Below are 57,671 nucleotides of genomic sequence, written 5' to 3' on the forward strand. Positions count from 1 at the left end.
CGCATCGAAACTCCCTCCAAATAAATTTTCCTTATCCGTTAGGGTATCGTATTTTTCTAGTTCTTTAAACCGTAGTGCTTAGCTTGACGGCTATGGGGCACAACCTCAGCTATCTATAGAAGCAAAGAACGCTTCTATAGAGGATCTTCGGTTCGTGCTATTCCCACAGGAGTCTCAACCATTTGCTTCCTTCGCTGATTAGTGGATTTATTTTTAAGTGTAAGACAGAATCATGTCGAAATATTTTCAAGAAACTAATGATTAATGTGTTTATTTGTAGTTCATAAAATGTTTAAAGACAAAACTAGCGGATCAAGTGAAATGGGCGACACTCCTGCAGGAACAGCAAATGTTTTCGATGGGATGAGAATCGCAATCCCACGGGCTGAAGATCCACTCGGAAGCTTTTTTTCTTCCGAGTTAGCTGAAGCCGTGCCTGCGGAAAGGGAGCCCATTTCGCTTGAGGAGCGGGCATAAATTCTGTTGTATTGCAATTTATATAAAGAATGTTATGTCGCAGTTTCTATCCAATTTGCCAGAGGAGTTGCCATGTTGAGTGCGCAAATTAAACTTCAAATTTGGTTTTTGAGATTTTCTTGTTATGTCAACACATATATATAAATTTCACTTTACGAAAGTTGCATATTTATAATAAACGAACGTGCATTCGTTCTGTCTGTCTGCTACAATAAAAGTAAAATTACATGTAAAACTAGAGAGGAATTTTTTTATGCAAGAAAACATTTCTTTTATCCATTGTGCGGATTTACATATAGATAGCCCGTTTGTGGGCCTAAGTTATTTACCAAATAAACTTTTACAAGAAGTGAAAAAGAGTACATTTGACGCATTAAACCGCTTGGTTGAAACAGCTATTGCCAAACAAGTCGACTTTGTTCTAATGGTTGGGGATATCTTTGATCAAACAGTGCAAAGTGTTTATGCACAAATGCAATTTTTGAAAGCATGTGAAGTTTTAGAAAAAGAGAATATTATGGTATATGTTTCATTTGGAAACCATGATTATCTTAATCGTAATTTATTAACTTTCCAATTTCCAGATAATGTTCGATTGTTTACAGAAGAGAATGTTCAATCTTTTATTTTTGAAAGAGACCAAAAACAAGTGGCGACTATATATGGATTCAGCTATTTGCAACGAGCCGTTATAGAGAACAAAACAGAACAATATAAAATAGTAAGTGATACACCTTATCATATTGCCATGCTTCATGGTAGTGTGGCACAGCAAACAGACCATGATACGTACGCACCATTTCAATTAAGTGAATTGACGGAAAAGGGATTTGATTATTGGGCATTAGGTCATATACATAAACGGCAGCAACTTAAAAATGACCCGCCAGTAGTATATGCCGGAAATACACAAGGACGTTCTAAAAAAGAAACAGGAGAAAAAGGCTGTTACCATGTTGAATTAGGGGAAAACAGTAATTCCCTGACGTTTTGCCCACTTCAAGTAATTCGTTTTGAAGATATTGAAGTTGATTTAAAAATGTGTACGAGCTTACAAGCTTTAGAGCAAATTGTTGATGAAGAAGTCCAGCAAATAGCTACTCTATTTGGAAAATCAGTTATTAGGTTGCGTTTTTATAATTACATAGAAGATGTGGAAACATGGTACTACGAAGAGATGTTAACAGATGTGATTGAGTTTATTAATGAGAAAATGATGAGTTATCAAGACTGGGTGTGGATTCAAGAAGTTAAACTATCTAAACAGAATCGTACTGATAAGGAGAAATTGCGTCAAGGCGAGGATTTCCTAGGTGAATTATTGCGAACTTTTGACGAAGATAAGGATTTTGATGAAACAGTTAAATCTGTATGGAAACATCGTCAAGCAAGAAAATTCCTAGAAAAGTTAACAGACGAAGAAAAGATGGAAGTTAAGACAGAGGCAGAAAATCTGTTAATCTATCAACTGTTAAGGAAGGAAGAAAGATGAAAATATTAGAGGCAAATATATTTGGATTTGGCAAGTGGAAGCAAGTTACTTTTGATCTATCAGGTGCTTCTTTTATTGTAATTGCTGGACAAAATGAATCAGGGAAATCAACGTTAAGACAATTTATGCTATTTATCTTATTTGGAATGCCACCTAAACAGCGTAGTCAGTTTCTACCGAAAACTGGAGGGGAAATGGGTGGTACGTTAAAGATTCAGACAAAAGATGTAGGGATTTTTACAATTGAGCGCATTCATGACCGAAATAAAGCACAGGCAACCTGTTATGATCAAGATGGTATGGTACATGGAGAAGAGTGGTTAAAAGAAAGACTAAGTGGTGTGGATGCACAAACATTTGCTGATATTTTTTCTTTTGATTCTATTTCTCTTCAACGCTTACAACAAATAAAACAAACAGATATTGGCGAAGTATTGCTAGGTGTTGGTATGACGGGAACGGATCAAATATATTGGACAGAAAAATGGTTAGATCAACAATTACAAGATTTGTTTAGGCCACAAGGAAAAAAACCAGCGATGAATCAATTGATTGATACAATGGAAGAAAAAAGAAAACAGTTAGAACAAATGGAACAAGAGACACAACTTTATAAAGAGAAACAAAAAATTAAAGTATCTTTAGAAGAGACAGTAGCAATTTCCCAAGAAAAAAGTGAGCGTTTACGTAAAGAAAAGCAAAAAACGGAACAAAAACTACAGCTACATGAAGTGATTGAAGCTTTTCATCACACACAAAATAAGTTAAGCGATTTACCAGAAGAGATTTCTTTTCCAGAGAATGGCCTGGAACGTTATCAGCAGATAAAAGAACAAATATTACCATTAAGAAGTGAGTTAACCGTAATAAACTTGAATATAGAAAAAGAGACAAAGCAACTCCAAGAGATAAATAATAAACAATTATCTACAGCCTCAATAGATGAATTAGAAAAGCTTAAGGACCAACGTTATGTGTATCATGAGAATTTAAACAAGTATTCATTTAACGTACAAGCACAAGAAGAATTAGCTAGACAGTTAACGCATGAAATGGAACAATTACAGATCGGTCTGACTTTGGAGCAATTATCAGATTTATCCTTACCGTTTGCTACAGAGGATATATGGCAGCATTTAAAAGAAGAACAAGAAGACGTAAGGGCAGGGTTAGCTCAGATAGAAACAGAATTAAAGGAGATCCAAGAGAATAAAGAATTATTAGAAAAAGAACGAGAAACACTTGAAAATAAACAACTCGATCAAGCTACTATCAACGAATTGAACAAACAAATAGAGGATTATCAAAAATCACTGTCTAGCAATCAACAACAGAATAATAATTGGGAAACGCTTAGAAACAAGAGATTGAAGAGTACAAACCGTTTTAGTTTTTATAGTTTAATTCTACTAGTAATAAGCACTATAGCGGGATTTCTATTATCTAATTACTATTTATATGCTATAAGTGCATTTTTTTTAGTAATTGGTTCGATACATCAGGTTTTTACACGTCAATCTATTCAGGCTATGGAACCGCTATTTGATCGTCATAAACAAGTGGATACCAATCATGCTAGTAGTACAGAGAATATTAAGGAAACAGAAAACGTGATAGCCGAACAAGTTGAATTGAACAAAAGATTAACAAAAATAAATGATAGTCTAAGAAATATTCAATTAGCAAAGTTAAAAGCAGATGAAAGAAGACAATTTTTCATACAAAGAAAAACTATCTTAGAATCAAAAAGTAAGGAGCAAATGGAACAATTTTCTTTTCTAAAAGAAATATCAGTCGGTTATTGGCCAAAGCTTTTTAATCATCTAACAAAAGTAGTAGAAAAAGTAGACAATTTGGACAAACTAAATAAAGATATCTTGCAAGCAAGTAAGGATATTAATAATTATGAACAGTGGTTAGCGAATGTTTTTCATTCGAATTATCAAACACAATCACATCAACCTACTAAAATGCTTGAGTTGATAATTGATGAAGTTGATAATCAAAAACACTTAAAACAAAGAGAAAAACTGTTACATAATAATAGAACAAATTTAATAACACAACGAGAAACAATTGAATCAAGAATCAAGCCATACGAGCATGAGATTAATCAATTATGGAATAAGGCAAACGTAGGTGATGAAGAAAGTTATATAACTAAAGGATATCAAAAGGAAGAATTAGTAAAAAAGAGTACAGATTTAAAGTCGTATGAACGGCAAATTAATACGTTTTTATCTAAAGAAGAATGGGAAAGATTATTAGCAGGAGAGCAAATTCAAAAGCATGAGATAGAAAATGCACTATATCAAATTACAAATAAGTTAAAAGAAGTACAGAGTCAAATCGAAATGAATCAACAACGATTAGCAGACATTCATTCTGAAATAAGGCGGGTTGAAATATCGACGTCATTTCAAGATGAGAAACATCACTATTATGAGTTAAAAAATGAACTACAGGAACAGGCAAAACAATGGGCTACCTATCAATTAGCTAAGGAAAAATTACAAGAGACAAAAAATATTTATCAACGCTCTTTTTTACCGAAAGTATTGGAACAAACAACCGAACACTTTAAAAAATTAACAGACGAAAAGTATAAAAGTGTTTTCCTTACAGATCAAGAGTTAATGTTACAAGTAGAAGATGTTTTGGGATTACGTTTTATCGTGACTGAGTTATCACAGGGAACAAGAGATCAATTGTATATTGCCTTGCGCATTGCTTTAAGTGAAATGATACAAAAAAAACAACAAATGCCATTTTTTATTGATGATGCATTTGTTCATTTCGATCCAAATCGTTTGGATAAGATGTATGCGATCTTTAAGCAACTAAGTACGAAACAACAAATTATCTTATTTACTAGTGACTATAATTGGAGTAGTGAAACAGTCTATGATGGGTATGACTTTCAATTGGTTCGAATTTAACTTATTATTACACATGATTTAATATTTTTATTAAATCATGTGTAAACTATTGGAAAAGTTAGCGTTTGCATTTAAGATAGGTAGTGTCAGATTAAAAATTTTCACATGTTGGAGGAGCAAATAGTGCCAAGTTATCAAGGTAAAGAGGAATGGATAGGTTATGAAGAGATAATGGATAAGTTTATCCAAGTAATAGCAAAGAATATGAATCTTTATGGAATTACACCATCTGTTGGTCGTTTATATGGCACATTATATTTCAATGATGGTCCAATGACTTTGGATGAAATGCGTGATGCCTTAGAAATGAGTAAGACAAGTATGTCAACAGGTGTAAGAGCGTTGTCAGAAATGAAAATGGTTGAACCTGCATTTAAAAAAGGTGAAAGAAAGGATTTATATAAATCTGAAGAAGACTGGTATAAATCATTCACATCTTTATTTGGTAACCGTTGGAGTCACCATACAGAATCAAACATTGAAGAAGCAGAAGAAACAATCCAAGCATTGGAACGGATTCGTCAACAGACAGATGAACAAGATTTAATTGATAAAATCACATTGGATATTGATCGTCTGCGCTATGCTCAAAATTACTATAAATGGTTAATAAGGTTTATTAACGTTGTTGAATCTGGTGAAATTTTTAATTTTATACCAAAAGATGATATTGAGTGAAAAAATAAAGTAGGTAAGGAAAAGGATCCTTAACCTACTTTATTTTTTCAGTGTTTTCATAACGGCTGTCTAAATAATCAACGATGTGTATGATATAACCCTCCATTGTTTGCGGTTGTCTGACCGCAGCTCCCCATTCAGGTAAGCCATGGTGGCAAAGGATACAATGTGACATATTGTGGATTGCCTCAATAGGAACGACTATTTTATCCGTTTCAATTACTTTTGTAAGTAATAAGACACCATAAGGGATATGACCAACCAGAACACCTAATGGGTCCATCGTTATACCGGCCTGTTTTCGGTCTTGTGTAATGCTCATATCCGCTGTCGGATACAAAAAGGAAAATGGCTCAAACGATTTACCTGCATAATCATATTCTAATAATTTCCCTATATCATGATATAAAATACTTGTGATTAATAGATCAGCATTAAGTGGTGTTTCATGGTGCTTCATCATTCCTTGCAACATGTGATAAAGGTGGTCAATTGTATCTTTCCATACTGTAGCATGTTGATTGTCTATTTCGTCTTGAAAGTTTGACCATAACTCATTTTTATAGGCCTTTTCCACAACATTAATTAATTTTATCGTTGCTTGAAAAGGATTGGCATCCAATGTTGTAATATAACGTGCAAAACGCATTAACCCAACAGTATGTTTTAATAAGCCCCCTAAATAATTATGATGGTAGCCTTTTGCAGCAGGTGCCATACGAAAGTCTTTCCAAAATCGTCGCATAGCGGCAAATGCAATTTCCTTATATGGATCGGATAATTCAGATAAGTAAGCAAATAACTCTGTTGTTAAATCTTCTAAGCTCTGTTGTGTGTAAGGTAAAAGCGTAAATGGATTTACTTCTTCTTTACATACTTGTATCTTTTGAATAGTGACCGATTTATTACCTAGGAACGCATCAACAACTCCCTCAATGTCAAATACAGTATATTTTTCTAGAAGAGGTAGGTTCTCTGTGATTGCCCCTTGATTATCCCACATTTTAGCTTGTATCATTCCGTTATTATTACTGAAAGATAAACGTAAATATTGTTTGTTTGTTTTCGTTAACTTCACCTCAAAATCATTTAACAACAAACGTTCTTTTACTTTAGTACCCTGTTCTTCTTCTTGGATATTGAAGAAAGACTCCCCATTAGGCAAATTAGGTGGGGGAAACGATTCAAGGATTTCTTGTTTCTTTTCTGCTGAAATAGAATATGTTATTGGTACAAATTGATAAAAGTATGTTGTATCTTCTGGCATGCTCTATCACTCCATTATAAAAAAAGATCAGTAGTTCATTTTTGTGTTTAAATAAAAGCTAACATTAGAGTGGTTTAACAAAGACTAAACCCTTTTGAATTAGTGTAACTTCATTGTATCGTAATTAGAGACGATTGCGTAGAAAAATTGTAATAAGTAGAAAAAAGACTAGCATCATTTACTCTAATGCTAGTCTTTAGTCTTATAATTATTCTGTAGCAGTTTCTTCTTCAGCTGTAAATAAGTCTTCGAATTCTTCGATTTTAACATCGATATCAGCGTCTTCCATTAATTGATCTAATTTCTCTTGTGCAGCTGTATCGTCAACCTTAGTTAAAGCAATTTCATCGCGAATATCATCACGAATGTCTTCTAAAGGTTCAGGAGCTTCTTCTGCATCACGCTTGTCCGTTACTTGAATGATGTGCCATCCATTAGTTGTTTCTACAGGGTCGCTGATTGCGTCAACTTCCATGCTGTAAGCAGCTTCCTCAAATTCTGCTACCATGTCGCCAGCAGTGAAGTAGCCTAAACTTCCACCTTCAGCAGCAGAAGCTGTATCGGTAGAATTTTCTTCAGCTAATGTAGCGAAGTCAGCACCATCATCTAATTGTGCTTTAATGTCAATTGCTGTTTCTTCATCAGCTACTAAAATGTGACTTGCTTCAATTTCAGTTTGCATTCTCTCATAACGTTGCTCGATTTCTTCATCTGTAACTTCTATATCTTCAATTAAAGCCTCTTGTTGTAAAAGTTGAAGTTTTAAATCTTCACGAAAAGCCTCTTCATCAGCATAACCACTTGATGTTAAGATTGTTTCCCATTGATCGCCGTATTGATCTTTATATACTTGTAATTGTTCATCTAACTGATCTTCATCTACTTCATAGTTGTCTTCTAAAATAGTTTGGGTTACCATCTGCTCTAAAACAGTACTTCCACTAAGTTCTTTTAACTCCTCATAAAAGGCCTCTTGAGTAATGTTACCTGAAGCTGTTTCTACTACTGTTTCGGAATCGTCGGATGAACATGCAGATAATGTGATCATCCCAGCTGCTATAGTTGCTGCGATAGCTAGTTTTTTCATTCTATTACACTCCTAATCTCTATTCTAATTTTATATGGCTAATTAGTGCGCCCATGAGATAATATAACACATTTCAAAAAAAAAAAAACACTCTACATTGAAATTACTCACTTTTTACATATTTTAAAATCTTTGTCTATATACTACTGTGATCAACTTTAACTAGAGGATAAAAGCGTATGTGATTTAAAAATAGAAAGAGGACACGATAATTTATCGTGTCCTCTTTCTATTTCATTATATAGAGTGATTGTCATGTGTATATGATCTCTATGTACGAAGAAATTAATAAAATCGTAATTAATACATTAATAGTACGAAATACATTTGGTTGTTTTTCATTAGACATTTCCGTCTGTAAACATAAACGATATGTCAAGGAATTGAACAAAAATAATATAAATAACGCAAAAGGAACGAAAAAGAATAACATACCAAAAACCTCCTTTTTCTTGTATAACAACTTTATCAAAAAAAACACGTTTTGAACAGTCTAAAGTATATAACATAAAAAGTGTCTTTCAGTAGAGAAAGACACTTTAGTGATTATTAAACCAAAATATCATAACCTGTTCCATCATTTTCAACCATACATTTTCTAGGTGCGCGGATGAATTTACTTGTATAGATGAAATCGGTATAGGAAATACCAATATTTACTGATGAGAATATTAGAAAATAAGCAAAGTAATCTATAAAAAGATAACTGGCTATAAGACCTGGTAAAGTTAGTAAAACAGTTGGCGCCAATAACGTGATAATAGAAGTTCTTTTAGACATTCTTGCAATAGATAATACAGAAATTATCGGGAATTTCATTTTATTAAATCTAAATTTTAATTTAAACGAACGTTTGGTTAATAATAATGGAATGAAATGAACTACTTTATGAATAATAGGTAATAAAGCCAAACCTAGAATTAAAGGGAATATTCCTTGATCTTTTAATGTATACCCTTGATGAATGGAAGCAAATGGTAAGAACAAAAAGATAAATGATAATACGCCTACTAAAAATGATAGTAAATAAATTCGATTAATGCCTACTTCTTTCTGCACGTTTACAGATTTCCAACAATTCATCATGAAGCCCCCTAAAGCTAGTTAAGATAGTCTGAATATATCCTTCAATGACTATAGTATGATTTAGGAGAAAAGGCAATAGTTTTCATAAAAAAGTAATACAAAAAAGCATAGTTTATGACATTACTATGCCTTTTAAAATTATTTTATAAAAATCACTGGTACTTTGTTTCAGGTTTCATTGATTGAAATGTATCTTTAATAAGTGTTTGAAACGTAATAATGTCAGTAAGTTTTTTTTCTAAAAGGGTGTGAGAATCTGTCACTGACTTTTCCTCATTATTATCTTTTTGTATGTCGTGCGCAATTTCTTCTAATGATTGTAGTTGAGTCGATGCGTGATTAATCCATCTATGAATGTAGACATTCATAAATTTACGATAAAGATTGGGATCTGTTGTATATAAATCTTTACGTACCCCTTTTTTCCAAACACGCTCTACAAGGTTCAGTTCTAATAATGTGCGAATTCCAGTACTAACAGAAGTTTTACTTTTCCCTGATGCTACGCTCATTTCATCAAGAGTCATTGGAGAGTCTTCAATAAATAAGATGGAAAATAAACGCGCTTCAGACGAAGGTATATCAAACATCTCAATAGTTTTTGTGAATTCATTAATGATCAGCTGTTGCTTGCTTTCCTGTGCATTAATATCCATAGTACCTCCTCTAAAATAAGAAGCTACACTAAGATTACACTAAAAGATAAAGGAATGGAAATAGGTGTTTCAGGAGATAATAGCAGTAAAATGGAGAAAAGGTAAGTAAATATTGATACAACTTTGTACAGTTGAAACTGTACGTAAAATACGTACGAAATTAATGGTATTTATCGTTTGAATTTTATATCTTAAAAAGGATATAGTATTAAGGTAGCATATTATGCTCGGAAATGTGCAGTATACAAATACAACTATAAAATGTTCAAATGTGGTTTGGATAGTCATAGTTAAAGGGTACTGTTAATTAATAAGTAAAAAGAGGTGAATGTAATGCCGGTTATATCAGTAGAAGGCTTATCCAAAGTTTTTGGTAAAAATGCGAAAGAATCATTAAAGCTTTTAGATGATGGTAAGTCAAAAGATGAAATCTTAAAACAAACTGGTGATACAGTTGGGGTTAATCGGGTTTCCTTTGATGTGGAAGCTGGAGAGGTTTTTGTTATTATGGGTTTATCTGGAAGTGGTAAATCTACATTAGTAAGATTAATTAATCGTTTGATTGAACCTACTGAAGGAAGTGTATTGGTAGACGGTGAGAATTTAGCAACAATGAATAAAGACGATCTTCGTCGAGTTAGACGTGAGAAATTAAGTATGGTATTCCAAAGTTTCGGTTTATTTCCTCATAGAACTATATTAGAGAATGCTGAATTTGGTTTGGAAATACAAGGTATAGACAAAGAGGTAAGAAAAAAGAAGGCAAAAGAAGCGTTGGAAATGGTTGGCTTAGGTAATTATATCAATCAATTACCAGAGCAATTATCAGGTGGTATGCAACAACGCGTTGGTTTAGCTAGGGCGCTTGCAAATGATCCAACTGTACTATTAATGGATGAAGCATTTTCAGCATTAGACCCATTAATTCGTAAAGATATGCAGGATGAGTTATTAGAGTTACAAGAATCAATGCAAAAAACAATTTTGTTCATTACACACGATTTAGATGAGGCATTACGTATTGGTGATCGTATCGCTTTAATGAAAGATGGTGTAATTGTACAGATTGGTACACCAGAAGAAATTCTGATGAACCCTGCTAATGATTACGTAGAACGATTTGTTGAAGATGTAGATCGTTCAAAAGTATTAACTGCTGAACATATTATGAAACGTCCAGAGACAATAAATATAGAAAAGCATGGACCGCGTGTTGCGTTAGAACGTATGCGTGAAGAAGGACTTTCTAGTATTTATGTAATTGATGGTAAACGTACTTTAAAAGGTTATGTTACCGCTGATGATGCCTCTGAAGCTCGTAAAAACGAGGTTAGAGACATTAAAGAAATTTTGAAGACAGATGTTCCAACAGTAACAAAAGATACACCGTTACATGATATTTTCGAGATTATCCACAATTCACCAGTTCCTATTGCTGTGGTAGAAAATGAAAAGTTACTTGGGATTATTGTAAGAGGTGCTGTTATAGCAGCATTAGTAAGTGATAGTGAGGTGAATTTAGAAAATGCTTGATTTTATTTCAAAAATACCAATAGCCGAGGGAGTTAGTTCATTTACTGACTGGCTTACAAACACATTTGCGTTCCTATTTGATCCAATAAAAAACCAGTTTGGTGATTTTATGGAGTTGGTTGCAGATAGTTTAGCTGCTGTTCCCCCAATTATAGTTATCTTAATCGTTGCTATTTTAGCATTTTTCGTTACTGGAAAAAAATATGGTTTAGCTGTATTTTCTATTGTAGGTTTGTGGTTAGTATATAACCAAGGCTTATGGGAAGAGTTAATGTATACTTTCTCCTTAGTTTTAATAGCAAGTGTATTATCGATTGTCATTGGTGTTCCAATTGGAATTCTAATGTCTAAAAGTAAGATTGCAGAAACAATTATTGAACCAATTCTTGATTTCATGCAGACAATGCCGGCATTTGTATACTTAATTCCTGCGGTTGCATTCTTTAGTATTGGAATGGTCCCAGGTATCTTTGCATCATTAATATTTGCTACACCACCGACAGTTCGTTTTACGAATCTAGGTATTAGACAAGTTTCTAAAGAATTGGTTGAAGCATCTGATGCATTTGGTAGTACTGGTTCGCAAAAGTTATTTAAAGTTGAACTGCCGATGGCAAGAGGAACGATTATGGCTGGGATTAACCAAACAGTTATGTTATCCTTGTCAATGGTTGTTATAGCATCGATGATTGGTGCTCCAGGTTTAGGTCGTGAAGTATTATCTTCACTTCAACGTGCTCAAGTAGGTACTGGTTTTGTTGCTGGTATCGGAATAGTTATTTTAGCAATTATTATTGATCGCTTTACTCAAAACTTGAATAAGTAAAGTAAAATAAGGTAGTTGGATCACTTTTCATTTTGAAGAGTTTACCATAAAAATATACATTAAGGAAAAGGGGATTTTAGAATATGTTTAAATTAACATGGAAACATTTAGGCTTAGCACTTGTACTTATGCTTTCGTTAGTACTAGCTGCATGTGGCGGCGAAGAAGATGAAGAAACTACTGAAGATAGTGGTGATACAGAAGAAGCAACTGGTGCTGATTTAGGTAATGAAGAACTTGAATTAGTTTATGTAGAGTGGGATTCTGAAGTTGCATCTACAAACGTAATTGCACAAGTATTAGAATCACAAGGTTATGATGTCGATGTTACACCGATTGATAATGCAGTAATGTGGCAGTCAGTAGCTTCTGGCGATGCTGATGGTATGGTAGCTGCATGGTTACCTGCAACACACGGTGATTTATTTGATGAATTTGGTGATCAAGTAGAACAATTAGGTCCGAATTTAGAAGGCGCTAAAATTGGTTTAGTAGTACCTGAGTACATGGACATTTCTTCTATTGGTGAACTTGCTGATGTTGAAGGTCTTGACAATACAATTACTGGTATTGAGCCTGGTGCTGGTGTAGTGCAAGCTGCAGAAACATCAGTTGAAGATTATGCTTTAGATGGTTGGGAAGTTCAAACATCTTCTAGTGGTGCAATGGCAACTGCTTTAGGTGAAGCGGTAGATAATGAAGAACCGATCGTAGTAACTGGTTGGACACCACACTGGATGTTTGCTGCATATGACCTTAAGTATCTAGAAGATCCTGAAGAGTCATTTGGTGGAGCAGAAACAATTGAAACAATGGTACGTCAAGGACTAGAAGAAGACAGTCCTGCAGCATATCAAATTCTTGATCAGTTTAACTGGGAAGCTTCTGATATGGAAGAAGTAATGTTAGAGGTTTATAATGGTACGGATATTGAAGAAGCAGCAGCTAACTGGATTGAAGCTAATCCAGATAAAGTTGACGAATGGGTTGCTGGCTTAGAATAATAACTACATTTCGTTTTATAAAGAGCTATCTTTTCATACTAAAGATAGCTCTTTATTTTTTTTGGAAAGGAATTGCTAAAAATGATAAAACGAAATTACGTTGTTGGAATGTTAATATTATTGCTCCTTTTCATAACTGCTTGTGGGGAAGATGAGCAACAAGAACAAACAGTTGGAGAAAAATTGGATTACACGATTACGGGTATTGAACCTGGCGCTGGTGCAACATCATTAGCAAGAGAAGCTTTAGAAGATTATGATAATCTCGCTGGATACACGTTAGAAGAAGCATCAACTGCAGCAATGGTAACAGCTTTAGGATCAGCAATTGATAAGGAGGAACCAATCGTTGTAACAGGATGGACACCACATTGGAAATTCGCGAAGTATGATTTAAAATTCTTAGAGGATCCAGAAGGTAGTTTCGGTGGTGCAGAAAATATTAATACAATAACGCGTCTTGGTCTTGAAGAAGAGATGCCCGAATCCTACAGCATTTTAGATAATTTTATGTGGACAACAGATGATATGGAACAAGTTATGTTACTTACCCAAGATGAAAATTTTTCATTTGAAGAAGCTGCAAAACAGTGGATTGGGGAAAATGAAGCTTTAGTTGCGAATTGGACAGATGGAGTAGAAGAGGTTGATGGAACTAAGATTGAGATTGTATCAACTCCTTGGGATACTGAGCGGGCATCTACAGCTGTTATTGTAGAAGTTTTAACGAGACAAGGCTATGAAGTAACGGATACACCTGTTGATCCATCTGTTATGTTCCAAGCAGTTGCGAGTAATGATGCTGATGCATCTGTTGCCCCGTGGTTACCTGCAACACACGGTGCCTTTTATGAGCAATATAAAGATGATATTGTAGATTTAGGTGAGAATCTTCAAGGTGCAAAAATTGGTATGGTGGTACCGACATATATGGATATTGACTCCATCGCAGATTTAGATACTGCTAAATAATAAGTAAAAAAACTTGCCCTAGAAACTAGTAGGGCAAGTTTTTTATGCGCGTTTGCTTGTTTGATCTTCTAACTCTTTTAGTCGTTCTTCAATTTGACCTAGATATTTTTGGATATTTTTTTGATGTGGCTCAATTGTATTCTTCCAACTTTCAATCGAGTTCTTTACATCATTCGATAATTCTTTAATTAGGGCTGCGCCTTCTTTAGAAGTATTTGCAATCTGTTCCGTTAACAGTTTCCCATCATCTTTAATTCGATCGAGTGAATGTACGATATCATCACTACGCGTTTTAACATCTTCACGTAATTCTTTACCTGATTTTGGCGCGCTCAATAGTGTGGCAGCTGCACTAACAACCCCACCTGCTAAAAATCCGAATAATAATGCTTTACCATTTGCCATCGCTTACACTCCTTTCCCTTATATTATACTACTTTCTCTTCTTTTATCAGCTTCAAACATAAAAAAAGAATATTTTTTTTTATAAAGTAAAAAGTGCCTTCATATTTTTTATGAAAGCACTTTTATAAGATGTATCAAACAGTAGATATTTGAGAACGTTTCATAATTTTTTGTAAAATAGGATATAAAATGATAGTTAAGACAGTATTAATAACTATCGTTGGTAAGACAACTGTTACGAATAGTACGGAAAATGTACCTGGCATTTGTCCGAGTACAAATATTGCCATAGTTAAAAATATAGTTCCACTTACAGCGGTACCAATCGCTACTAAAACAGGTGCAGTTATGTTTTTGTTTACTTTGCTAGGTATTAACAATAATAAAACAAAGAATATGAGTGCTGTAATCGGTTTATCTACTAAATTAGAAATTTGTCCGCCTGGAGCATTTGTCGTCATTGCTGAAATAATTCCAGTAGCAATTGCTAATAAGAAGACATATTGGACCTTTGGAAATAATATGATACCTAAGAACATCATGGTGAGCATGATATCTGGCTTGACCCCAAAAATTGGTGGTGAAACGATGTGTAGTACAGCGCCAATTGCAATAAATAAAGATAATAAAACTAATACTTTTGTCTTCATACATTTCTCTCCTCTGCTCAACTAAGCTAAACTATTATATTACTCCCAGTCGTGCACTATTGCCGAATGCGAAGTATCTAATTATTATAACAAATCTAGTATTGAATAAACAGATTAAATTTACGTTCTTTCGCGAAATTGTTCCTTTTACTATTCGAACTTGATAAAAACTTAGACTTTATTACCCGCTACGCTCCACAAGTAAAATGGGCTCGCTTTCCGAGTGGATCTTCAACTTGTGGGATTGCAATTACTCATCCCACCCTAAAACATTTGCTGTTCCCGCAGGAGTGTCATCCGTTTTCTTCCTTCGCTGGACAGAACAAATATAATACAAAATACGATATCTACTGGCTCCGAAATTTTTAATACGCTTATGATAGTGTTTAGTTAGAATATCATAAAAGGCCTGTTATCGTTGATGAAGCAAATTCATCAATAAACATATCACCGACTAGCGATAAAATATACGACGACTCCTGCAGGAACAGCGCGATCTGAAGATCCACTTCGTAAAGTGCTTTTTCTTTACGAAGTTAGCTGAAGACGTGCCTGCGGAAAGCGTCGTGTATTTTTAGAGCGAGTAGTAGATGGTAATTCAGAAGCAATTTTTAAGAGTGTAGAGTAGTTATTTGAGGGTGATATCTAATTTAAATACTATTCAGTTCAATTCGGTCTTTATCTCTTGGGGAAATCTTACACGCTTGTGGTCAGGAACTTCGTCGTATTAATAGAAAGAATTAGATAATAAAAATACACCTGAATCAATTCAGATGCATTCCTATAATTAAATATTACTGTTTATATCTTGTGAGATTGCAATAAGATCATCTTGGCTATAAGCATCACCGTTTGTTTTCCAAACCGGGTTAAAGCCGTCGTCTTTTCCATACCGTGGAATTAAATGCATATGTAAGTGAAAGACGGACTGGCCTGCAGCTTCACCGGTATTACTGAGCATATTAATGCCAAGCGGATGAAAGGTCTCTTTAATAGCCTTTGCGATTTTAGGTACACGAGCAAATAGGTCGCCTGCAATCTCATCTGAAGTTTCATAAATATCTTTTGTGTGTGTTTTAGGAATTACTAGGGTGTGGCCTTTTGTAACCTGACCTAAGTCTAGAAAGGCGTATACAACATCATCTTCATACACTTTAGAAGAAGGAATCTCTCCTGCAATTATTTTACAAAATATACAATCAGTATGTTCCATTATATCCTCAGCTCCTTTTTTTGAATCGATCTTTATTTTATCATTGTAAAGAGGAGAATAGCAAAAGACAAAAAACAAGTGGGTTGCCTGTCACAATTAAGCCTACAAAAGACTCTCTTGTTTCTAGACAACCCACCTGCCGAAGGAGTAGGATAGATACTATTTCGTTAAAAAGAATCAGGGGAATGATTCAAACGATTTTGCTAAAAAACAACCAATGTCAACACCTCATTTAATGTTGTTTTACCTTTCGATGGAAAGGGGGGTTAGTTTTAAAAGCGTAGTATATCTTTCACCGACACCTCATTTCGTAGTAAACCACTATTTCATGTTGTGTTGTAAAAGTGTTAATCCTAACTCCTTCTAAAGTCTAGTATGAACATTTTATAAAAAAATATACGATATATTTTTGGATTTATTATAAGAAGATGGTAAAATTTGATTAAGTGATAAATCAATAGATGAACGCCAGGAGGTTAATGGAATTGAATCCGTTATTACATATTGAAAATTTAGAAGGTGGCTATACAAATAAAAACGTTTTACATGGTGTCTCTTTTAATGTTTATCCAAATGAGATTGTTGGTTTAATTGGTTTAAATGGAGCCGGAAAGAGTACAACAATTAAACACATTATTGGGTTAATGCAAGCAAAAAAAGGTAAGGTTGAGATTAAAGGCAAGACATTTAACGATTCACCTGAAACATATAGACAACATTTTTCTTATATACCTGAAATGCCATTATTGTATGATGAATTAACACTTTATGAGCATTTGCGATTAACGGCTATGGCCTATAATATTGATGAGCAAACTTTCGAAAAAAGATTGCAACCATTATTGAAATCTTTCCGCTTAGAGAAAAAACTAAAATGGTTTCCCATCCACTTTTCAAAAGGAATGAAACAAAAAGTAATGATTATGTGTGCATTCTTAGTTGAGCCAGCTCTGTATATTGTTGATGAACCTTTCGTTGGATTAGACCCATTAGGCATCAAAGCATATTTAGAATTAATGGAAAGTCAGAAGAAAAATGGTGCAGGTATATTAATGTCAACACATATATTAGCAACTGCTGAACGATATTGTGATCGATTTATTATTTTACATGAAGGAAAAATAAAAGCACTTGGAACCCTTGACGATCTTCGTGAAGAGTTTGGTATGAGAAATGCTTCGTTAGATGATCTATATATTCAGTTGACAAAGGAAGCAGATTATCATGTTTAATGCTAATCACTTGTTTAGAGAACGTTTCCGTGCGTATCTAAAAGAGACGAGCAGATATATACAATATATGTTGAATGGGCATACTGCGATTGCGATTCTGTTTTTTATTTCTGCAGGTGCATATTATTATCAGCAGATATTAGCAGATTTACCAGCTGACTTTCCAACTGCATGGTTAATGGCGATGTTTTTTTCGCTGGTAGCAACTTACAGTCCTAATCAGACTTTTTTAAAAGAGGCTGATCTTGTCTTTATACTGCCAGCGGAGCATCGAATGGGTGTATATTTTAGAAATGCACTCCTCTATAGTTATATCGTTCAACTTTATCTTGTTGTTCTAGTCCTTGCGGCGTTGGCTCCGTTGTATTTCACTAGCTTTCCTGCGCAAACTGGTAGTACTTATATGTTATTTGTATTGGTACTATTAATAATAAAGGCGTGGAATTTAATAGCAAGTTGGTGGATGTTAAAAATTAGAGATAAAAAGAGTCGTTTAATCGATCATTTCGCTCGATTTTCCGTTCAGCTTGTTTTGTTTTATTTCTTTATTAATGGCGAACATATTTATGCTGCGATTACAACAATAATCCTTTTTGGCGTATTTGCTTATGATTTTTATTTATCAAACAGACAAAATGTCCTGGCATGGGATTTATTAGTGGAAAAGGATCGTATGCGCATGCGGAGCTTTTATCGACTAGCAAATATGTTTACGGATGTACCTCATTTAAAGACACAGGTTAAAAAAAGACATGCCCTTGCCTTCTTCCTTACAAGATGGTTACCCTTTAAACAAGTAAAGACGTATGATTACTTATACCGTATTACGAGTGTCCGCAGCGGCGATTACTTTGGCATGTACGTCAGACTCTTGATTATTGGTGGGGTGGTGCTTTATTACGTTCCAAACCAATGGATGGCAATCCTATTTGGTGTCCTATTTTTATACTTAACAGGACTACAACTTATGGCCATGTGGCGTCATCACCGAACGATACTATGGATGGACTTATATCCGGTAACAAAAGCCGTACGCAAACGGTCATTTATTACCTGGTTATATCAATTAATGGTTATTCAAATAATCATATATGCACTTGTATTTGTTTTGTTAACAGACATTACTAGTATGGTTATGATGTTAGTCGGGGGAGTTGCGTTTTCAATTTTATTTGTACATGGCTATGTTAAAAACAAACTAATATAACAAAAAGTCCAAGTTACGATTTAAATCGCAACTTGGACTTTTATATATTATTGGTATTTTTTTATCAATTCTATAAATGTTTTTGCTGCGATAACCATTGCCCGTTCGTCTATATCAAATTTAGGATGATGATGTGGTTGGAAATCATTTTCTTTTTGAGCTCCAGTAAAGAAGAAGGCGCCTGGTTTTTCTAATAGGTAGTAAGCGAAATCTTCTCCGGTCATACTGGGTTCAACAAGTTCAGCTTTTGTTACTTCTTCCACTTGATTTGCTGCCTCTATTACCATAGTAGCTTCGGTTGGATGGTTAACTACTGGCGGATACCCCTTGTCATATTCAAATGAATAGGTTGCGCCATAACTTTGGCAAGTTCCTTCAGTAATAGTCTCCATTTCATCAATGATTTGGGTTTGTAAGTCCTTGTCAAATGTCCGAACTGTACCTGTAATCGTCGCTGTATCCGCTATAATATTAAATGTATTTCCAGCATGGAATGTACCAATGGTTAATACTGCTGTTTGTAGCGGATCAATTCTTCTGCTAATAATTTGTTGTAAGTTTGTCACTAGCTGAGAGCCGATTACAATGGCGTCTTTGGTTTGATGAGGCATCGCACCATGTCCACCTCTTCCTTGAATGGTAATACTAAAACGGTCTGCGCCAGCCATGAATTCTTTTGGCGCTGTTTGAACAGTTCCGTATGGTGTGTTCGTCCATAGATGCGTACCAAATACGAGATCGACATCATCTAAAATCCCGCTATCAATAATTGGCTTTGCTCCACCAGGTGCTAGTTCTTCAGCATGTTGATGAATGAACACAATTGTACCAGCTAATTCTTCTTGGTAATCTTTTAGTTTTTCAGCTACTGTTAGAAGGGTAGTGGTATGTCCGTCGTGTCCACAAGCATGCATAACGCCAGGTACGTTTGATTTATAAGGTACTTCTTTTTCATCTTGAATCGGAAGTGCATCAAAATCAGCTCGTAAGGCAATAGTCTTTCCGGGTTTCCCGCCAACTAGACGAGCAACAACTCCATTTCCTCCAACTTTTGCTTGATAAGGAATACCTAATGATTCATATGTATTAGCAATAAACTTCGCTGTATTTTCTTCTTGAAATGATAATTCAGGATTTTGATGTAAGAAACGCCTCATTTTTACCATGTCATCATAGTGTTGATCGATGTTATTGATGATATCAGTCCACATAAAAAAACCTCCTATAATTATTACCTTATTATATCATATAGGCATTCGAAATCTTAAAAAGAAAGACCTTCAAAATCTGAAGGTCTTTAACTTAATACACTGATTTAGTTAGAAAAAGCACTATCTTTTAAAAGTCGAGCTAATTCTTCTTTATGTCCTGTCTCGTCTTCAATCATGTCATCTAAATGGATTGCCAATTCAGATAAGCCAAGTTTTTCAGCCTGCTCTTTTCTTTCTTCATAACGTTTAATGGTATCTTCCTCTGCTTTCACGGCAGATTCTAACATTTCTTTTGGATCATTAAATTGATCTACTTTTGCTGGTGTTGTAGTAGGGGTTCCACCAAGAATTTTTATCTTATTTGATAAATATAAGGCGTGGCCCATTTCATCTGTAATCTCACCTTCAAAAAAAGGTTTAAGAATCGGACGATACATTCCTTCAATTACTGAAGCGTTGTACGTGTACATAATAGCAGCTGAATATTCATTGGCTAGGTCTACGTTTAGTCCATTAATTAAATTTTCTAATTCATCGTTTGTTTTCATTTGTCTAACATTGTCTCCCATAAAAAACATCCTTTCGTTTTTTTATAAAAAGCTCGCTCTATAAATACAATTCCCGAATCTACTTTTTTAAAACATCTATACATAGTTCACGTATCTTTAACGTATATGTTGTTAAGGATAAAGATTGTTTCAAAATAAATAACATGAGAAACTATAGTGGAGGTGATAACGTGAAGAAACATAGTAAGGGTAAAATAGTAACATTTTTGTCCTTTCTTATTACTGCTTTGATCGTCTTCTGGGTTACAACGAGTGTTCAATCTAATCGAATGCCTGCAGTAGACAGTTGGTCTGCTCCTATAGTGGAAGAATTAAATCATAATGGTGTGTTCATGTTCTTTCGTTGGATTACAGAATTAGGATCAGGCACATTTGTTAGCCCATTTATTAGTGTATTTGCTATTGTATTTTTTCTATTTACTCGGAACTGGCTTGCTGGTTTAATAATACCATTAGGATCATTCTTAGGTTATCGATTGAATTATTGGATAAAGCTTTTTGTTGAAAGGGAGCGACCTAGTCTATTTCCAGAGGCAGAAGGTGTTGGTTTTAGTTTTCCATCTGGCCATGCGATGGGTGCAATGATCACATATGGTTTAGTTGTTTATTTCTTAACAATTTATATGAAAGAGGGGAACCGTCGATTAACTGTTCAGCTCTTTTTTGTGATACTGATTTTATTAATTGGAATGAGCAGATATATGATTCAAGTCCATTATCTGACAGACGTTGTAGCTGGTTATGGATATGGTTTCTTGTTTTTAGTTTTATGGATTTTGTTGTATCATTTTATAAACAAATTGATAACAAGAAAAAAGCGCATGTCTCCGCCTAAAGTCTGAGACGAAACCAAACTGTCGTAGGTTACCAATCGACAGTTTTTTCTATATAATAAGAAGATAGTGATGCATATTTTATTAAAAATTTAAATTCTAATATAATTAGATAAGGATGATAGAAGTAATGAAAAATAATTTCTTTCGTAATATACTAGCGATTATTGTTATTTTACTAGGTATTGCTTTAATACTAACGAATATCGACGTAGTTACTTGGGAGTTTGCAGAAACATGGTATTATATTTATCCCGCGTTTTTAATCATATTAGGGATAAAATGTTGTTGGGATGGGCTAAAAGGACAAGGTGGTATTAAGTCAGGATCGTTTCTTGTTATTTTCGGTTCGCTATTGTTGCTGGATAGGTTTGAATTGATTAATTTTACATTTTGGGACTTTTATAGATTATGGCCTTTATTAATTGTTTATATTGGATTTAGTTTCCTAGGAACTCCTAATAAAAAAAAGAAAAAGAAAAATTTCCAAATTATATTTGATTCAGACGATCATAAGAATAGTGAAACCATGTACACAGGTAAAAAACAAAAATTTATGATAGGCGATCACAAATTTAACACACCAAATTGGAAAGTAGAACCAATGGAACTTTGGAATGCGGTTGGTGACTATCATATAGACTTTACGAAAGCATTTATACCTGATAAAAATGTACCGATTCAAATCCATGGTTGGGCTGGTGATATTCAAATATTGATGCCTGAAAATATTGAATTCTCTGTAGAAGCAGAGGTTAAAGCAGGTGATATTATCGTATTTGATCAGACATCTGAGGGAATTGGACGCCATCTTTCTTATGAGTCAGAAAATTATCAAGAAGCAACACGAAAGCTAACAATGGATTTTAAATTAAAAGCTGGTTCGATACGAATCGATCGGGTTTAAGAGGAGGGTTGGTTTTGTTACAACAATTGAATTCAATCCGCTATACGTATATTCGATCACATTTACATGCTTTACTATTAACAGCACTAACCTTGTTAGCAATGTTGTTGACGATTCATGTAGTTTTCGATCCTAATTGGTTAAGTACTGCTAGTATATTTATCTTTATTGGTACATATTTTGTCATAGCGTTTCTTTTTTCACTATATGTTGGTTTCAGATCAAGTGGTGATATTAAAACGAGAATGGATTATCTTTCTGTCTTGATTGCGCAAATGTCACGGGGGAATTATACAACAAAAGTTTATGATATTGGTGATGACGAAATTGCCCGGATTGGTGAAGAATTAAATGAACTGGGTCAAAAAATGCAAAGTCAAGTAAAGTCTTTACAGCGACTAGCAGATGAAAAGGCTGAGTTTGCAAAATCAGCACATAAGGCAGCAACCATTGAAGAAAGACAGCGATTAGCGCGGGATCTACATGATGCTGTTAGTCAACAATTATTTGCCTTAGCAATGATGTCACAGGCAACTGTACGTTTAGTAGAGAAGAATCCAATAAAAGCTAAAGAACAAATTAGAGAAATAGCTGATACAGCTTTAAAAGCACAAACTGAAATGCGTGCTTTATTATTGCATTTACGTCCTGTTCACCTTTCTGGGGATCGATTGCCAATTGGTGTTAATCAGTTAGTAACAGAATTAGAACAGAAATGTCCAATAAAATTTCAATTACATATTGATGAGATTGATGGGTTATCTGAAACGACGGAAGAGCACTTATTTCGAATTGTCCAGGAGTCCTTATCAAACACATTAAGACACGCAGATGCATCAGAAGTAACAATTGAAATACAGCAACATCAACGCGATGTTTTTTTACATATAGCTGATAATGGAAAAGGTTTTGATCTGGCGGCAGATGAAGATAAAATGGCGTCTTATGGATTGAAAACAATGAAAGAACGTAGTGAGGAAATTGGTGGAACATTTGCAATCCGCTCTAAACAAGGAGAAGGAACGCATATTGATATTCGAATTCCATTGTAACTGAGGAGGATGGTCAGTATGATTCGTGTCGTGGTAATTGATGATCATGATATTGTTCGAAAAGGTATAATTGCTTATTTGGAAACTGAAGATGAACTAGATATTGTTGGAGAAGCTTCAAGTGGAAATGAAGGTGCAAAGATGGTCTTGGAATTAAGACCTGATGTAGTACTAATGGATTTAATTATGGAAAACGGTAATGGTATTGATGCTACTAAAGTGATCATGCAGCAACTATCAGACTGTAAGGTTATCATATTAACAAGTTATTATGATGATGAACAAGTATTTCCTGCTTTAGAGGCGGGTGCTTTTAGTTATATGTTGAAAACCTCTTCTGCGGAGGAAATTGCTTTAGCTATTCATAAAGCCCATCGAGGAGATACAGTGATAGAAGCGAAAGTCGCTAATAAAATGATGACAAGTTTTCGTGGTCAACAAGATAAACCACATAAACAATTAACAGATAGAGAACTTGAGGTATTAATGTGTATTGGAGAAGGATCAACAAATCAAGAGATTGGTGATCAGTTATTTATTGGAATTAAAACAGTTAAAACGCACGTTAGTAATATCTTGAGTAAACTTAGTGTGCACGACCGTACACAAGCAGCAGTTTATGCACATCGAAATGGACTAATTCGCAAATAATTAAATCGCTACACTTTTCATAAACTGATATTTTTAAGATGTCGCAGTAGATAGAAACTGTGACGTAGATTCCTTACCCGCTCCACAATTGAAATGGGATCGCTTTCCGTGGGCACGGCTTCAGCTAACTCGGATAAGCATAATTCGCTTTCCGAGTGGATCTTCAGCCCGCGCAGTTCCCACTGGAGTCTCACCCATTTCAATTGCTCCGCTGGATAGGCGTTAAAAGTGATACATCGTCTACTGGTCATAAATTTTAATTGCGCTTATGAAAACAGCTATTCACGTTATGCTCATTGATTGTAGCGTAGGACAGTCGACTCCTGCGGGAAAAGCAACAGCTGAAAATCCCGCAGGAAGCGCTTTTTGCTTCCGAGGAAGTTGAAGCGTTGGGTCTGCGATTACTCGACCCATCGAAAAGACTTGCCCGCGGAAAGCGACTGACCGAAGCGAAAATCAACATGGCGTTTTACGACATAGCTGATGATAAAAGTGATGTAAGACTCGATATTTGGGCGGAATATATCAAGTTTTTCTAAAAATCAAAAACGTAGAGGTAATCTAAATTACTTCTACGTTTTTTAAAATTGATTTTAGTTTTAATCTTTGTCTTGTTCTCGCTCTTTTTTAACTTCATCCCAATCTACCATTTTATAAGTCGTTCGAAAAGACTTTCCTGCACGATATTTCGGTTTAATATCCTTACCATAATTTTGGTTATAAACATCAGAGTCTCTCCATACTTGATATCTCTGTTCACTATCCCACTGAATAAGAAGAACATACGTGTTTCCATGTAATGGTCGTAATACTCGAAATGCATAAAATCCCGGAACTTTTTCAATTCTATCAGCACGTTGTTTGAATTCAGATTCGAAAATTGGTTTGCCATCATCCGTAACGGGAATGTGATTCATTACGACATAACCATCCTCTTGTATGCTACCTCTGTCGGAAATAACTGTATAGCTTCTAGCTTCTTGAAATATTGGTGCACTTGTATCTTCATAATAAACGGTAGTAGATGTATTATTACGCATGAAATGCATTGTGATAGCAGGATGGTTATCTTTTATTTGTTCTAAATACTCTAATGTACCATTTGTCATATAAGCTTTCACCCTAATCACTCCTAGATAACTTTTCTTACCATTTTAAAACTTTTCTTTTGTTTTGTATACGATTTTGAATTAAATGAGCCAATATATATATATTTCTTTATGTAAAAGTATAACTGTCGTATAATGGTGCGATGATAGCAAGAGTTTGTCGAAATATAGTTATTCTGAAATAACTAAAGAGGTGAAGATATGAAGAAGTATCGATTGAATTTAAAGAAATTTACCGCTAATCCTTGGATCAAGTGGCCATTATTAATCGTCGGAACAATCATTTTACTTGGAATAATTGGATTTTTATTTATTATATATGGAGGTCGATTGGTTGTAGATGAGAAGCAACTTATTTTACCAGCTACAACAACTGTAGAAACAGATGATGGTTTAGTAGTAGGAAAGTTATATGAAGAAAATCGGGAACTTGTATCGATTGATCAAGTACCTACACATGTCCAAAATGCATTTATTGCTGTTGAGGATGTCCGTTTCTTGGATCATGCTGGAGTGGATTTTCAATCTGTTATGCGTGCGGTTTATCGAGACATAATTGCGCTAGATAAGGTCGAAGGGGCCAGTACGATCACACAACAATTAGCAAAGAATTTATTTTTAGCTAATGATAAAACATTTATGCGAAAAACGAAAGAAGTTATGGCATCAATTTATTTAGAAAGACATTTCAGTAAAAAAGAGATATTAGAGTTATATGTAAATAAAATCTATTTTGCACATGGAATATATGGTATCGGTACAGCGGCGGAATATTATTTTGATAAGCCTGTGGAAGAATTGACGGTGTCAGAAGGGGCAATGCTTGCTGGTTTAGTTAAGGCACCCAATAATTATTCACCTTATATAGATGAAGATAGTGCAAAAGAGCGACGTGATATTGTGCTAGCACAAATGGGCAGAGCAGGCATGTTAGAAACAGAGGAAATGTTGACACTTCAAGGTAATACATTAGGTATTACTGAACAAACTACAGAAGAGGAACCATGGTTAGACGATTATCTTGATATAGTCATTCGTGAGGCAGCAGAGAAGTATCAATTAACAACTGCAGAGTTAAAGCGCGGAGGTTATCGTATTACTGTTCATCTTAATGAAGGTGCACAGCAGATTGCCTATGAGACCTTACAGAATGAAGAATATTATAGTGGTTCACAACCTGGTGTAGAGGCATCGTTTGTGTTAATGGAACAAGAGACCGGTGAATTAGAAGCTGTAATAGGTGGGCGTGATTTTCAAATTGGTGACTCTCAACGTGCACTAGTAAAACGACAGCCTGGTTCGGTGATGAAACCATTAGCGGTTTATGGACCGGCGATGATGGATGATTATCAACCGTATGATTTTTTAGAAGATGTTGCACAGGAATATGACGGTTACATTGCAACCAATGTCGACGGTCAGTATAGCCAAGAGGTTACCATGTACGACGCGATACAAGATTCGAAAAATGCTCCAGCTGTTTGGTTATTAGATCAAATTGGCATTCCATATAGTAAGGAATATTTAGAGAAAATGGAAATAGCACTGGAAGATGATGGTTTGGCAATTGCACTAGGAGGATTAGAGACTGGTATTACACCGATGCAAGTTGTGCAAGGATATCGGACATTTATTCATGAGGGATCATTTATTGAAGCACATACTATTGCTGAAATTAAAAATCGAAATGGTGAGGTAATAGGGGAAGCTGATACAGAAGAGACTACAATTTTCTCAAAACAAGTCGCATGGAATATGATACGTATGATAGAAAATGTTGTAGAGAACGGAACTGCTCAATCTGGGTCTTATCAAAAGGCGTTAGCAGGCAAGACTGGTTCCACACAACATCCCACTGTAGAAGGACAAGTAAAAGATGCTTGGTTTGCAGGGATAACGCCTGAATATGTGACAGCTTTATGGATGGGCTATGATAAAACAGACGAAGCACATTATTTAACAGAAGGTAGTGCAGCACCTACTCGTGCTACAAAGGCAATTTTGGAAAGTTTAGATCAACAACAAGAACTAGCTAGTTCCTTTATAAAACCAAGCGGTGTTGAAGAACTAGAGGATCCTATTTCTTTGCCAACTATTACAAATTTAGAAGGCTCTTATAAAATAGGTGGTTGGTCTCTTGTACAAGGGGAGTTAAATTGGAAAGCTGCGACTGATGATCGTGTAATATATCGTATTTACCAAGTGACAGAAACAGGTGATAATAAAATAGGAGAAGTTACTGGGAAAGGAGAATATTTATTGACAGAGGTCTCTTTATTTCAGTCTTCCACGTATTATGTTGTTCCCTATAATAAGCTTACAAAAAAAGAAGGAGAACCTTCGAATCAAATTACTTTATCATTTGGTAGGTAATCGGGTATAATTACAAGTGTTATTTGTTTATAATAATTATAATTTGGCGATTTAGTGACAATATGTTAAAACCACTATTCAATTAAGAAAGACATCGGTATAGTAGTGTTTGGATGAAGATTACGACTAGAAACACAAGAATTATTGTGATGTAAAGGGTGAAAGTGTAGTGAGAGAAAAGAATGAGACGATTTTAAAAGCGTTTAGGGGAGAAAAAACAGATTATACACCTGCATGGTTTATGCGGCAGGCAGGAAGATCTCAACCAGAATATCGTAAGTTAAAGGAAAAGTATTCTTTGTTTGAGATTACACATCAACCAGAGCTATGCGCTTATGTTACACGTTTGCCAGTAGAACAGTACGGTGTTGATGCTGCAATATTGTATAAAGATATTATGTCACCTTTGCCAGCTATAGGTGTGGATGTTGAGATTAAATCGGGGATTGGACCAGTAATTGATAATACGATTAAATCGTTAGCTGATGTCGAGAAATTAGGTGTAATTAATCCTGAATCAGATGTTCCATATGTATTGGATACTATTCGGTTGCTAACAAAAGAACAATTAGATGTTCCGTTGATCGGTTTTAGTGGAGCGCCATTCACTTTAGCTAGCTACATGATTGAAGGCGGTCCATCAAAAAATTATCATCAAACAAAAGCAATGATGTATCGCGATCCTGCTACATGGTTTGCTTTGATGGACAAACTAGCAGATATGACAATCACCTATGTAAGAGCACAAATCAAAGCAGGAGCACAAGCCATACAAATTTTTGATTCATGGGTTGGTTCACTGTCTGTAACCGATTATCGCTATTACATTAAGCCGATAATGGAGCGTATTTTTACTACACTCAAAGAAGAAAATGTTCCTCTTATATTGTTTGGGGTTGGAGCAAGTCATTTAATCATGGAATGGAATGATCTTCCGGTTGATGTCATTGGAATTGATTGGAGAATCTCAATTAAAGAGGCAAGAGATCTTGGTATTACTAAGCCATTACAAGGTAATCTAGACCCTGCATTCTTATTATCAGATTGGAAAACAATTGAAGCTCGAACAAAAGAAATTATTGATCAAGGAAGAGAAATGCCTGCACATATATTTAATCTAGGGCATGGTGTTACACCTGAAATATCCCCTGCTACATTGAAAAAAGTAACAGATTTAGTTCATCAGTATTCAAAGAAATAGAAAGGGTGCTTTAAATTGACAAAGAAAAAGGTAGGATTACTAATCATGGCGTATGGTACACCATACGAAGAGGCAGATATAGAAAGGTATTACACAGACATCAGACATGGACGTAAACCAACTCCAGAAATGTTACAAGACTTAACGGATCGTTATCGTGCGATTGGTGGTATTTCACCACTTGCAGAAATGACAGAACTACAAAAAGAGGCAATTACAAAAAAAGCGAATGAAACACAAAGTGAAGTTGAATTCGTTCCATACTTAGGTTTAAAACATATTGAACCGTCTATTGAAGAAGCGGTTCAACAAATGGTTGATGACGGAATTGAAGAAGCAGTATCACTTGTACTTGCGCCTCATTATTCAACATTTAGTGTCAAGGCTTATAATGGACGTGCCCAAGCAGAAGCTGAAAAATTGGGTAAACCTGTTATCAATTCTGTAGAAAGTTGGTATGACGCACCTGGTTTTATTGACTATTGGAAGAAAGCAATTTTAGGTGAGTATGCGAAAATGTCTACAGATGAAAAAGACAAAGCAGTTCTTGTTATATCTGCCCACAGCTTACCAGAGAAGATTTTAAAAGACGGTGACCCGTATCCAGAACAATTAAAAACTACTGCAAAATTGATTTCAGAGGCTACCGGAATTGAGAATTATGAAATTGGATGGCAGAGTGAAGGGAATACACCTGATCCATGGTTGGGACCAGATGTACAAGACCTAACAAGAACGTTATATCATGAAAAAGGCTACCGTACATTTGTGTATGCACCAGTTGGTTTTATTGTCGATCACTTAGAAGTACGTTATGACAATGATTATGAATGTAAAGTAGTTTGTGATGAACTTGGAGCAGGTTATTATCGACCACCAATGCCTAATGTTTCTGAACAGTTTATTGAAACATTAGCAAAGGTTGTTGTGAATAAATACAAAAGTACGGATAAGGCATGAGTAAACAGAAAAAAATTGCAATTATTGGTGGCGGAATAACAGGTTTAACCGCTGCCTATTATTTGCAAAAAGAGATTAAAACAAATAATTTACCATATAAGATAGATTTAATAGAGTCTTCTGACAAGCTAGGTGGAAAAATGGAGACTATTAAACAAGATGGTTTTACCATTGAACGAGGCCCAGATTCTTTCTTGATTCGTAAGGAATCTGCAGCACGTTTGGCACATGAAGTTGGAATTGATCATGATCTGGTTAAAAATGGAACTGGTAAAGCTTATGTTTTAGTTGGAGATAAACTTCATGAAATGCCAAAAGGTTCGTTTATGGGAATCCCTACGCAATTGGCACCATTTTTACTATCAAATATGTTTTCTTTAAAGGGTAAGGTTCGAATGTTATCTGATTTCGTATTACCTAAAAGCACGATCCAGTCAGATCAATCAGTTGGAGAATTCTTTCGGAGACGTTTCGGTAATGAGCTATTAGAGAATTTAATTGAACCGCTCTTATCTGGAATTTATGCTGGAAACATTGATCAACTTAGTTTAATGGCTACTTTCCCTCAATTCTATCAGATGGAGCAAAAACATCGTAGTTTAATAAAAGGCTCGCGTGAGACATTACCGAAGAAAAAGGATAGACCAGTCAATAAGACGAGTAAGTTTTATTCACTGCGGGGTGGGTTGCAGTCTTTTATTGACGTAATTGAAAAGGAATTGGATCCGGCTATTGTCTCTATACATAAGGAAACATCGGTTGATCATATTGAGAAAAAAACAGAAGACTATCACTTGTTATTAGATAATGGGGAAGTAAATAAAGCGGATAGTCTGATTCTTACAACCGCATTTCCAGTTGTGAAACGTATTTTCAGTCAATATGACTTTTGGCAGGTTTTTGGTGAAACAAAAGCTACCTCAGTTGCTAATGTTGTATTAACTTTTGATGTAGATTCGATTCCTAGTAATTTAGATGGCACAGGATTTGTCGTATCACGTAATAGTAATTATCGTATTACCGCGTGTACGTGGACACATAAAAAGTGGCCGAACACAACACCTGAGGGAAAAGCAATGTTAAGATGTTATGTTGGTCGCCCAGGTGATGAAGGTGTTGTTGATTTAAGTGATGCAGAAATTGCAGAAATTGCTTTAAAAGATTTGAAAAAAATCATGGGAATATCAGGAAAACCTGATTTTCATGTTGTGACACGTTGGCGAGATGCAATGCCGCAGTATACAGTTGGGCATCTTGATCGACTTAACGATCTAAGAGTTCAAATGGAAAAAGAGTTACCTGGTGTCTTGTTAGCTGGCAGTGGTTATCAAGGAATTGGTATTCCTGATTGTATTGATCAAGGGGAACGAGCAGTCGCAGATATCTTGGAATTTTTACAAAAATAAGCTGTTTTAAAATTTGATGCTGCACCCTTTAAGATAGAGATGAAAACTCTACTTAAAGGGTGTTTTTTTGGCTTGTGATCATTTTAGCTGAAGTTTTACTTTATTAAGTAATTAATGGAATTATGTTACACTATTTTTACCGAATAAAGTTTAGTAGAGGTGACGAAATGAAAGTAACGGTTGTTGGTTTTTGGGGTGCATATCCGGAAATAGGAGAGGCCACGTCTAGCTTTTTGTTAGAAAAAGATGATTTTAGCTGTTTAATTGACTGTGGGAGTGGTGTATTAGCTCAATTACCAAAGTATACGGACCCGATGGAACTAGATGCGGTTATCTTATCTCATTATCATAACGATCATATTGCAGATATAGGAGTCCTGCAGTACAATTGGCTTGTCCAAAATCAAATTCATAATACAAGTGACATTTTACCGATCTATGGTCACACGGATGACAAGACTGCTTTTGAAAAACTTACGCATCATTTTACCGAAGGAATTGGTTATGATCCGGAAAGAACGTTACAGGTTGGACCATTTACGATTACATTTTTGAAAACTGAGCATCCAGTTACTTGTTACGCAATGCGGATTACCGATGGGGACAAGGTTATTGTCTATACTGCGGATTCCAGTTATATGCGACAATTCATTTCATTTAGCAAGAACGCGAATCTGCTTATTGCGGATTGTAGTTTCTATCAAGGACAGGATGGATCAAAAGCGGGTCATATGAACAGTTTAGAGTGTGCCACAATCGCAGAAGCGGCTGGCGTACGTCAATTATTATTAAGCCATCATCCACACTTTGGTGATCGAACGGACTTAGTTAAAGAGGCAAAGCAAAAGTATTCGGGAATTATCGCGTTAGCGCGTTCCAGTTATATCTGGGACGTATAGATTGTAAAATTGCCTTTTTATCAGGAATATTTTACACTAGTAATTAGAAAAAAGGAGGTTGTTCACATGAAATTTATTGATAATGAAGGTGTAACAGATCCACACATTAACTTAGCAATTGAAGAATATATATTAAATAATTTCGGTGAAGAGGATACATATTTATTGTTTTACATTAATAAGCCATCGATTATTATTGGAAAAAACCAAAATACGATTGAAGAAATTAACACAAAGTATGTTGATGAAAAGGGCATTAAAGTAGTTCGAAGATTATCTGGTGGTGGCGCAGTTTACCATGATGAAGGAAATTTGAATTTCAGTTTTATCACAAAAGATGATGGCGATAGCTTCCATAACTTTGCGAAGTTCACGAAACCTGTTGTTGATGCGTTACAGAAGTTGGGTGTTCCGGCAGAGTTGAGTGGTCGTAATGATCTGATTGCTGAAGGACGTAAAATATCTGGTAATGCACAATTTACTACACGTGGTCGCATGTTTAGTCACGGTACATTGATGTATGATTCTGAAATTGAACATGTGGTGTCAGCTTTAAACGTAAATGCAGAAAAAATTAAATCAAAAGGTATAAAGTCAATCCGCAGTAGAGTTGCAAATATTTCTGAATACATGGAAGAAAAATTACCAATGGATGCGTTTAAATCATATATCCTAAAATACATTTTTGATACAGAAAATGTTGAGGATGTTCCACGCTACCAGTTAACAGAAGAAGATTGGAAAAACATTCATCAGCTTTCAGAGGACCGTTATCAGCAATGGGATTGGAATTTTGGTAAATCCCCTAAATTCGACATTCAAAAGTCGCATAAGTTTGATGCAGGTTTAGTTGATGTTCGGATGGACGTATCAAAAGGTATCATTAAAGATTGTAAGATTTATGGCGATTTCTTTGGTATTGGTGATGTGAATATTATTGCAGAACAATTGGTCGACACACGCTATCAGCGTCAAGCGCTAGAAGAAGCACTAGAAGACATAGATGTTCCACACTATCTTGGTAAAATAACAAGAGAACAATTAATTGATTTAATTTATTAAATTTAGTAAATGGAAAACTATCCTTATCTTATTTAACAAATGATAGGGATAGTTTTTATATCGAATAAATTGGAGCGGTAAAATGTGAAAAAAATACTCTTGTCTTACTTCGTCTATCTTGTTGTTGTGTTTGGTTATTTTCTTTTTTTGTATCCACTACAGACACTTAGTGAAACTAAGTATGCAGCAATTGCCCATGCGATATTCTTTGGTAAGTTACCACTAATTTTCATCCTATTATATGGTGTTATTACATATGAATGGATTCGTAAGTGGCAGGGAGTATTTCAGTGGCGTAATCACTTCATAGAAACTGGTTTCGTTGGATTGTTCCTCTTATTCATTTATCAATTCATTCAATTACCATTCGATCTCGTTTGGTTTTATGTAACACATGCTGTCGGAACAAGTAATCAATCACTAGTAGATTGGATTTGGGAGTTAACGCTTGATTTATTCTTTTTATGGATAGGTTTAACTTTACTTTTATTAGCATTTCAGTGGTTGGTTAAAAAACGAAAAAAAAGTTGGCCTGTTATTCTGTGGCTTATGACGATTCCTGTGGCTGTCTTTGTTGTGTATATTCAACCGGTATGGATTGATCCGTTATATGAGAATTTCACTCCGCTAGCAGAAGGAGAATTACGTCAGGCAATTGAAGCATTAACAACAGATGCTGGTTTACAGGATGCGACATTGTTGCAAGTGAATATGAGTGAAAAGGTAACAACCTTTAATGCTTATGTAACAGGTATCTTTGGAAATGCTCGTATAGTATTATGGGATACAACATTAGAAGGTATGAATCAGTCGGAGATTTTGTTTATCTTAGCACACGAAATTGGTCATTATGTTATGCACCATGTTTATTATGGTGTTATAGGTTATTTGGTGTTTGCGCTTGTTTTAATTTTATTAATTGCTTATTTTTATCGTCGTATTATGTACCGGAAATTTCGGCAAATGGAACTATTTGATATTCGAGCAATACCAGTTCTTCTTTTTATAACCATGTTCTTCTTAACGATTAGCCAGCCATTGACATTGTTTGTTTCGCGGCAAATGGAGGAACAAGCAGATGCCTATGCTGTTGCACACACCGAAGACTTGGAACCGGCTATTGAAGGGTTTGTTCGTATGTCTATCCAATCTAAAAGTGATATCAATCCAGCTTTTTGGGTGAAGTGGATGCGCTATAGTCATCCTCCGATGCAGGAACGGATTGATAATATCGAACGTGTCATGAAAGAACGTGAATTAGAATAGGTAGTATCTGTTTAGGGGATATCCAAGTTTCAAAGTGGATATTCCCTTTTTGTTGGTTAATTTGGTCGTATATTCGTAATGAGGTTTTCTTCATCGGTTATATAGAATTCTTCATGAGGACGATAATTCAATAGGTGTAGTTTTTCTAATTTATGATAACTTACTTTATGATAAGGGTCACCATGAATAATAGGTAGCTCGTTTGTTTGCTGGATGTACGCATCAACTGCACGTTGGACGTTATCAAAGTACTCAGCTAACTGTTGATCTTGTTCTTCAAATAATTGATATGTTTCGATTGACATGTAGTAGGTTCTGCTAGGTATACCATTTAAAACGGGAGCAAGTAATTCGTAATCAATGCTTAAGTCATCATTTATTAAAATACTTAAAGGAATTTCTTTTGGAAGAGCCATTCCATATTCATGGATGGCATGTTTTAGTTCTGCTAATGAAATATCTATGATTGGATAATGTCTTTTTTTCTTAGGTTCCTGTGCCTGTTTTTTTTTGAATAGATGCCACATAAATTCACTCCTTCCTCTTAATAATTTATATGTTCAGTATAACAAAAGAAGGCTTTGGATACACAAATGTGACAAATTTAGGTACAAATGGCTATTTTAGTACACAAATTTACATTTTGGTAGTATATTCTATTTATGTTTTTGAATAATTGAGATTATTCTTAAACAAAATTGAATAAAGGAGTGGATGAATATGGAGAAGGATTATGAAATTAATCCGGTAACTATAGCTATTATTGCAGAGAAATTGAATGGTATTTATGTTTCTAGAGTGTTAGAAATTAGTGAGGATGCTCCCTATTATATTAAGGGATCACCTTGTAAGTTAATTGATGCTGCTTGTAAATACTTTGGTAGTAGTTTGAAAGGAAGGCAGGAAGGAGCACGTACTGTTTGTGGAATTAAACATAAAGTACCAATATCGATTGATCCTTCAAGTGGTATGTACTTTTTCCCTACTTCTTCACCTCAGAATCCTTATTGCTCATGGATTTCACACACACATATTGACCGCATACGTAAAGCTCCAGATCGGGGGACAGAATTTATTTTTAAGAATGGTATGACTCTCATCTTAGAAGTTTCTTATGGCTCGATGATTAATCAACTACAACGAACAGCACAATTCCGCTACCTACTAGAAAAAAGAATAAACCCAACTCCACCACGACCAGACAAAAGAAAAGATGATGACTTTTTCGTCCTTACTTAATTCAGATTGATCAAGATAGTTGTTTATGTTTCTTGCGTATGAGTTTAATTACGAGACAACCGCCATGTTGATTTTTGCTTCAGTCAGTCGCTTTCCGCGGGCAAGTCTTTTCGATGGGTCGAGTAATCGCAGACCCAACGCTTCAACTTCCTCGGAAGCAAAGTGCGCTTCCTGCGGGATTTTCAGCTGTTGCTTTTCCCGCAGGAGTCGACTGTCCTACGCTACAATCAATCAGCATAACGTGAACAACTGTCATAAGCACAATAAAAATTCTGACCAGTAGACAATATATCACTTTTAACACCTATCCAGCGGAGCAATTGAAATGGGTGAGACTCCAGTGGGAACAGCAAATGTTTTCGATGGGATGAGTAATCGCAATCCCACAGGCTGAAGATCCACTCGGAAAGCGGTTTTTGCTTATCCGAGTTAGCTGAAGTCGTGCCCACGGAAAGCGATCCCATTTCAATTGTGGAGCGGGTAAGGAATCTATGTCACAGTTTCTCTCAATTTCGAATATTGAAAAGCAACAATATTTGCGAAAAGAGGATTAATTTAAAATGTAAACAATGAAGGAACTCATTTAATGATGGGTTCCTTCATTATTTAGTGAAACGGGGATAATTATTAGCTTGTTAGTGTATGGTTTGAAGGTGTATGGACGCTTTCCATCAACTCACGAATTATTTTTTCTACATTTTTTCGAATGGTAGGATTAAAGTAATTCCGCTTCTCTTCTCGTCCTTGGCAAAGGTATAAATAGGATGAGAAGGTATCCGTTTTTTCCAAAGCAATTACTTGTAACTTTTTCTGTACCATATATTTACGTAGTTGCTGTCTTTCTGCTACAGCTCTTTTTTCCATTCTTTGAAGCAATTCCAAATAAGGTTCTTTTATCTTAAATCCTTTTTCCTTTTCAATCTGTACTAAATCCTTTTGTATGACGACAATTGCCATGGATAAGAATAAAAACCGGGATCCTAATGCATATTCTGAATCATGTAAATAGCGCATCTTTGCCCTCCTTTATAGAACGTTTGTTCTTATTATAACCTAATTTAATTGAAATTCAAATGGATAGTTTAAAACTTTATTGGTAAAAAACGAAATAATAGGAAAAATCGGTGTTTTACATTAAGATAGAAAGTGTAAACTAAGTATAAGTAACTGTTTCAATAGAGGAGTCCGTCAACGATGATTTTATTTAATACAATAAATTTGAATATAAATTCTATGCAAGAATTAATTGAAGATAATCAATTCGATACACTTTTAAAACAGCTATTGAAAACGTATGAAAGTTTTGGGCCTTTACCTGGTTTACTTTTACCGTTCATTGAGGCATTTCTTCCTTTCCTTCCATTGGTAGTATTTGTTATAACGAATGCAGCAGCTTATGGTTTATTAGAAGGGTTTTTACTTTCTTGGGCTGGTGCAAGTGCTGGGGCAATAGCTGTATTCTTTATTGTCCGTAGGTTAGGCGATAAACGCTTTTTTGTTTGGATACGTCATAATAAACAAGTTAAACGTGTTACGCATTGGTTAGAACGTCACGGATTCGGTCCATTATTTTTATTGATGTGCTTTCCTTTTTCTCCGTCGGCTATTATTAATACAGTAGCTGCCTTGTCAAAAATCAGTATGTATCAATTTGTCCTAGCTGTGTTGTTAGGGAAAACAGTTATGATTTTTTCTATTGCTTATGTAGGCAGCAGTATCGCATCTTTTGCGCAAAATCCTGTTAAAGCCATTGTAGTAGGTATTAGTATTTCGTTATTTTGGTTACTTGGTAAATTTATTGAAAGATTCCTACATAGAAGAGGAAAAATGGGCGCTAAATAGGAATGAAAAAGGATTAAATTTCCTACCTCCTGGGTATAATAGTATAAGTAATACCTTGGAGGAATCCAGATGAAACGAAAAAAATGGAATCGTTGGATTGTGTTGCGAACAATTTTAATTGCAGTAATCTTTGCTATGTTTTTTCGTTCTTATTTATTTGCAAGTTATGTAGTAGATGGAAAATCAATGGAGCCAACATTGTATGATGGTAATTTAATTATGGTAAATCAAGTATTATATGATTTTTCAGATGTGTCCCGTTTTGATGTTATTGTGTTTCATGCAAATGATAAAGAAGATTATGTGAAACGGGTAATTGGAGAACCGGGAGATCAAATTAGAGTAAAAGATGATAAATTGTATATTAACGAAGAATATGTCGAAGAAGCTTATTTGCAGGCATTTCGTGATCGAGTAACAGGAACATTAACAAAAGATTTTACTTTAGAAGAAGTAACAGGTGAAAATCAGGTACCTGAAGGGAAACTATTTGTACTAGGCGATAATAGAGGGAATAGCTTGGATAGTCGTTATTTTGGTTTTATTGATCAAGAGACAGTTGTGGGAAAAGTTGATATTCGGTATTGGCCTGTTTCCCAAGTAGGATTTCATTTTACAGATTAGGTTAAAGTGTGGACACAAATAGGTGTCCACACTCTTTTTTTTGGGGCAGACATGTTAAAATAGATTTAGTCGATCCAATGATAGGAGAGAAGAAATTATGGGAATACGATTTCTATTAGGGAATGCAACAACTTCAAAGAGCAATCAATGCTTAGCTGAAATAAAAAACAAGTTAAAAAGTGACCCGATGGGCCCAGCAATTATATATTTAGTTCCAGATCAAATGACATTTCAACAAGAATATGCATTAATACAGGATGAAGCAGTTAGTGGAAGCATTCGTGCACAAGTTTTTAGTTTTTCTAGACTTGCTTGGCGTGTTCTCCAGGAAACTGGTGGTGCGACGAAGCAATTTATTAGTTCGATTGGTGTACAGATGATACTTCGGAAAATTATAGAAGAACGGACAACTGATTGGCAAATGTTTCAGAAGTCAATTGAGAAACAGGGTTTTATTGATCAAATGGAAACAATGATTACGGAGTTTAAACGCTATTGTATTACACCAGACATGCTATCTGTGCAAATAAGCGAAATGGATCGTTTTCACCATCTCGAACCAAATGAAATAGGACTTAAACAAAAATTAGAGGATTTACATTATATTTATGATAAGTTATCAAACGTATTATATGGAAAGTATATTGATAGTGAAGACCAATTAGCTTTATTGGCAGAGAAAATAGCAGAAACAACTTTTTTAGAAGATGCTGTTGTATATATAGACGGTTTTCATCGATTCACGCCACAAGAGCAATTGGTTTTAGAAGCAATTATGAAAAAAAGTGACGATGTAACAGTAACATTAACAATGGATCAGGCTACAGATGAAACAGTCTCCCAATTTGATTTATTTTCTCAAACAAAAGAGACATATCAAACATTAAATCAAATGGCAGATAATCTAGCACTCAGAAAAAAAGTTGAATTAGTCAAGCCAAAAGAAGGAGAAATAGCCCCTTATTTTGCTCATTTAGAAAAATATTTCGATAAACGTCCTGCTCCTGCTTATCATGCTGAAGTACCGATTCAAATAGCGCAAGCTGTACATCCGCGAGCAGAAGTAGAAGGAGCAGCACAAGAAATTCTTCGATTAGTCAGAGAAGAAGGTTATCGTTATCAAGATATGGTTGTATTAGTTCGAGAAACCGCGGTCTATCATGACTTGATTGCTACGATTTTTCAAGATTATCAGATTCCCGCATTTATTGATGAGAAACGAACGATGCTTCACCATCCATTGATTGAATTAATACGTTCTGCATTGGATGTTGTGAGTGGGAATTGGCGTTATGATGCGGTTTTTCGTTTGTTGAAGACGGGGTTAATTCCCGCCCAAGATCAAAAAGATCCCTTAGATGAGAATGCTGTTGATACATTAGAGAACTATGTGTTGGAATATGGCATACGTGGAAGAAAGCAATGGCTTGGCGAAAAGTCTTGGATTTTCCAGCGTTTTCGTGGGTTTGATCATGCGACACAAACAGATCAAGAAAGACAAATACAGCAACAAATTAACCACTATCGTAAACAAATTATCCAGACAATGAAACCATTAGATGATAGCTTAAGAGAAGCAAAGACGATTGAAGAAAGGGCTATCGTTTTGTTTGCATGGCTAGAATCATTAGATATTACCAAACAACTAGAAGAAATTCGCGATCAATTAGATGAAAACGGTCAGATTGAAGCAGCGCGTGAGCAAGGACAAGTATGGGATGCTGTTATGCAATTGCTTGATGAAATGGTCGAGATTACAGGGGATGAAAAGATTTCCTTACAGTTGTTCCAACAAAGTTTAGAAACGGGATTTGAAACGTTAAAGTTTTCCCATGTCCCACCTAGTATTGATCATGTCGTGATAGGGACGATTGATCGTTCACGGGTAAGTGGAATTAAGTCCGCCTTTTTACTTGGGGTCAATGAAGGTACGTGGCCGATGAAGCCAAGTATTGATGGAATGTTATCAGAAGAGGATCGGAATGCTTTAGAAGAGCATGGATTAAAATTAGCGGATGGAGAAAAGCAACAATTATTAGATGATTGGTTTTATGTTTATTTAGCTTTCACTGTAGCAACAGAGAGGCTATGGATCAGTTATCCACTTAGTGATGCGGAAGGAAAGGGCAAGATGCCATCTTCTTTGGTTAAACGAATAAACGACTTATTTCCTGCAAATTCTGAAAGTATTTTATTACCTGATCCAGAGGAAATGACCGATTCTGATCGATTTGTTGCAACACCAACAAAAACGAGATCAGCTTTAACAGCTCAATTGGCAAAGTATCAACGTGCTTATCCAATTGATCCAATTTGGTGGAGTGTGTTTAATTGGTTTGTTATAAACCATGATCAACATAGTAAAACAAATACGATTCTAAAAAGTTTATTTTATCAAAATAGCACAACGAATTTATCAAAAGAAACTGTTGAAGCATTATATCCAAAACAAATAAAAGCAAGTGTATCTCGGATGGAAATGTATCATCGGTGTTCTTACCAACACTTTGCTCAATATAGCTTAGGTTTGGAAGAAAGACGAACATATAAATTAGATGCACCTGATATCGGTCAATTATTTCATGAAGCACTCAAGCAAATCACCGATTGGATTCAAAAAGAAGGCCGTGGGTTTGTAGATGTTTATCAATCAGAAGCAGATCAATATGCACAGCGAGCTGTGAAGCAACTTGCTCCGATCTTACAACATCAAATTTTGCAAAGTTCGAATCGTTACGAATATATGAAAACAAAATTAGAGCGAATTATTTCACGAGTAACGTATGTCTTAAGTGAACAATCGAGAAAGAGTAACTTTTCTCCTATTGGATTGGAAATGGGCTTCGGATTACCAAAAAGTCAATTAGATCCCTTGCAATTAGACTTACCAAATGGACATGAGCTCGTTTTACGTGGAAGAATCGATCGCGTGGACCGCGCTAATATAAAAGATGCCCTTTATTTGCGAATCATTGATTATAAATCAAGTGCTCAAGGGCTGAATTTGGTAGAAGTGTATTATGGCTTATCCCTACAAATGCTTGCATATTTGGATGTTATTTTAGCGAATTCAGAAAAATGGTTAGGAATTCAAGCTACTCCAGCTGGGGTTTTGTATTTTCATGTTCATAATCCAATCATATCAGAAACAAAAGCATTAGATGAGCAATCACTTGAGGAAAAGTTATTCAAGAAGTTTAAGATGCAAGGCTTGTTAATCGAGGATGAAGAAGTGGTCCAACTGATGGACACAGATTTAGAAACAGGTATGAGTCCAGTTATTCCAGCAGGATTGAAAAAGGATGGAACGTTTAGAAGTGGTTCCCAAATTACATCCAATGAAAACTTTAGTCATCTACAAGGCTATGTTCGGCAATTAATGACTGAAGCGGGTGTTGATATAACAAATGGTGGTGTTCATTTAAATCCGTATCAACAAAAGCAACAAACAGCATGTAGCTTTTGCTCATTCCGCTCTGTTTGTCAATTCGATGCAACGTTACCAGAGAACAATTATAGAAGATTGCAAACGTATAAAGAAGAGGAAGTATTACAAAAAATCATCACAAAGGGGGAATTCTAATGCCACAATGGACGAAGGAACAAGAAGATGCCATTTACACACATGGTAGCGATACGCTAGTAGCAGCCGCGGCAGGATCAGGGAAAACAGCAGTTCTAGTAGAGCGTATTATTCAAAAATTGTTGAACCAGGATAAGCCTATTGATATAGATTCCCTACTAGTTGTGACGTTTACAAATGCTGCTGCACAAGAAATGCGAAATCGTGTTGCAGAAGCACTTGAGAAAGCATTAGAAGATAACCCTGAATCGTTCCATTTGAAAAAACAATTATCTTTACTACAACAAGCGTCGATTCAAACATTGCACTCTTTTTGTATGGATTTAATCCGTCGCAATTCTTATTTACTGGATATTGATCCAGGTTTTCGAATTGCTGATAGTGTCGAAGGGGATTTGATGCGTCAAGAGGTATTAGAAGATTTGTTTGAGGAGTGGTATGGCAAAGAGCCAGCTGAACAGGATGCATTTTTTGAAGTAATTGATCGTTTCTCTAGTGATCGTAGTGACTTAGAAGTAGAAGCGCTTGTCTTAAAATTGTATAATTTTGCAATGCAAAATCCTTGGCCAGAACAGTGGTTAGACAATCTTGCGGCAATGTACCAAGTTAGTCCAGATACAGATGAGAGTCAAATTAATTGGTTACAGATCTTAAAAAGAGATGTAAAAAGTCAGCTTTTTGCGATGCGTTCAGAGGCGGAGTCAGCTCTTGCGTTAACAAGAGAAAGTGATGGCCCTTACCATTATGCAGATGCAATTGATGCTGATTTGGCTATGATTCAAGAAGCGAGTACTCAATTGGAAATGGGCTGGGACATGGTCCAAGCAATATTTAAAAATTCAAAGTTCACCGCATTATCCCGTAAGAAAGCGGATTTTGATGAAGCTAAAAAGGAAAAAGTGAAAGAAATACGAGCTAAATATAAAAAACGCTGGAATGACCTTGCCACAGACTGGTTTTCGCGAGAACTTTCTAGTTATTTAACCGATATGCAGCACTTGTATCCAACGATGAAGCAACTCGTGATCCTTGTAAAGGAATTTAAACAAAATTATGTTATCTTAAAAAAAGAAAAGGCGCTCGTCGACTTTTCTGACTTAGAACATTATGCTCTAGCGATTTTATTAGCAGAGGAATCAACGGAAGTTGAAGCAAAACCGTCAGAAGTAGCCCATGCGCTACAAGCGAAATTCTCAGAAGTCTTAGTAGATGAATATCAAGATACGAACTTAGTACAAGAAACGTTATTAACATTAGTTACGCAAAAAGATCCTGGTAATATGTTTATGGTTGGGGATGTGAAACAAAGTATTTATCGTTTTCGTCATGCGGAGCCATCTTTGTTTATTAATAAGTACAACCAATTTGCTGCAAAGAGCCATCCAGCACACCGAATTGACTTAGCGCGAAATTTCAGGAGTAGAAAAGAAGTACTGTCAGCAACAAACTATATTTTCAGGCAGCTAATAGATGAAGAAGTTGGCGAGATCGCCTATGAAGATGATGCAGCTTTAATTTATGCAAACCTTATGTATGATGATATTGCTCTAATGGACGCAGATGCGGAAGTTGTAATTATTGATCGTGAAACACAAGAAGATCCAAACGAAGAACAAGCAGAGAGTTTAGAAGACTTAGAAAAAGCACAGATCGAAGCGCGTGCTTATGCAACACGGATTCAGGGATGGATTGGAAATAAAGACACACCACCAATGCAAGTAATTGATAAAGCAACAGGAGCGAAACGAAATATTGAATATCGTGATATCGTGATATTAATGCGGTCAATGACATGGGCATCTACCATAATGGAAGAACTTAAACAACAAGGGATTCCAGTTTATGCGGAGCTAGCAACGGGTTACTTAGAAGCAATTGAAATTAAGATTATGCTTAGTCTATTAAAAGTAATTGATAATCCAAAACAAGATATCCCTCTAGCTAGTGTATTGCGCTCTCCAATTGTTGGACTTAATGAAGAAGATCTTGCCCAAATTCGGTTATCTAAAAAACGAACAAGTTATTATGAAGCATTACAAACGTTTGTTAACCAGACAACTTCAGACGTGAAAAGAGCCCAAATTGAATTGTTTTTGACACAGTTAAAAGATTGGCGTTTGCAAGCACGTCAAGGTGCTTTAGCAGAATTGATTTGGCAGATTTATCGTGACACAGGTTATTATGATTTTGTTGGTGGCATACCTGGTGGACGACAAAGACAGGCTAACCTACGTGCCTTATATGATCGAGCACGCGGGTATGAAGCGACATCCTTCCGTGGGTTATTCCGATTTTTACGCTTTATTGATCGCATGGAAGAAAATGGAGATGATTTAGGTGCAGCACGTGCATTAGGTGAACAAGAAGACGTCGTACGCATTATGACGGTCCATAAAAGTAAGGGATTAGAGTTTCCAGTCGTTATTTTAGGGGCAATGGATAAGCAATTTAATCAACAAGATTTACGTCAGAAATACCTTTTGCACAAAGATCTAGGTTTTGGTAGTAAATATATTGATCCTGAAAAGAGAATCATGTATCCAACACTTGCTTATCATGCATTAAAACAGCAAATGCAGCGAGAGTTATGGGCTGAAGAAATGCGTGTTTTATATGTTGCATTAACACGTGCAAAAGAGAAACTTGTTATGATAGGAACGATAGCTTCTTTTGAGAAAAAACAAGCGAAGTGGCAAGAAATAACAGAACATAGCGAACTAGTTTTGCCAGCACATTATCGTTTGGAAACGAACACGTATCTTGATTGGGTAGCCTCAACATTAATCAGACACCAACAGGCTACGGTTTTACGTGATACTGAATTGAGTGAGAAAATTCCGCTTGTAATTCAAAACGATGAATCAAAGTGGAAAATACAAGTAGAGAATGCCGATGTTTACCGAACAATTGTAGAAAAGAAAGAAACGGCTTCAGTGGATTTGATTGATAAAATCAAGAATTGGCAAACGATTCCTACTACAGATGAAGATTTAGATGTGAAAGTGCGGGATCGTTTGAATTTCACTTATCCCCACAAACAAGCAGCAAGTTATCGTGCGAAACAGACGGTAACAGAAATTAAAAGACAACATGAAGTAAAAGATGATTATAGTGATACCAAGCTAGTTGAAACTTTCCAAACACCAATTATGAGACGACCAGCTTTTATGCAAAAAGAAAAAAAGTTGAGTGCAGCGGAAGTAGGAACAGCAATGCACACGGTAATGCAACATTTGCCATTTACAAAACAGTGGCAAGAAGCGGAACTTGCTGAAGAGGTACAAAAAATGGTCGTACGTGAAATCTTAACACAAGATCAAGCTGATGTTATTAATTTACCTGCTATTCTTAATTTTTTTCAAACGACTATTGGTAAGCAAGTAGTAGAGACGGAGACGTCAGCGATGCATCGTGAAGTGCCGTTTAGTTTGACTGTAGATGCAAGTGAGGTTTATCCTGATTGGAATAAGGAAGAAAAGGAACGTATATTCATTCAGGGTGTAATGGATTTATTAATACCTTTGGATGATGGTTGGATATTAATTGATTATAAAACAGATAAGATCCAAGGAGATGTAGATGAAAAGGTATTACTTGAACGCTATAAAGTTCAAATGAATTTATATGCACGTGCATTAGAAGAAATTTGGAAAAAGCCAGTCAAAGCAAAATATCTATACTTCTTCGATAAAGCAATAGTATTTGAAGTGACATAATTTTAAGCTGATGCGATAATAATGCATCAGCTTTTCTTTTTCAAATTAGCGGTAGATAGAAACTGCGACGTAACATTCTTTATATAAATTGCAATACAACAGAATTTATGCCCGCTCCTCAAGCGAAATGGGCTCCCTTTCCGCAGGCACGGCTTCAGCTAACTCGGAAGAAAAAACGCTTCCGAGTGGATCTTCAGCCCGTGGGATTGCGATTACTCATCCCATCGAAAACATTTGCTGTTCCTGCAGGAGTGTCGCCCATTTCACTTGATCCACTGGTTTTGTCTTTAAACATTTTATGAACTACAAATAAACACATTAATCATTCGTTTCTTGAAAATATTTCGACATGATTCTGTCTTACACTTAAAAATAAATCCACTAATCAGCGAAGGAAGCAAATGGTTGAGACTCCTGTGGGAATAGCACGAACCGAAGATCCTCTATAGAAGCGTTCTTTGCTTCTATAGATAGCTGAGGTTGTGCCCCATAGCCGTCAAGCTAAGGATAAACTATAGAAAAAACAAACATTACGCAACTAACTTCTAACATGAAGTTGAATTATTTTCCAATTAGATGTATGCGTAATAATAAGCCACTTTACTATTTTAAAAAAATGTATACCGTAAGCCTATACTGCTTGGAAGGTTTGTTCATACGTAAGATATAGAATGTCAAAAGGACTCTTATGTTGATAACGATGGTCTTTCCTTCCATGCCTGTAGACATTTTGATAGATATTCTTTATCAATGTAATAAAGGAATCGCTATGATACAACGCTTCTGGTTTAATTTGCATCATCTTTCCTTTTTCATCCCATGTCCAAAACGTCATATTGGCAGGGACACGTGAGATATAAAAGCCACCTGCACGATCTATTTTCTTCAAGTGTTCCCCAGAAAAGTAACCCAAATCGCGCAAGATAAGATCTCCTGGTTCAATTGTGTCTTCCAATTCCCGTGCTGCATGTTGGTCGCTTTTTGTTTGGTCATAAAGGAATGTATGCAGAAATTTCCCTTCAAATAGTTCATATTCTAATTGGATTTTGGCACCATCCGGGTGATCTGGATTATTTTTAGGTACACCAAAAGAAGTAGCGTCTAAAATACGTATACGAGAAAATAGACGATCTATATGCAAGGGAGACATAAAAAGATCTTGTTGTTGCGCTAATTGAAAGAAAATCCCCTTGAGAAAGGCTACACTTTTCTCATTGAAACGTTGATGTAAGGCTTGTTTAGAAATATCTGCGCCAGATAACCGCGTGATCGTTGCACATAACTTACTCAATCGTTCAGATCCAACCGTTTGTTGCATAAAGGCACAGATACTTAGAAAATCCTCTGGCTTTAATTTGTTTTGGCGTTGAACAAAACAAATTTCACGCGCCCATTGACGCACCTCAGAGACTGATAACACTTGATGAATGCCTTGAATAAATGGCTCCATTTCTTTCTTGAAATACATCGATATCCCCTCCAAATAACTACTTCTTATCCGTTAGGGTATCGTATTTTTTTGTTTTTTTAAATCGTACTGCTTAGCTTGACGGCTATGGGTTGTGCCCACGGAAAGCGAAACTATTTGCTGACGTAGCGAGTAAGACCAGATTGTTACGTCTTAGTTGATGGTTATTCGGCGATGATCTAGTTGGGTTTATCGTTTTGTTTAATAATTAATTGTTATGTAAAAGTGGGGTTCCCCACTTATTTTATGCGTTACCACTAACTACTTGATCTACGACATCTGGATCAATTGCATTTGTTGCGTTAAAGCCAGTGTTTGTATTGATAAAGTCTCCAGTGTTAAAAGCCCCAGAACCAGCAGCTGTTTTGGAGGCGCTCTTTGGTGCTAAATAAAAACTATCACCGAAATTAATTACACCACCAACTTCGTTAATTTTAATCGGTCCAACAATCGACGGCATTTTGACACACCTACTTTTTCGTGTATTTATCATATCGTATGCATATATTATTTGTTTGTTCCTTGTAGAATCCGAATATGCTTTATCCTTGCCTCAGATTGGATTGATTTTAGATTTCCTACTTGCATAACGGAAGAAGCACTTAGCCCTGTAACGTCAACAGAATTCACTGTAATCATTGCTTTGTGATTGGTTGTTCTTCTTATTACTGGTGTTCCAGGTGTAAATGAAGGGGACGGTCTTTCAAATATAGGGAAATCCGAAAACGCGATTCCTTCATCTGATTGTATGTCACTTTCCCTCTGAATAGCGATCGCTTTACTTGTCTGTTTGGAACGTTTTGCATCACCAATTTCTAGAATAGAAGAATAACCAATAGAATTGACACGTACTAGCTTGACATTACTCGTGCGTAACATTATTTTCTCCAACATCCATTCGACTAAGTGGCACCAATGAGCCAACAATATAGGAGTCTGGTGGTGTATCGTAATACGATTGGAGTTGCATCGAATCATTGTCTCCAACTAAGAAAACGGATGAAGAAGATATTGCTGTGATATCTACATTACCAACGTGTAATTTCCAATTATGCACTTCAAAATTCATAAGAACTAATCTCCTTTATTTGTTTTTTTCTCAAAATAGAGACGTAAGGAATGTGGAATTTCAGCTTGAATTTGTTGCTGAATGTAAGTCTCTAATTGTTGATTATTTTTAATTTGTTGCTTTATTCCTTCCTGTTCATAGTAAGTTACACGTCCTGGTAGTTGTTTTCGAATATCTTCTAAAAGCAACTGTCTGTTAGACTCATCTAGTTGGTACTGATATTCATGAACGAGTTGTTGCAACATCGTATCTCCTTCACGTGTTAGATAATTATCTAATTCATGGATTAACTGTTGATGATTTTGTTTTTGACTGCGAAGTGGAAGTGAAAAATTATCCATTTTAGTGAAGTCTTCTGGTGCTAAACCAATATGCAATGTGCCGTCCATCCGTTCAATTTTTAATTGATCGAAATGATATTCTAACTTTTCAATTGTAGTTTGTTGGTTTGTGGGTTGTTGATATTCCATTTGATCAAGTCTTTCTGTAAGTGTTTGAATTTTTTTATCTTGTTCTATTATATGTTGATGCAGTTGCTGAATGTATTCATACCATGCGGGATCGTTCACACCTTACCCCTCCTCGCTACAAGTCAAGTGTATAGTTATCTTCTACTAATATATGTGTCAGTAGCCCAATTGTGCTTACGATGGGGGGATAAGTGGTACTAGTGGTGTATCTACACCAGGCTGTAATTCAGCGGGTTCAGCGAGATCTTGGTATTCACCTGTGTTATAGAGCTGGGATGAGGCTTGGATTGATCCAGCGCTTCCAATTTGAAGAACAGAAGAGTTTGAAATACTGCCGATCTTCAACATATGAATAGCTATTGATTGATGAACGGTTAAATCCACTTCTCACACCTCAATCTTTATAAACTCGATATCACTTGATCGAATTTGTCTTGGTCATTTATTGTTGTATTTGTTTGATCTAACTGAATGGTAATACCGTCTCCAGTGTTAAAGGAACCACCACCTGCAAAAGTTTTTGCACTAGAATTGGGTTGCATCATGTAAACATCACCTATATGAAAAATACTTGATGTACCAATCGTTATTACTTTCACAGCGCCGACTATAGCAGGCATTTTAACTCCTCCTTTTTTAGCAGTTTATGAAACTGATTCAATTCTGTGTCATTTTCCTATACAATAGAATGTATGACAGTTTAGATGATTAGGGAGAGGCGATTTTATGAATCAACAGGTATCACCTTTAACAGAAAAAAAGCGATTAACCTGGATTGATGCAGCAAGAGGATTTGCTATTCTTGGAATATTTATGGTCAATGTACCTGCTTTTAATGCTCCTTATTTTTTGTATGGTGGGGAGGATACCTTTTGGACATCTGGTATCGATCAAAGCATTCAAGTATTTATTGATATTTTTTTTCAGGCTAGTTTTTATACGTTATTTTCCTTTTTATTTGGATTTGGAATTCAAGTAATAGTTGAAAATATCAAACGAAGAGAGCAGCCTGTTAACAAACTGATTTTTCGACGTTTAGTCATACTAATTGGTTTCGGTTTGATTCATGCGTTTTTAATCTGGCATGGGGATATTCTGCTTACATATGGCATTATTGGTATGTTTCTGTTTTTATTCTTTAAAAGATCGAATCGGACATTGATTGCCTGGGCAATTAGCTTATTAACCATTCCGACGTTGTTATACACGTGGGCTTTGTATCCTTTTCGTGACCAATTGGGTGGCTATAACCTCACTGCGATCGAAGAAGCAGTTAATCGCTATGGATCAGGAAGTTTACTAGATATATGGGCACAGAATTTGCAAGATTGGTCTTACAGCAATGGTGTTTTCACTTACTTTATCTTAGCATGTAATCTGTTACCGTTATTTTTACTAGGAATGGTAACAGCTCGAAAGAAATGGTTGCATAATGTTGAAGCACACCAATCATTTTTGCATAAAGTCTGGTTCGTTTCCTTGGTATTGTTTGTTGGCATAAAAGCAGGATTATATATATGGGGGAATCCAGCATGGTTATCCATGATTCAAGATAGTATTGGTGGGTCAGCATCAGCGATCTTTTACTTGACGACAATTACATTAGCGTATCAACGAACATTCTGGCAAAAAGTATTTAAGCCATTTACGTATGTAGGTCGAATGTCATTATCGAATTATATCTTCCAATCAATTGTATGCTTTTTCTTGTTTTATTCGACTGGATTTGGGTTATATGGTAATATAAAACCACTTGGAAGTATCGGTATCGTATGCGCAGTTTACCTTGTTCAGATCTTGCTCAGCAGTATCTATGTGAAACGCTATCGTTTTGGTCCAATTGAGTGGGTATGGCGTCGTTTCATGTACATGGAGAAGTTACCGAACAAACGATAAATCTATAGTATAGGAGGAAAAAAGAAATGATTCATTTACACATCACAGCATGGGTTCTAGCACTTATTTTATTTGCAGTTACCTTTTCATTCTACAAAAACAAAAAACAAAAACCAGCGAAAATAATGCATATGATTACAAGACTTACCTATCTATTAATCTTATATTCTGGAGGCGACTTATTCTATAATTATATTGTCTCAGGTACTTGGAATAGTTATATGGCGGAGTTGATTATCAAAGCTGCTGCAGGACTATGGGTAATCGCTTGCTTGGAAATCCTGTTAGTTCGATATGCAAAAGGGAAACCGACGAAAGGATTCATGGTCCAATTAGCTGTCTCATTAGTAATTGTGCTTGCATTAGGGTTTGGCCGATTACCATGGGGATTTTTACCCTTATAGGATTGGAAGAAGAGAGAGTTTTACTCGTATTATATGAGTGGAACTCTTTTTATTTTGTTTCTATTAATTATGTAATTCAGGTATAATAATTTTTAAAAGGAGGTTTTGGTATTTGATTATACTACCCCATCATAAAACAGCTATCCACCTTCAGCTAGAAGTTATTGCTCCTAGAATCTCACCACTAGATCCACTATACTCATTATTAACAGAAAATCTAAGAAGAGAACAATCCGGTTATAACGGAGAACAGTTGCTTGATTATTATTATCGACAACTTGTGAAACAACCACTCTTCTTGCATGGCCTTCGTATAAAAGATAAGGTTGGATCTGATTTCTTTCAAATCGATACACTAATGTTGTTTTCTAATTTCATTCTTATAGTAGAAGTTAAAAACTACACAGGCTCTTTGACTTATGAAGTAGAGACTGGTTTACTGACTAGAAAACGTGATAATGGAGCACTAGATCGTTTTGATGATCCTCGTGCACAAGTTGAGATGCAACGTTCTCGATTGCAACGCTATTTGGACAGACCTGACATACCAGTATATACAGTCGTAGTGTTTGCAAATCCAAATTGCATTTTACAAGTTAACGGCACACAGCCAAATTTTTTACTTCGTGAAAGACTCCCTCAGCATATTACCCAATTACTAGCATCCTATTCAAGTGTACCTACAAATCAGCCTGAAACTTTACAACTAGCAAACCATTTAAGAGATTCGCATCAACCATCAAATGTTACTGTCTTCGAAAAGTATCGTATTCATCGAAAATCGATACGTAATGGTGTTTGGTGTACGAGTTGCAAACGAGCTTTTATGATTAGGGAAAATCGAAGTTGGCATTGTCCGAGTAGCTTTCATAAAGATTCGGATGCTTCTAGCAGAACTTTTCAGGAATTTAAGATTCTTTTTGGAAATGAGATAACAAATCAGCAAGCTAGAGAATTTTTGAACTTAGAATCAAGAAAAACTGCAACAAGATTATTACAAAAAGCTAATTTTAAAGTGATTGGTAAGAATAAAGGAGTAAAATATATCTTGAAATAAGTGGATTAGCTTTAAGGGCTCATATAATTTTAGGAAGGCTCATTTATTCTTCTAAAAGGTGCATATAATTTGCGGAAGGGATCATATATTTCGCTGAAGGACGCATATAATTATCTAACGGCTCATATATTCCTAATTTAGATAATTATGAGCCTTTAATAGTTGGCACATTCCCCGCCGCCCATCATATAAATAGACATAAGATTTATTTTTCAATATGCGAGAGGATGTGGTGATCAAATTATGTGCGGTATAACAGGATGGATTGATTATCAAAAGGATTTAACTAAGTCCGAGCAAACAATAAAAAATATGGCAAATGCCTTGCAACATAGAGGGCCAGATGAACAAAAAGAGTGGATCGATACACATGTAGCGTTTGGACATAAGCGTTTGGTTGTTGTTGATCCTGCTGGTGGAAAGCAACCAATGCATTGTCTAAAAGAAGATAATGATTATGTGCTTGTTTATAACGGAGAACTCTATAATACCGAGGATATCCGAACTGAATTACAAACACGCGGGTGGCACTTTGATTCACATTCTGATACAGAGGTATTGTTGAAAAGCTATATCGAGTGGAAGGAAGAGTGTGTAGAGAAATTTAATGGGATCTTTGCATTTGCTATTTGGGATTCTAAGAATGAAAAACTTTTTCTCGCTCGTGATCGTTTAGGTGTTAAACCATTATTTTATACCGAAAAAAATGGTTCATTTCTTTTTGCTTCGGAAATCAAAGGACTACTAGCACATGAAGACGTAAAAGCCGTTCTAGATCAAGATGGAGTGAGTGAACTGTTAGCTCTTGGACCATCTAGAACACCTGGTAATGGCGTCTTTAAGGGTATTAATGAATTAAAAGCTGCACATGTTGGTATAGTCGACCGTAACGGTTTTCGTACAAAAAGGTATTGGAACGTTAAAAGCAAAGCCCATAAAGATAGTCTTGAGGAAACGGCAAAGCAAATACGTTTCTTACTTACAGATGCAGTAGAACGCCAACTCGTTTCTGATGTTCCAATTGGGACTTTTTTATCTGGTGGTGTTGATTCAAGTGCAATTACAGCAATTGCAGCAAATTATCTAAAAAAAGAAAAGCAGCAAACTCTCCCAACTTTTTCAATCGATTATGAAGATAATGCACGTTATTTTAAGAAAAGCACCTTCCAGCCAAACAGTGATGCAGATTTTATAGGGAAAATGGTTGATGCATGCAAAACAGAACAGCATACGTATGTACTCGATAATGAAACGCTAGCCGACTTATTAAAAAATGCAGTTGAATACCGTGATCTTCCTGGAATGGCGGATGTTGATAGTTCACTGTATTGGTTCTGTGGAAAAACAAAAGAAGAGATAACAGTTGCGCTTTCCGGAGAATGTGCGGATGAGATATTTGGTGGGTATCCCTGGTTTTACAGGGAAGAAGATTTAGATCGTGAAGGCTTCCCTTGGATTCGATCAGCAGATGTTCGAACCGGTTTACTAACAAAAGAATGGCAAGATAAACTAGACCTACATGAATATATGCTCGCTCGTTACCAAGAAACAGTTGACGAAACACCTGTTTATGATGGTGAAAGTGAAATCGATAAGAAGAGAAGACAAATGTTCTATTTGAATATGCATTGGTTTATGCCAACATTATTAGATCGAAAAGATCGTATGAGCATGGGGGCAAGTTTCGAAGCGCGCGTCCCGTTTAGTGATCACCGTTTAGTTGAATATGTATGGAATATTCCGTGGGAAATGAAGACATATCAAGGTAGAGAAAAGGGCATTCTAAGAAAAGCTTTAGAAGGGTTACTTCCAGATGAAATTTTATATCGAAAGAAAAGTCCATATCCGAAGACACATCACCCTGCTTATACAGCTGCGGTTGTAGGATGGATGAATCAAATTATTGCTGATCCAAATGCGCGATTATTTGATTTATTTGATAAAGAATCAATTAAAAAACTTGTCGCTAGTGAAGGAAAAGAAATTGATACACCATGGTTTGGTCAACTTATGCGAGGGCCTCAATTACTAGCTTATTTAGGGCAAGTAGATTACTGGTTACGGAAATATGATATTGAAATAGAAAAGTAAAAGAAGCAGAGGATTACTCCTCTGCTTCTTTAGTATAAACAAATGATTTGCGGATCCAAACTTTTGAACGCCACCGACCAAGCATTAAAATTCCGCGAAGCCATTCGTCAGCAATAAAGCCAATCCAAACACCGACTAGACCAAGTTCTAAAAATATTCCGAAAAACCATGTGAAAGTAACACTGACTCCCCACATAGATAGAACGCCAACAAATACAGGGAATTTAACATCACCAGCTGCGCGTAAGGAATTAATCACAACCAAATTAAAAGCACGTCCTGGCTCTAGAATAATTGTTATGAGTAGGAGCAATGCACCTTCTTCAATAATATAGTCATTATTAGTGAAAATACCGAGTAAAAAATCACTTGAAAAATAAACGACAACAGCTGCAAAAGTACTAACTACAATCGCAATTTGGAGACTTCTAATTCCACGTTTGTATGCAGAATCAATGTCACCGGCACCAATCATATGGCCAATTAATATTTGAGTTCCTTGCCCTATTGCAATTGAAAATAAGAGAATAAACATCATAATATTTTGGACATATACTTTCGTTGTAATTGCTGCTGTACCGAGCTGTGCGATAAAATAAGTGATTACCATTTGGCTACCATTATAAGATAATTGCTCTCCAGCTGAAGGAATACCAATGTTTAATAAGTGTCTAACGTTTGCTTTTTCATATTTATAAAAGGATTGAAACGGTAAGGTTCCTTTATTTCGTTTCACTAAAATAAACAGTAGTAGTAGAAATCCTAAAAATCTACTAATGATCGTGGAATAGGCAACTCCTTCCACGCCAAGAACGGGGAAACCAAACGGTCCAAAAATCACAAAAAAATTACCAATAATATTAATGATATTCATACCGATCGTTACGTACATAGTATCCTTAGTAAATCCGTAGCTACGCAAGATTGCAGCAACGGTCATAATCAAAGCTTGCACAAAGATTAAACCACCTACTATATTCATGTAGGCATCTGCATCAGCCATTAACTCATTAGGTAAATCCATAAGGTTAAGTAACGAGCGACTAAATATAAATAAGCCAAGACTTAATAATAAGGAAAAAATTAAATTAAGACTAATTGATGTGACTGCAATTTTTCCGGCGACAAGTGCATTATCTGCACCAAGGTTCTGTGCAATCAGTATTGCAGCACCAGCCGCAACAAAACCAAACATAACAATCACAACAGATAATATTTGATTTGAGACGCCGACTGCTGCAACAGCATTATCTGAGTATTGACTGAGCATTAAGGTATCAGCGTTTCCCATCAACATATGAAGTAGAATTTCAATGAAAATTGGCCAGGTTAAAGCGTATAAGGTCATTTTTTGAGGTGTATTCGATTTATTCAAAAAATCACTCCTTTTCCGTAAAAAAAATAAAAAGTTAACGTTTTCATAAAACCACACGATAATAACTTTACTTCTCCATGAAGGAAAAGGCAATCTTTTTTTAAGGTTTTTGCAAACAACGTTGCTTTCACTATTCGAATTTGAGAGGAACTCTGTCGTAAGATGCATAAAGTTTTAACTCGCTCCTCAAATGAAAGTGACTCTCTTTCCGTAGGCACGGCTTCAGCTAATTCGGTAAAGAAAACCGCTTTACAGAATGGATTTTCAGCCCGTGGGATTGCGATTATTCATCCCATCGGAAACATGTGCTGCTCCTAATGGAGTCTCGTCAATTTCATTTGATATGCTAGTATTGGTCTATAACTGTATGACAGGTTATCCTTTTTCGAACTGAGTTGAAATCACCAGCAACTTTTTACTAATTCTAAATATTGCTCTTTTCAACGAAGGAAGCAAAGGGTTGAGACTCCTGTGGGAACAGCACAAACCGAAGATCCTCTATTGAAGCGAACTTTGCTTCGATAGATAGCTGAGGTTGTGTCCACGGAAAGCGAAACCCTTTGCTGACGCAGTGAGATCAAACACGTTACGTTAGAGTATATGTTAATTTAGTCATAAACAAAAATTTCCAAACGACAGCCTTTTTAAAAGAAAAAGCAGGACTCCAAAGGAATCCTGCTTCTAATCAGCCATTTACGATAACGCCACCATTAACGTGAATCATTTGTCCAGTTACATAACTTGAATCTTGGCTAGCTAAATATACATAAGAAGGTGCAAGTTCATAAGGTTGTCCAGGTCTGCCCATTGGGTTGTTAGAACCGAATTTACCAACTTTTTCAGCATCAAAACTTGATGGAATAAGCGGTGTCCAAATAGGTCCTGGTGCTACGGCATTGACACGAATTTCTTTAGGAAGTAAAGATTGCGATAATGATCGGGTGAATGATGTTATTGCACCCTTTGTACTTGAATAATCGATCAAATCTGCAGCCCCTTTATATGCAGTGATAGTTGAGCTGTTAATGATAGAACTACCTGCTTTCATATGAGGAATAACTGCCTTTGATAGATAGAAAAAAGAAAAAATATTTGTTTTAAATGTTTTTTCTAATTGTTCGTTACTAATATTCAAGAAATCTTCCTGCGGGTACTGAACAGCAGCATTATTTACAAGAATATCTATTTTACTGAATTGCTTGATGACTTGGTCAATTGCGGATTGACAGAAGGTCGAGTCACCTAGATCCCCATTAATCAGTAGACAAGTTTGTCCTTCTTTTTCAACAGCACGCTTTGTTTCCTCGGCATCGTCATGTTCGTCTAAATAAATAATTACCACATCAGCACCCTCTTTGGCATAGTGGATACTTACTGCTCGACCAATCCCACTATCACCTCCTGTGATAACAGCAAGTTTGTCTTGGAGCTTTCCACTAGCCTTATACGTACCGTTATCAAAAATTGGACGTGGATACATTTCAGATTCTATTCCAGGTTGTTTCGTTTGATGTTGCTTTGGTTGTGCATTTTGTTGTTTATTTGACATATTCATTCTCCTTCTATAGCGAGTTATCGTATGTTTACCCGGAAATTGAATTCATATGTAAGAAAGTTGTAAAATAGGAAAAAAGTTTGATAAAAAAGCTATTCCAGATTAGCTGAAATAGCGGTGTTATTCATATAATAAGATATAATGTCCTTTTATTTGTACGTGTCATTTAAGAAGAATAATGCAATAGTCCCTGGTCCGGAATGTGCACCAATTGTCGATCCGACCATATTAATATGGATATCTTTCGTATGGAATCTTTCTTGTATCATATCAGCAAGTTCTTTTGCTGTATCGTATACATCACCATGGGTAATGGCTATGCGTTGATTTGTTAAGTCTTGGCCACGTTCTTCCATAATATCGAGCATTCTTTTCCAAACCTTTTTAGAACCACGAATTTTTTCCAGAGGGATTAATTGTCCATCTTCCACGTGTAGGATAGGTTTAATTTTTAAAAGTGTTCCAACAAAAGCGGCAGATTTGCTTACACGACCACCTCGATATAAATATTCAAGGTCATCGACAGTAAAGATGTGTTCCATATGGTCTGCATGATACTGACTGACTTCAGCTATTTCTGCTAATGCTTTACCTTCTTTAGCTAGTTCTGCAGCACGCATAACGACTAAACCATATCCGAGTGATGCACACTTGGTGTCAATTATGGTGATTTCCCAATTTGGATATGTGTTTTTTACTTCTTCCTCAGCTATTTTCGCGGATTGGTATGTACCCGAAAGTGCTGATGAAAAAGATAGATACAAACAAGGCTTATTCTCTTTTGCATACTTTTCAAATAGTGTAGTAAAAGCCTGTGGTGAAACTTGAGAAGTCTTAGGTGCCTTTCCATTACGCATCGCATCATATATTGTTTTTGCGGAAATAGTTTTACCATCCTCATAGTTTTGGTCATCTAGTTGGACTGTTAACGAGACACTGTCTACTTGAAAGTATTCAAAATCCTCTTTTGATAAGTCACTAGCAGAGTCTGCAATAATTTGAACTGACATGCTACTCACCTCCATTTAATTAATAAGATGTCGTAAACAATATAGACAT

The 57,671-nt window shown here is 35.7% G+C and carries 52 protein-coding genes; 29 read left to right on the plus strand and 23 right to left on the minus strand.

Annotation, left to right across the window (positions count from 1 at the left end; all coding sequences use genetic code 11):
* Positions 1-730 precede the first annotated feature (730 nt).
* From D2K62_RS11870 to D2K62_RS11880, 3 genes are all read left to right on the plus strand, one after another.
* The gene (locus D2K62_RS11870; RefSeq protein ID WP_117161538.1) at positions 731-1,969 is read left to right on the plus strand and encodes a metallophosphoesterase family protein; all 1,239 of its coding nucleotides are present in this window, start codon (positions 731-733) and stop codon (positions 1,967-1,969) included.
* Positions 1,966-4,908, plus strand: coding sequence for an ATP-binding protein (locus tag D2K62_RS11875; protein ID WP_117161539.1), 2,943 nt, complete (start codon positions 1,966-1,968; stop codon positions 4,906-4,908). Before D2K62_RS11870 ends, D2K62_RS11875 begins: the two co-directional genes overlap by 4 nt.
* 171 nt (positions 4,909-5,079) lie before the next feature.
* A complete protein-coding gene (locus D2K62_RS11880; RefSeq protein WP_369974649.1) occupies positions 5,080-5,586 on the plus strand; it encodes a GbsR/MarR family transcriptional regulator in 507 nt (168 codons plus the stop codon).
* Positions 5,587-5,620: 34 nt separating this feature from the next.
* Here D2K62_RS11880 and D2K62_RS11885 read toward each other — a convergent pair whose 3' ends face one another.
* From D2K62_RS11885 to D2K62_RS11905, 5 genes are all read right to left on the minus strand, one after another.
* Positions 5,621-6,853, minus strand: coding sequence for an HD domain-containing protein (locus D2K62_RS11885; protein WP_117161540.1), 1,233 nt, complete (start codon positions 6,851-6,853; stop codon positions 5,621-5,623).
* Positions 6,854-7,061: 208 nt separating this feature from the next.
* Entirely contained in the window at positions 7,062-7,940 is an 879-nt protein-coding gene (locus tag D2K62_RS11890) for a peptidylprolyl isomerase (protein ID WP_112180083.1), read from the minus strand.
* 253 nt (positions 7,941-8,193) lie between these two features.
* Positions 8,194-8,373, minus strand: a complete 180-nt coding sequence (locus tag D2K62_RS19175; RefSeq protein ID WP_112180084.1) for a hypothetical protein — start codon at positions 8,371-8,373, stop codon at positions 8,194-8,196.
* 116 nt (positions 8,374-8,489) lie between these two features.
* Positions 8,490-9,023 carry a DUF3267 domain-containing protein gene (locus D2K62_RS11900; RefSeq protein WP_232824331.1) on the minus strand — a complete coding sequence of 178 codons (534 nt, stop codon included), beginning with the start codon at positions 9,021-9,023 and terminating at the stop codon, positions 8,490-8,492.
* A gap of 155 nt (positions 9,024-9,178) precedes the next feature.
* Positions 9,179-9,682 (minus strand): GbsR/MarR family transcriptional regulator, encoded by a 504-nt coding sequence (locus D2K62_RS11905; RefSeq protein WP_112180086.1) that lies wholly within the window; start codon positions 9,680-9,682, stop codon positions 9,179-9,181.
* Positions 9,683-10,015: 333 nt separating this feature from the next.
* Between D2K62_RS11905 and D2K62_RS11910 the strand changes: the two genes are divergently transcribed.
* The 4 genes from D2K62_RS11910 (at position 10,016) to D2K62_RS11925 (ending at position 14,017) form a co-directional block, all read left to right on the plus strand.
* Positions 10,016-11,215, plus strand: a complete 1,200-nt coding sequence (locus tag D2K62_RS11910; RefSeq protein WP_112180087.1) for a quaternary amine ABC transporter ATP-binding protein — start codon at positions 10,016-10,018, stop codon at positions 11,213-11,215.
* Entirely contained in the window at positions 11,208-12,041 is an 834-nt protein-coding gene (locus D2K62_RS11915; RefSeq protein ID WP_112180088.1) for an ABC transporter permease, read from the plus strand. The genes D2K62_RS11910 and D2K62_RS11915 overlap by 8 nt, the downstream gene beginning before the upstream one ends.
* Positions 12,042-12,124: 83 nt before the next feature.
* Complete coding sequence (locus D2K62_RS11920; RefSeq protein ID WP_112180089.1) at positions 12,125-13,045, plus strand: glycine betaine ABC transporter substrate-binding protein; 921 nt, start codon at positions 12,125-12,127, stop codon at positions 13,043-13,045.
* An 81-nt stretch (positions 13,046-13,126) separates the two neighbouring features.
* A complete protein-coding gene (locus D2K62_RS11925) occupies positions 13,127-14,017 on the plus strand; it encodes a glycine betaine ABC transporter substrate-binding protein (protein WP_117161541.1) in 891 nt (296 codons plus the stop codon).
* A 42-nt stretch (positions 14,018-14,059) separates the two neighbouring features.
* Here D2K62_RS11925 and D2K62_RS11930 read toward each other — a convergent pair whose 3' ends face one another.
* The 3 genes from D2K62_RS11930 to D2K62_RS11940 all read right to left on the minus strand — a co-directional run bounded on the left by D2K62_RS11930 (position 14,060) and on the right by D2K62_RS11940 (position 16,285).
* Positions 14,060-14,422: a YtxH domain-containing protein gene (locus D2K62_RS11930; protein ID WP_112180091.1), complete on the minus strand. Its 363-nt coding sequence runs from the start codon at positions 14,420-14,422 to the stop codon at positions 14,060-14,062.
* Positions 14,423-14,556: 134 nt separating this feature from the next.
* Complete coding sequence (locus D2K62_RS11935) at positions 14,557-15,072, minus strand: tryptophan transporter (RefSeq protein WP_112180092.1); 516 nt, start codon at positions 15,070-15,072, stop codon at positions 14,557-14,559.
* Positions 15,073-15,859: 787 nt separating this feature from the next.
* Positions 15,860-16,285 carry an HIT family protein gene (locus tag D2K62_RS11940; RefSeq protein ID WP_112180093.1) on the minus strand — a complete coding sequence of 142 codons (426 nt, stop codon included), beginning with the start codon at positions 16,283-16,285 and terminating at the stop codon, positions 15,860-15,862.
* A 485-nt stretch (positions 16,286-16,770) separates the two neighbouring features.
* Here D2K62_RS11940 and D2K62_RS11945 point away from each other — a divergent pair, with 485 nt between their 5' ends.
* The gene (locus tag D2K62_RS11945; RefSeq protein WP_112182658.1) at positions 16,771-17,517 is read left to right on the plus strand and encodes an ABC transporter ATP-binding protein; all 747 of its coding nucleotides are present in this window, start codon (positions 16,771-16,773) and stop codon (positions 17,515-17,517) included.
* On the plus strand, positions 17,510-18,724 hold the full coding sequence (locus D2K62_RS11950; protein ID WP_112180094.1) for an ABC transporter permease: 1,215 nt from the start codon (positions 17,510-17,512) through the stop codon (positions 18,722-18,724). The genes D2K62_RS11945 and D2K62_RS11950 overlap by 8 nt, the downstream gene beginning before the upstream one ends.
* A gap of 47 nt (positions 18,725-18,771) precedes the next feature.
* Here D2K62_RS11950 and D2K62_RS11955 read toward each other — a convergent pair whose 3' ends face one another.
* Both D2K62_RS11955 and D2K62_RS11960 read right to left on the minus strand, forming a co-directional pair.
* Entirely contained in the window at positions 18,772-19,935 is a 1,164-nt protein-coding gene (locus tag D2K62_RS11955) for a M20 metallopeptidase family protein (protein WP_112180095.1), read from the minus strand.
* Positions 19,936-20,039: 104 nt separating this feature from the next.
* The gene (locus D2K62_RS11960) at positions 20,040-20,504 is read right to left on the minus strand and encodes a ferritin-like domain-containing protein (protein ID WP_232824318.1); all 465 of its coding nucleotides are present in this window, start codon (positions 20,502-20,504) and stop codon (positions 20,040-20,042) included.
* A 170-nt stretch (positions 20,505-20,674) separates the two neighbouring features.
* Between D2K62_RS11960 and D2K62_RS11965 the strand changes: the two genes are divergently transcribed.
* The 4 genes from D2K62_RS11965 to D2K62_RS11980 all read left to right on the plus strand — a co-directional run bounded on the left by D2K62_RS11965 (position 20,675) and on the right by D2K62_RS11980 (position 23,947).
* Entirely contained in the window at positions 20,675-21,346 is a 672-nt protein-coding gene (locus tag D2K62_RS11965; RefSeq protein WP_157967406.1) for a phosphatase PAP2 family protein, read from the plus strand.
* 121 nt (positions 21,347-21,467) lie between these two features.
* Complete coding sequence (liaF, locus tag D2K62_RS11970; protein ID WP_112180097.1) at positions 21,468-22,244, plus strand: cell wall-active antibiotics response protein LiaF; 777 nt, start codon at positions 21,468-21,470, stop codon at positions 22,242-22,244.
* A gap of 14 nt (positions 22,245-22,258) precedes the next feature.
* Complete coding sequence (locus D2K62_RS11975) at positions 22,259-23,296, plus strand: sensor histidine kinase (RefSeq protein WP_117161542.1); 1,038 nt, start codon at positions 22,259-22,261, stop codon at positions 23,294-23,296.
* 18 nt (positions 23,297-23,314) lie between these two features.
* Positions 23,315-23,947: a response regulator gene (locus tag D2K62_RS11980; protein WP_112180099.1), complete on the plus strand. Its 633-nt coding sequence runs from the start codon at positions 23,315-23,317 to the stop codon at positions 23,945-23,947.
* A 599-nt stretch (positions 23,948-24,546) separates the two neighbouring features.
* Here D2K62_RS11980 and D2K62_RS11990 read toward each other — a convergent pair.
* On the minus strand, positions 24,547-25,068 hold the full coding sequence (locus D2K62_RS11990; protein ID WP_112180100.1) for an antibiotic biosynthesis monooxygenase family protein: 522 nt from the start codon (positions 25,066-25,068) through the stop codon (positions 24,547-24,549).
* A 189-nt stretch (positions 25,069-25,257) separates the two neighbouring features.
* On the opposite strand from D2K62_RS11990, the gene D2K62_RS11995 reads away from it, so the two are divergent.
* From D2K62_RS11995 to D2K62_RS12025, 7 genes are all read left to right on the plus strand, one after another.
* Entirely contained in the window at positions 25,258-27,429 is a 2,172-nt protein-coding gene (locus D2K62_RS11995; RefSeq protein WP_117161543.1) for a transglycosylase domain-containing protein, read from the plus strand.
* Between the two features lie 169 nt (positions 27,430-27,598).
* Positions 27,599-28,630 carry a uroporphyrinogen decarboxylase gene (gene hemE / locus D2K62_RS12000; RefSeq protein ID WP_112180102.1) on the plus strand — a complete coding sequence of 344 codons (1,032 nt, stop codon included), beginning with the start codon at positions 27,599-27,601 and terminating at the stop codon, positions 28,628-28,630.
* Between the two features lie 15 nt (positions 28,631-28,645).
* Positions 28,646-29,590 (plus strand): ferrochelatase, encoded by a 945-nt coding sequence (gene hemH, locus D2K62_RS12005; protein ID WP_112180103.1) that lies wholly within the window; start codon positions 28,646-28,648, stop codon positions 29,588-29,590.
* Positions 29,587-30,996 (plus strand): protoporphyrinogen oxidase, encoded by a 1,410-nt coding sequence (gene hemY / locus D2K62_RS12010; RefSeq protein WP_117161544.1) that lies wholly within the window; start codon positions 29,587-29,589, stop codon positions 30,994-30,996. Before hemH ends, hemY begins: the two co-directional genes overlap by 4 nt.
* Before the next feature lie 167 nt (positions 30,997-31,163).
* On the plus strand, positions 31,164-31,895 hold the full coding sequence (locus tag D2K62_RS12015; protein WP_112180105.1) for an MBL fold metallo-hydrolase: 732 nt from the start codon (positions 31,164-31,166) through the stop codon (positions 31,893-31,895).
* Between the two features lie 66 nt (positions 31,896-31,961).
* Entirely contained in the window at positions 31,962-32,957 is a 996-nt protein-coding gene (gene lplA / locus D2K62_RS12020) for a lipoate--protein ligase (protein WP_117161545.1), read from the plus strand.
* An 84-nt stretch (positions 32,958-33,041) separates the two neighbouring features.
* The gene (locus D2K62_RS12025; protein WP_117149568.1) at positions 33,042-34,223 is read left to right on the plus strand and encodes a M48 family metallopeptidase; all 1,182 of its coding nucleotides are present in this window, start codon (positions 33,042-33,044) and stop codon (positions 34,221-34,223) included.
* A 56-nt stretch (positions 34,224-34,279) separates the two neighbouring features.
* On the opposite strand, the gene D2K62_RS12030 is transcribed toward D2K62_RS12025, so the two are convergent.
* A complete protein-coding gene (locus tag D2K62_RS12030) occupies positions 34,280-34,750 on the minus strand; it encodes a DUF3939 domain-containing protein (protein WP_112180108.1) in 471 nt (156 codons plus the stop codon).
* 193 nt (positions 34,751-34,943) lie between these two features.
* On the opposite strand from D2K62_RS12030, the gene D2K62_RS12035 reads away from it, so the two are divergent.
* Complete coding sequence (locus tag D2K62_RS12035) at positions 34,944-35,462, plus strand: competence protein ComK (protein WP_112180109.1); 519 nt, start codon at positions 34,944-34,946, stop codon at positions 35,460-35,462.
* A gap of 627 nt (positions 35,463-36,089) precedes the next feature.
* On the opposite strand, the gene D2K62_RS12040 is transcribed toward D2K62_RS12035, so the two are convergent.
* Positions 36,090-36,476, minus strand: a complete 387-nt coding sequence (locus tag D2K62_RS12040) for a YhjD family protein (RefSeq protein ID WP_112180110.1) — start codon at positions 36,474-36,476, stop codon at positions 36,090-36,092.
* Between the two features lie 219 nt (positions 36,477-36,695).
* On the opposite strand from D2K62_RS12040, the gene D2K62_RS12045 reads away from it, so the two are divergent.
* The 4 genes from D2K62_RS12045 (at position 36,696) to addA (ending at position 45,227) form a co-directional block, all read left to right on the plus strand.
* On the plus strand, positions 36,696-37,304 hold the full coding sequence (locus tag D2K62_RS12045; protein ID WP_369974650.1) for a TVP38/TMEM64 family protein: 609 nt from the start codon (positions 36,696-36,698) through the stop codon (positions 37,302-37,304).
* A gap of 69 nt (positions 37,305-37,373) precedes the next feature.
* Positions 37,374-37,928 carry a signal peptidase I gene (gene lepB, locus D2K62_RS12050; RefSeq protein WP_112180112.1) on the plus strand — a complete coding sequence of 185 codons (555 nt, stop codon included), beginning with the start codon at positions 37,374-37,376 and terminating at the stop codon, positions 37,926-37,928.
* A gap of 97 nt (positions 37,929-38,025) precedes the next feature.
* Positions 38,026-41,511 carry a helicase-exonuclease AddAB subunit AddB gene (gene addB, locus D2K62_RS12055; RefSeq protein WP_117161546.1) on the plus strand — a complete coding sequence of 1,162 codons (3,486 nt, stop codon included), beginning with the start codon at positions 38,026-38,028 and terminating at the stop codon, positions 41,509-41,511.
* On the plus strand, positions 41,511-45,227 hold the full coding sequence (addA, locus tag D2K62_RS12060; protein ID WP_117161547.1) for a helicase-exonuclease AddAB subunit AddA: 3,717 nt from the start codon (positions 41,511-41,513) through the stop codon (positions 45,225-45,227). The genes addB and addA overlap by 1 nt, the downstream gene beginning before the upstream one ends.
* A 631-nt stretch (positions 45,228-45,858) precedes the next feature.
* Here addA and D2K62_RS12065 read toward each other — a convergent pair.
* From D2K62_RS12065 to D2K62_RS12095, 7 genes are all read right to left on the minus strand, one after another.
* Entirely contained in the window at positions 45,859-46,695 is an 837-nt protein-coding gene (locus D2K62_RS12065; RefSeq protein WP_117161548.1) for an IS4 family transposase, read from the minus strand.
* Positions 46,696-46,939: 244 nt separating this feature from the next.
* Positions 46,940-47,155 carry a spore germination protein gene (locus D2K62_RS12070; protein ID WP_112180115.1) on the minus strand — a complete coding sequence of 72 codons (216 nt, stop codon included), beginning with the start codon at positions 47,153-47,155 and terminating at the stop codon, positions 46,940-46,942.
* 47 nt (positions 47,156-47,202) lie between these two features.
* Entirely contained in the window at positions 47,203-47,574 is a 372-nt protein-coding gene (locus D2K62_RS12075) for a spore germination protein GerPE (protein ID WP_157967410.1), read from the minus strand.
* Positions 47,558-47,764 carry a spore gernimation protein GerPD gene (locus tag D2K62_RS12080; protein ID WP_117149587.1) on the minus strand — a complete coding sequence of 69 codons (207 nt, stop codon included), beginning with the start codon at positions 47,762-47,764 and terminating at the stop codon, positions 47,558-47,560. Before D2K62_RS12080 ends, D2K62_RS12075 begins: the two co-directional genes overlap by 17 nt.
* Positions 47,765-47,769: 5 nt before the next feature.
* Positions 47,770-48,333 (minus strand): spore germination protein GerPC, encoded by a 564-nt coding sequence (gene gerPC, locus D2K62_RS12085; protein ID WP_112180118.1) that lies wholly within the window; start codon positions 48,331-48,333, stop codon positions 47,770-47,772.
* A gap of 75 nt (positions 48,334-48,408) precedes the next feature.
* Positions 48,409-48,618: a spore germination protein GerPB gene (locus tag D2K62_RS12090; protein ID WP_112180119.1), complete on the minus strand. Its 210-nt coding sequence runs from the start codon at positions 48,616-48,618 to the stop codon at positions 48,409-48,411.
* Between the two features lie 17 nt (positions 48,619-48,635).
* Positions 48,636-48,854, minus strand: a complete 219-nt coding sequence (locus D2K62_RS12095) for a spore germination protein (RefSeq protein WP_112180120.1) — start codon at positions 48,852-48,854, stop codon at positions 48,636-48,638.
* Positions 48,855-48,960: 106 nt separating this feature from the next.
* Between D2K62_RS12095 and D2K62_RS12100 the strand changes: the two genes are divergently transcribed.
* From D2K62_RS12100 to asnB, 4 genes are all read left to right on the plus strand, one after another.
* A complete protein-coding gene (locus D2K62_RS12100) occupies positions 48,961-50,130 on the plus strand; it encodes a DUF418 domain-containing protein (protein ID WP_112180121.1) in 1,170 nt (389 codons plus the stop codon).
* Between the two features lie 26 nt (positions 50,131-50,156).
* Complete coding sequence (locus D2K62_RS12105) at positions 50,157-50,534, plus strand: YisL family protein (protein ID WP_117149588.1); 378 nt, start codon at positions 50,157-50,159, stop codon at positions 50,532-50,534.
* Positions 50,535-50,646: 112 nt separating this feature from the next.
* Positions 50,647-51,591, plus strand: coding sequence for a nuclease-related domain-containing protein (locus D2K62_RS12110; protein ID WP_157967889.1), 945 nt, complete (start codon positions 50,647-50,649; stop codon positions 51,589-51,591).
* A 243-nt stretch (positions 51,592-51,834) separates the two neighbouring features.
* Positions 51,835-53,682 carry an asparagine synthase (glutamine-hydrolyzing) gene (asnB, locus tag D2K62_RS12115; RefSeq protein ID WP_112180122.1) on the plus strand — a complete coding sequence of 616 codons (1,848 nt, stop codon included), beginning with the start codon at positions 51,835-51,837 and terminating at the stop codon, positions 53,680-53,682.
* 13 nt (positions 53,683-53,695) lie between these two features.
* On the opposite strand, the gene D2K62_RS12120 is transcribed toward asnB, so the two are convergent.
* The 3 genes from D2K62_RS12120 to D2K62_RS12130 all read right to left on the minus strand — a co-directional run bounded on the left by D2K62_RS12120 (position 53,696) and on the right by D2K62_RS12130 (position 57,622).
* Positions 53,696-55,030 (minus strand): MATE family efflux transporter, encoded by a 1,335-nt coding sequence (locus tag D2K62_RS12120; protein WP_117149593.1) that lies wholly within the window; start codon positions 55,028-55,030, stop codon positions 53,696-53,698.
* A gap of 712 nt (positions 55,031-55,742) precedes the next feature.
* Positions 55,743-56,606 carry an SDR family oxidoreductase gene (locus D2K62_RS12125; protein ID WP_117161550.1) on the minus strand — a complete coding sequence of 288 codons (864 nt, stop codon included), beginning with the start codon at positions 56,604-56,606 and terminating at the stop codon, positions 55,743-55,745.
* A gap of 155 nt (positions 56,607-56,761) precedes the next feature.
* On the minus strand, positions 56,762-57,622 hold the full coding sequence (locus D2K62_RS12130; protein WP_112180124.1) for a DegV family protein: 861 nt from the start codon (positions 57,620-57,622) through the stop codon (positions 56,762-56,764).
* Positions 57,623-57,671 lie beyond the last annotated feature (49 nt).

Origin of the sequence: Paraliobacillus sp. X-1268 (assembly GCF_003426095.1) — a bacterium.
In the GTDB taxonomy this organism is placed as follows: Bacteria; Bacillota; Bacilli; order Bacillales; family Amphibacillaceae; genus Paraliobacillus_A; species Paraliobacillus_A zengyii.

Coding starts and splice junctions, on each gene's coding strand:
- D2K62_RS12120 (WP_117149593.1), bottom strand. CDS start 55,030: ATGACCTTATACGCTTTAACCTGGCCAATTTTCATTGAAATTCTACTT.
- D2K62_RS11995 (WP_117161543.1), top strand. CDS start 25,258: ATGAAGAAGTATCGATTGAATTTAAAGAAATTTACCGCTAATCCTTGG.
- D2K62_RS11955 (WP_112180095.1), bottom strand. CDS start 19,935: ATGTGGACTGATATCATCAATAACATCGATCAACACTATGATGACATG.
- D2K62_RS19175 (WP_112180084.1), bottom strand. CDS start 8,373: ATGTTATTCTTTTTCGTTCCTTTTGCGTTATTTATATTATTTTTGTTC.
- D2K62_RS11885 (WP_117161540.1), bottom strand. CDS start 6,853: ATGCCAGAAGATACAACATACTTTTATCAATTTGTACCAATAACATAT.
- D2K62_RS12040 (WP_112180110.1), bottom strand. CDS start 36,476: ATGCGCTATTTACATGATTCAGAATATGCATTAGGATCCCGGTTTTTA.
- D2K62_RS12105 (WP_117149588.1), top strand. CDS start 50,157: ATGATTCATTTACACATCACAGCATGGGTTCTAGCACTTATTTTATTT.
- liaF (WP_112180097.1), top strand. CDS start 21,468: ATGAAAAATAATTTCTTTCGTAATATACTAGCGATTATTGTTATTTTA.
- D2K62_RS11920 (WP_112180089.1), top strand. CDS start 12,125: ATGTTTAAATTAACATGGAAACATTTAGGCTTAGCACTTGTACTTATG.
- D2K62_RS11960 (WP_232824318.1), bottom strand. CDS start 20,504: ATGGGAGACAATGTTAGACAAATGAAAACAAACGATGAATTAGAAAAT.
- D2K62_RS12015 (WP_112180105.1), top strand. CDS start 31,164: ATGAAAGTAACGGTTGTTGGTTTTTGGGGTGCATATCCGGAAATAGGA.
- D2K62_RS11870 (WP_117161538.1), top strand. CDS start 731: ATGCAAGAAAACATTTCTTTTATCCATTGTGCGGATTTACATATAGAT.
- D2K62_RS11940 (WP_112180093.1), bottom strand. CDS start 16,285: ATGGAACATACTGATTGTATATTTTGTAAAATAATTGCAGGAGAGATT.
- D2K62_RS11880 (WP_369974649.1), top strand. CDS start 5,080: ATGGATAAGTTTATCCAAGTAATAGCAAAGAATATGAATCTTTATGGA.
- D2K62_RS11875 (WP_117161539.1), top strand. CDS start 1,966: ATGAAAATATTAGAGGCAAATATATTTGGATTTGGCAAGTGGAAGCAA.
- D2K62_RS11935 (WP_112180092.1), bottom strand. CDS start 15,072: ATGAAGACAAAAGTATTAGTTTTATTATCTTTATTTATTGCAATTGGC.
- D2K62_RS12065 (WP_117161548.1), bottom strand. CDS start 46,695: ATGTATTTCAAGAAAGAAATGGAGCCATTTATTCAAGGCATTCATCAA.
- D2K62_RS12070 (WP_112180115.1), bottom strand. CDS start 47,155: ATGCCGTCGATTGTTGGACCGATTAAAATTAACGAAGTTGGTGGTGTA.
- D2K62_RS12080 (WP_117149587.1), bottom strand. CDS start 47,764: ATGAATTTTGAAGTGCATAATTGGAAATTACACGTTGGTAATGTAGAT.
- addB (WP_117161546.1), top strand. CDS start 38,026: ATGGGAATACGATTTCTATTAGGGAATGCAACAACTTCAAAGAGCAAT.
- D2K62_RS11980 (WP_112180099.1), top strand. CDS start 23,315: ATGATTCGTGTCGTGGTAATTGATGATCATGATATTGTTCGAAAAGGT.
- D2K62_RS11950 (WP_112180094.1), top strand. CDS start 17,510: ATGTTTAATGCTAATCACTTGTTTAGAGAACGTTTCCGTGCGTATCTA.
- D2K62_RS12045 (WP_369974650.1), top strand. CDS start 36,696: ATGCAAGAATTAATTGAAGATAATCAATTCGATACACTTTTAAAACAG.
- D2K62_RS12130 (WP_112180124.1), bottom strand. CDS start 57,622: ATGTCAGTTCAAATTATTGCAGACTCTGCTAGTGACTTATCAAAAGAG.
- lplA (WP_117161545.1), top strand. CDS start 31,962: ATGAAATTTATTGATAATGAAGGTGTAACAGATCCACACATTAACTTA.
- D2K62_RS12095 (WP_112180120.1), bottom strand. CDS start 48,854: ATGCCTGCTATAGTCGGCGCTGTGAAAGTAATAACGATTGGTACATCA.
- hemY (WP_117161544.1), top strand. CDS start 29,587: ATGAGTAAACAGAAAAAAATTGCAATTATTGGTGGCGGAATAACAGGT.
- D2K62_RS11905 (WP_112180086.1), bottom strand. CDS start 9,682: ATGGATATTAATGCACAGGAAAGCAAGCAACAGCTGATCATTAATGAA.
- D2K62_RS12035 (WP_112180109.1), top strand. CDS start 34,944: ATGGAGAAGGATTATGAAATTAATCCGGTAACTATAGCTATTATTGCA.
- D2K62_RS11900 (WP_232824331.1), bottom strand. CDS start 9,023: ATGAATTGTTGGAAATCTGTAAACGTGCAGAAAGAAGTAGGCATTAAT.
- D2K62_RS12030 (WP_112180108.1), bottom strand. CDS start 34,750: ATGTGGCATCTATTCAAAAAAAAACAGGCACAGGAACCTAAGAAAAAA.
- lepB (WP_112180112.1), top strand. CDS start 37,374: ATGAAACGAAAAAAATGGAATCGTTGGATTGTGTTGCGAACAATTTTA.
- D2K62_RS11925 (WP_117161541.1), top strand. CDS start 13,127: ATGATAAAACGAAATTACGTTGTTGGAATGTTAATATTATTGCTCCTT.
- D2K62_RS12075 (WP_157967410.1), bottom strand. CDS start 47,574: ATGTTACGCACGAGTAATGTCAAGCTAGTACGTGTCAATTCTATTGGT.
- D2K62_RS11890 (WP_112180083.1), bottom strand. CDS start 7,940: ATGAAAAAACTAGCTATCGCAGCAACTATAGCAGCTGGGATGATCACA.
- asnB (WP_112180122.1), top strand. CDS start 51,835: ATGTGCGGTATAACAGGATGGATTGATTATCAAAAGGATTTAACTAAG.
- D2K62_RS11915 (WP_112180088.1), top strand. CDS start 11,208: ATGCTTGATTTTATTTCAAAAATACCAATAGCCGAGGGAGTTAGTTCA.
- D2K62_RS11930 (WP_112180091.1), bottom strand. CDS start 14,422: ATGGCAAATGGTAAAGCATTATTATTCGGATTTTTAGCAGGTGGGGTT.
- D2K62_RS11910 (WP_112180087.1), top strand. CDS start 10,016: ATGCCGGTTATATCAGTAGAAGGCTTATCCAAAGTTTTTGGTAAAAAT.
- D2K62_RS12100 (WP_112180121.1), top strand. CDS start 48,961: ATGAATCAACAGGTATCACCTTTAACAGAAAAAAAGCGATTAACCTGG.
- D2K62_RS12125 (WP_117161550.1), bottom strand. CDS start 56,606: ATGTCAAATAAACAACAAAATGCACAACCAAAGCAACATCAAACGAAA.
- addA (WP_117161547.1), top strand. CDS start 41,511: ATGCCACAATGGACGAAGGAACAAGAAGATGCCATTTACACACATGGT.